Consider the following 57,671-nt stretch of genomic DNA (forward strand, 5'->3'; position numbering starts at 1 on the left):
ACAAGCTATCCGGCGGACAAAAACAGCGGGTGGCGATTGCAAGAGCAATAGTGAACGAGCCGAGCATGATATTGGCAGACGAGCCGACGGGAGCGCTTGACAGCAAGACATCAAAGGAAATTATGGAGCTGTTCAAGTCGCTGAACGAACAGGGCAGGACGGTCATTATCGTTACTCATGACCCGAAGATCGCAGAACAGTGTGATAGGATCATTGAGATTTTAGACGGGGAAATTATCAGCGGCAGCAGATCGTCAAAATTGTTCTAAAAAGAAAAAGGCTGCGCAGTTTACAGCTCACAGCCTTTAGGTATTTGCTCATACTTCTTTTTGACGGACGGTATTAGTGCGGTATCTTTGCTGTAATAATTATACTCCCTCGCTGTTTCTGAATTTATTGACCTCATACTCATTTGCAGCAGGTTCGGATTCACCGTTAGTAAAAAATTGTTCAAGCTTCTGAAGAGAAGAAGCCATTCTTACTTCACCCTCAAGTACAGATAATATTGCCTCTGAGCATTGAGAGCCGCAAAGCTCGTTATAAGCATTGCAATGCTCCAGCGATGCATTTTTAACAAGCTTTCTTGCGTCAGTAATTATCTTCATATTCTCATTCATCTGAAACCTCCAGTGTTTTTAATAGCTTTCTCTTATGATTTTTAGCGGATGCACAAAGCTTCTGAAAAGCTTCTCTCAGCTGAGGCTCCGTTACCTGCTTTGAATAAGTTTCAAAGCGGTAAATCAGATCGTTCTGCACAGACACCAGATTTTTAATACCGTTAAATTCCCTGACCGTGAGTTTTTTTGCCATAGACCGTTCATGCCCGCTCTGACTGCAAAGGCATGAAACCTCACCCTCTTTCCATTTGGATTTTAAAGGCAGGCTTAAATATAACCTTTACAGCTATTGTTTCTTTTTTATTGTAAATTATTCCTTGATGCCGGATAATTTTTTCTCAGTACAGCATATTGAAACGCAGTATACTTTAGCCGCTCCCATTTCTTTCAGAAGTTCTGCACATTTATTCATAGTTGCGCCGGTTGTAAAAACATCATCGCATAGTATAACCGTTTTATCTTTTACATCATTGGCTTTCGGATCAATGTAATAAATCCTATCGGCAAATTCACGGCGTTGTGCAGAATGAAGCGTATGCTGCTCAAGACTTGCCTTGGTTCTTTTTAAAAGAGAAAAATCCGCAGGAATATCCAGAGCTTTTTCCAGATATTCCGATATAACCTCCGCCTGATTATATCCTCTTGCCAGCCTTTTTCTGCGCGACATAGGTACAGCAGTTATTATATCCGCTTTGCACATTCCGTCGTTTTCAAGCTTATCGCACAAAATTTTGCAGGCATATTCGGCAAAATTCATTCCGTAACCGTTCTTAAGCGAATATATTCCCTCAATTGCAGGAGATTCATAAGCAAAAGCGGAAACGGCGTAGTCAAACATCATTACGGAACTTCCGGTTTTATCAGAATATCTCAGCTGCCACGGCGTATCGTCTAGATAAGGAAGATCGTCCATGCACGATCTGCATAAAAGCTTATCCCACTGAATCACCCTGCCGCAGCAGGGACAGCGGTTGGGAAAAAGCATATCAAGCCAAAATTTACAATTCAAGAATCTGCATTTCTTCGCTTTCATTGTCGTTCAGCTCCTTGAGCATATTTTTAAGGCAGGTATACCTGAGCATTCTGCGGTTATTGTCTATCATAAACTCCACGCGCTTCTTCGACCCTACTATTATCATTAGCTTTTTGGCTCTTGTAACTGCAGTATACAGCAGATTTCTGTAATAAAGCTTATCGAACCCGCCGAAGATCGTAAGGATAACTGCGTCAAATTCGCTTCCCTGACTTTTGTGTACTGTCACTGCATACGCAAGCTCCAGGTTGTCCAGCATATCGTCTGAATAAACTGCTACTCTGCCCTCAAAATCGATCGTAACTGTTCTCAGGATCTTATTTACGCCGATAATTATTCCTATATCTCCATTGAAAATTCCGGCTCCGCTTTCTGTTTTCTCATCATCTAAGGTTTTCTTCCACAGAATATCGTAATCATTCTTTGTCTGCATTACCTTATCGCCTTTTCGGTATATGTAAAGCGGAGTTTTGATTTCTGATTTTCCTGCGGCAGGAGGATTAAGCTCCTGCTGAAGCTTCCTATTCAGCTCAACGGTTCCGCTCGGGCCTTTTCTGGTAGGAGAAAGCACCTGTATATCCTCTGTCGGCGAGTATCCATAAGCATTAGGTAGTCTTGTTTTGCATAGATCCACCACCAGACTTTGAAGGTCAGGATAATTAAGCCGCTGGAAGAAAAAGAAATCCTTATCCTTTTGCGTCAGATCTATATGCTCACCCTTTACGATCTTATGAGCATTTGTAACAATAGCGCTTTGCTGAGCCTGACGGAAAATTTCCTTCAGAGTAACGACCGGCATTACTCCGCTCTCGATTATATCCTTGAGCACATTACCTGCACCCACTGACGGGAGCTGATCAGAATCTCCTACAAGCACAAGCTTACAGGTTATGCCTACCGCTCTAAGCAGCGCCTCAAACAGACAGGAATCTACCATTGACATTTCATCTATTATCATAACATCGCATTCAAGCAGATCGTTTTCGTCATGAACAAAGCTGAGGGTATCTCCGTCTGAATATTTAACTTCAAGAAGCCTATGTATAGTTTTTGCCTCAAATCCCGTCAGGTCGGAAATTCTTTTTGCCGCGCGCCCGGTAGGCGCTGCTATCATAACATTAAGGCCCTGCTGCTGATAAAGCGAAATGATAGCGTTGAGCGTTGTGGTCTTTCCTGTTCCCGGGCCTCCGGTAAGCACCAGGAAACCATGTGATAAAGCCAGATTTATAGCTTTTCTCTGAAGCGCTTCGTATCTGATACCGTTCTGCTCCTCTGCAATATCTATTACCTCGGAAAAATCTATTTTATTGTCATATGAGCATTCCCTCATTACTGAAAGCCTTCTGGCTATATAATCCTCCGCCTTATAAAAATCCCTGAGCATAACGAATGGACGGTTCTGCTTATAGTAATAAAAAAGGTTTTCCTCCTCTATCTGTGCGTCAAGAATATTCTGAAACTGCTCTTTGTTTATACCCAAAAACTCGCAGGATATTTTTTCAAATCTGTCAAGCGGCAGACAGGTGTGTCCCGAATTAGCGTTTTCTCTTAAAACACAACTGAGGCCGGCTTTTATCCTGTTGTCTGAATCTCTTGGTATGTCAAGCTTTCCCGCAATTTGATCAGCCTTAACAAAAGGTATATCTATTCCGTAAATACAAAGCACATATGGATTTGATCTTATCATCGCTTCAGCGGAATCTCCCCATCTTTTCCATGCCTTGATACCTGCCGACGCCGGAATATCGAAGGAATTAAGATATATCATAAGAGAACGCACCGCAAAGGTAGTCTTAAACTCCGCTGATATTTTCTGTGCCTTTTTCTTTGTTATTCCCTCTATTTCAGCGAGCCTCTCGGGTTCATTTTCAATAATACGAAGAGTATCCTCTCCGAACAGGTCTACGATCTTCTTTGCCAGAACTGCGCCTATTCCTCCGATAACTCCGCTTGAAAGGTATCTTCTTATAGCTGACGGCGAAGTCGGCAGAGAACGCTCGCATACCTCGCACTTAAACTGCTCACCGAACTTCTGGTGATTTACGAAATGTCCGGTGCATACAAGCTCTTCGCCCTCCTCGACATTTCCCAGCTCTCCGACGACAGTAATAAGCTCGCTTTCCCATTTCAGCATAAGTACGGCAAAGCCGTTATCGTCATTTCGGTATATTATACTGTCAACCTCGCCTTGTATTTTCTCTAAGTTATCCATTTTTATATTCCTTATTCAATGTACTTTTATTCAATAATTTCACCGCATCGGAACGTTCTCTTTTTTATATGATCCTCAAGATCCGATATATCTACAGCGCTTACAATTGTAAACTCCTGCGCCAATCGTCTGGCGGTGTATTCATTTTCGCTTTTCTCCATTATGACCAGTAAGATTTCACGCCCGAGGTTTTCATTTTCAAAAACCTCCTCCCAGTAATAAGAGCGTACGGTCTTTTCAAGATTTTTTGTCATTGCCGTACATGGTATAACGATATATCCAGGCTTGTCACACTGACTGCGTATAAACAGATACTTCTTCACCGCCATACAGACTATTATAACAACGCATACGGCGATAACTATAATTATTCCGATCACCGAAAACACCCCTCTTAATTTTTTATATTCTATGTTTTCAGAGCGGAAATTGTGAATGTACAATTATATTTTACTCTTTTTTACTCAAAATTGCAAGTACAAAGTTACAGTTCATGGATCAGGTTAAAAAACATTCTGTAAAGAGCAAAAAGCCTGCGGTCATATCTGAAACCGCAGGCATATAAACAAGCTGTTATACGTTTTATAACCACTTATAAAAAGTCACATACATAGTTCTGATAACAATTTTCATTTTTATCAGTAAACGAAGGATTGTCATAAAGGGTAAATAATACTCTTTCATTCTCCGGATCTATCGTTGCACCAACAAAAAACATTCGCTGACCGCAGACAAGCTGCTCCTTATATATGATATTTCCATAATCATTATCAAGTACCAAAATAATAAACTCCTTTGTTTTTTTATCATCATTATTTTTATAATATACTTCTACCGTGTATTTTCCGTCATTTGAGAAATTTATAGCTGATACGGAACATCCTTGGTTTTCAAGCCTTTCAAATTCTTGAGTATTATTGCCATACAGCTTAAGCTTATCAGAATAATCTGTATAAATTCCGCCTGGTAAATATCCGAAGTTTCCGGAATAACTGAACATCAAATTATTTTCGTTTAGAACGAGTTTATCAATAAACATATCAGACATATCGCAAGAAAAGCTAGTTGTAATTACCCCCTCCTCAGCATTAAGCATACTAATATAAACGCCGTCGCTGCAAACATAAATATCAGAGTTCCTGTCATAAAGAAACTGCTTGCTTTGCAGATAAATAACGCCTGATTCGGATACACGAATGTTCTGACCTATAAAAAGCTTATTGTTTTCGAGCAGCGTTCCTGAGTAAACCGTCTTTTTTTCTGCACTTCCCGCTTTCATTTGATAAATATTCGTTTTAGCCTTTTTTAATTCTGACGCTTCAATAATTATTTGTCCGCTATCATTTTCAGCTCCGATAAAAGTACTCTCAGCAATATACAAGGTCTTGCCGCCGTCGGGAGAATAAAAATCAGTAACAGTTCCATTAAAAAGGGATTCGCTTAGATCATACTCGGCATTTTTTATTCCGTCGGCGTTATAATACGTTATTATTTTTTTGTCCGCAGCTGAATAATATGCATAAAAACCCTTAGTTGAATTAAATACATACAGAGCTTCATCACTGCTGTTCTCAAAAGAGTTATGCTGAAATACTACCTTATTGGTTTTGCTGTTATATACTGCGATATCCTGATTGCCGAATGTGCTTGACAAAAGAGGATTTTCAGTTGAGTTGTCAATTCTGTAAAGACCGTTTCCATATGCGGATATTATGCAGTTTTTCTTTCTGAAGCCGCATTGCGAAAAAACTTTATCGGGAATAATACTGCACGGACTTATAGTATCGCCGCAGACAGGTTCTATACCGCTGTTGTCAGAATAGGAGTCTGAAGCCTCAGGCAGCTGAGCAGTTTCATCTCCTGAGTAAGGATCGTTCAGCAGACTGACCTGAGTTATAAAAACCGCAGCAACCGCAACGCAAAGGCAGATAACCGCCGCATTACGCAATCCTGAGCTTCTGAGGAAGGCTGTCTTTCCGGAAGAAACCGAATATTCTACTATGCCCCTTCCTGAGCCCTCTGTGCTGCTTTCAGTCCTGCCCTTTATTTTTGCCCTGACTCTTTCTTTTATGCTTGGAGTCAAGGTTATTCTGTCGAACGATTCATAAATTTTTTTATTCTTTTGTTCCATAAAAGCACCGCCTTTTCAGTATGCAGACCTTTCAAATTAAAGCCGGCATTATCCTTCTGCTTCAATAAGTTCTTTAAGCCTGTTCCTTCCCTTATTCAGATTAGCATAAACCGCATTTTCACGTATTCCGAGAATATCACCTATTTCTTTACAGGAATATCCCTCGTAATAAAAAAGATAAATGCACATTTTCTGCTTCTCAGGAAGAGCAAGAACAAGCTCCAGCAGCTCATCACTGTATATATCTTCATTGGAGCATTCTGACGTATGATCTTCAAGGCTTTCGTTTCTGCGCCACCAGTGTCTGCACATATTTTTGCATATATTGCGCGCCGCAACTATAAGCCACGCCTTTTCATGCTCAGGGCTTTCTATAACAGGCTTTTTTTCTAAATATTTAAGAAAAACCGCTGACATTGCGTCTTCGGCGTCGCAGGGACTGCCGGGAAAATATATATAGCAGATACGATATATCATTTTGCAGTACCTATCATATACACTGTCAAAATCGCCAGATATACTCTTATATTCCGTTTCAGTCATTGCTTCACCCCTCTTATCAAAGCACTACCCTGGTCACAAACTGATCTATGACGTCTTTTTCAGCTTTCATAATATAATACAATCGGCGGATATATATCCTTACTTTTAAAACAAAAAATAAAATAAAAATGAGGCTCGGCGTTAAAGCTGAACCTCAGATATTATAATTTACTCAAACCCACAGAATTATCTTGCGTCCTCAGCAAAACCGCTGTCAACAAGATCTACAAGACCTTCTACTGCATCCTGCTCGTCAGAACCGTCAGCAATGATCCTGATCGTTGTTCCGCCGATAATACCAAGAGAAAGGATACCGAGCAGGCTCTTTGCGTTAACTCTTCTTTCTTCCTTCTCTATCCAGATCGACGACTTATACTCGTTCGCCTTCTGAATAAAGAATGTCGCCGGACGCGCATGAAGACCTACCTTATTCTGCACTGTTACATCTTTAACGAACATAAATATCTCTCCATTCATAAAATTTCCACTTAACAAAATAAATGGATAAAAAATAGAATTTACCTGTTTAATATTTATATTATACAGGACAACCCTTGAACCGTCAACGCAAATTATTACCAAACCTCTGAAAAAAACAAAGATTTTGTTGTTTTGCTCATATAAAGATTTTTGAAACAACCAATCTTGTGCAATATGTTCAATAAGTTTTCAACACTTGTGACAACCTGTACAAAAACACTTAACAATTCACTGTTGAAAACGTTTTTTATGAAACTCAGCTGTCGTTTTCATCTGCCGATTTAGTGATAATAGCCAAATCTTTTTCACTTAGTGAATAATTTTTCAATAAGTCGGGACGCTTTTTCGCAGTTGCTTTAAGCGACTGCTCATGCCTCCATTTTTGTATATTGGCATGATGACCGGAAAGCAAAACGGATGGTACTTTCATTCCCTCCCAGACCTCAGGACGGGTATACTGCGGATATTCAAGCAGTCCGCTGAAATGACTTTCATCCTCGTAGCAGTCGGAGCTGGCAAGTACGCCGTCAAGCATACGCACAATACTGTCTATAAGCACCAGCGCCGGCAGTTCTCCTCCGGTAAGCACATAATCTCCTATCGAGATCTCCTCATCGACAATTTTTTCAATAACTCTTGTATCAACTCCCTCATAGTGCCCGCATAATATAAATATGCTGTCAAGCCGCGAAAGTTCAACACACCTTTTCTGGGTAAGGTTTTTTCCCTGCGGAGACATATATATTACATGCGGCTGAGAGCGGGTCATATTGCATACCGACTGCCAGCAGCGGTAAATAGGCTCGCACTGCATAAGCATACCCTGACGCTCGCTGTATGGCGTATCATCTACCCGCCTATGCTTATCAAGGGTATAATCCCTTATATTATGGCATTGTGCTGTAAATATATTTTTTGCCCTTGCTCTCCCGATTATACTTTCATTAAGATAATTTTCTACCATATCGGGAAACAGCGTGGCTATATCAATACGCATAAGTTCATATCCCTCTCATTTATTTTCTGTTCAGCAGTTCTGATATTATTATTAAGACGCTCCTGTACTTCAGATCCATCGCTCTTATAATGCTTTATACCCTTGACTACAGCAAATGAAAGAATAAAACACAGCAGTAACACTATAACGACAGCCATAAAATAAGACCTGTGTTTTTTAGGCTTGTTCCCCTCATTGCTGTAATATATTCTCAGACTTGTCAGCATATTATCAAGCTCGATAAAGGTTAGCTTTCCGGAGTCAAAGCTATTGGCAAGCACATTGTAGCCGCTTTGTTTTCTCAATTCCCGAACAAGCCATTTCTGCTCAGTTCTTTCGCTTCTCAGCTTGGGACTCTTATCAATATAACTTGTAAATACACCTTCTATGCATTTAAGCGTTTTATCTCTGCTTTGCAGCTTAGGATATATAAGGCAGAACATACTGCTGCTGTAAGTTTTCACCAAGCGCTCAACATCCTCATATCTGCAAAACATCATAATCTCCCCTTAACAAGAATCAATCAAAAAGCCCGTCAAGCGGAATGATCTTCATTATACCGTTTTCTATATCAATATCCTTAACTACGTCAGGAATAGCAGGAATATAATACATTTTGCCGCTGTCGGTTTTTATATGATAAACGTCGTTTGCTCCGGTTTCGGTAACGTTTGTTATTATACCGTATTCTTCGCCTGTCCGACTGTCAACTGCCTTTAAAGAGATAAGATCCTGTACAAAATAACAATCGCTGTCAAGCTCAGCGTCATTTCTGTCCATATACAAAATACGGTTTCTTAGCTTCTGAGCTTCTTCAACCGTATCAACGCCTTCAATTTTAATGATAGCAATATTTTTATGCGGTCTTGCTTTTTCAATTTTTATCGGTGTCAGGCTTTTATAATAAAGCGTATCGAATCCGCAGATAAATTCGGGAGAATCGCACCATGGGTCTACCTTTACCTCTCCCTTTAAACCGAATACCGATACAATTTTTCCAATTTCCAGATACCGCTTCATGTTAAATACCTCCAGCAGCTATTATATTATTTGATTATATCATAACCGCAGCGTTTTTTCAATAGAGTGCAGAAAAAATAAATTTGTAGTATATGACGAAAAGTTTTTAAATATCAAGTCTTATATATACATAAAATTCCTATAAAAAACCTGAAGCGTAAAAAAACGGACAGAAGAATACAGTTCACAGAAAATTTAATAATTACAAAAAAGTAACAGTGAGCTGCGGCTTTTAGGTTATTTTAAATAAAAATCACCCTTGTTTTGTGCGATTTAACAGAAAGTTCACACAAGCCAAAGAAAAATATGTTACAATTTGTAATATATTAAGGCGGCTTAACTACCCGATTTGACCGCCGAGAAGTTTTTTGAACATTTTTACTATAAACCACTTGCAAATCCGATCATTTTTTGTTATAATAGCAGTATGCAGACAATTTATTATGATTGATCTTAAAATTTGCAGGTAGAGGGGAAAAACTTATGTCCAACAGATTATTTCAAAGCGTGGTCCACCAGATGAGAGACACTATCGACTGCACTATCGGCGTTATTGACGATACTGCAACTATAATCGCCTGCTCGGAGCTGGCGCAGGTAGGAACTACAAACGAATTTGTGTCACTTGACCTGAGCGATTCACATGATATTTTCGTCCGCGACGGCTATACATACAAGCCTTTCGGAGCTCATATGAAGCCCGACTACGCAGTTTTTGTAGAAGGCACGGACGAAGTTGCAGCGAAATACGCCAGTATTCTCGCAATTACTCTATCGAGTATTAAACAGTATTATGATGAAAAATACGACAGAAACAATTTTATCAAAAACGTTGTTTTAGACAATGTTCTTCCCGGAGATGTTCATGTTAAAGCAAGAGAGCTTCATTTCAGCTCAGACACTTCAAGAGTAGTTCTTCTTATAAGGATTATCTCTTCAAACGACGTATCAGCATATGACGTAATTCAGAATTTATTCCCTGACAAGAATAAGGATTTTGTTTTCAATATTACAGAATCTGATATTGTTCTCGTCAAGGAGGTAACATCGGGAGTTGAGCCGAAAGACCTTGAAAAGCTTGCCCGCTCTATTTCAGATACTCTCAGCGGAGAATTCTATACCCGTGTAAACGTAGGTATTGGAACCGTTGTAGAGGGCGTACGCGATCTTGCAAGATCCTTTAAGGAAGCTCAGATCGCTCTTGAAGTAGGAAAGGTTTTTGATACGGATAAAATTATCGTATCTTATGATAATCTCGGTATTGCTAGGCTTATTTATCATCTTCCTACGACGCTGTGCGAAACTTTCCTGAAAGAGGTTTTCAAGAAAGGCTCGATAGATTCTCTCGATCATGAAACTTTATTTACGATACAGAAGTTTTTTGAGAACAATCTTAATGTCTCGGAAACTTCAAGAAAACTGTTTGTGCATAGGAATACTCTTGTGTACAGACTTGAAAAAATCAAAAAGCTGACAGGTCTTGACCTGAGAGAGTTCGACCATGCGATAATTTTTAAGATCGCACTTATGGTTAAAAAGTATTTATCCGCTAATCCGGTTAAATTCTAAGAGCTCACAGCTTAATGTACGGAGGAATTTATTTTCCTTCCAAACAATTAAGGCGGTGTATTTTCTTTGGTAGAATTTAAGGATGTGTCGGTTACCTATTCAAGCGGAGTCGACGCATTAAATAAAATCAATCTCAAGATCAACGACGGCGATTTCGCTTTTGTTGTAGGTCCTTCCGGCGCAGGCAAGTCAACTCTTATAAAGCTTGTGCTTAAAGAGATCAATGCTACATCGGGAGAGGTTATCGTTAACGGCTTTAATCTAAAAAAGCTCAGACGCCGCAAGATCCCTGCACTTCGCAGAACGATCGGCGTTGTTTTTCAGGATTTCAGGCTTATTCCTACTATGACGGTTTATGAAAATGTTGCTTTTGTACTGAGAGTTATCGACGCTCCGGCAAAATACATAAGAAGCCGCGTACCATACGTTATAAGTCTTGTTGGACTCTCTCATAAGGCAAAATCATATCCGACAGAACTTTCCGGCGGAGAACAGCAGAGAGTAGCTTTAGCGAGAGCGCTTGTCAACGACCCTCAGCTTATTATTGCGGACGAGCCTACAGGAAATATCGACCCTGCCCTATCTTATGAAATCGTAGAGCTGTTAAAAGGAATTAATGAATGCGGAACAACTATACTTATGGTTACTCACGAGCATGATCTTGTGCGCTATTTCGGCGGCCGTATCATTAATATCAATCACGGTAATATTGCTTTTGACGAGGTCATAGGAGGTTCAAATGAAAGTTAGCAGTTTCAGGTACCTTGTTAATCAGGGACTTAAAAGTATATGGACCAATCGTATGATGTCGTTCGCTTCATTCTGTATTATGCTGGTATCCCTGCTTATGGTGGGTATTTCCGTACTGGCGTCAATAAATCTGAACAGGATTATCGGCGGAATAGAAGATAAGAGCGAAGTTGTTGTTCAGATAAAGGATAATATAACGGACTCTGATATTCAGGAGCTTGAAAATAAGATAAAACAGATCCCGAACGTAAATACCCTTGAGTTTTATTCAAAGGAAAGCGCCTGGGAAAATATGATCAAGGATATGAGTGAAGAGGAACGTGAACTTTTTCAGTATGCCGACGATAATCCTCTTCCCGACACCTTCCGTCTTACTGTTGTCGATATTCAGAAGATGGCTGAAACAACTACTCAGATAGATACATTTGAAAATGTTGAATCAACAAAATCGCCTACCGCTTTTGCAGATGTGCTTATAAGCATACGAAGGATACTTACTATCGTATCCGCGGCAATCGTGCTTGCGCTGATCATAGTATGTCTTATTATTATATCAAACACAACCCGTGCAAGTGTTTTTGCAAGACGTAAAGAAATAAATATCATGAAATATGTAGGCGCAACAAACAGCTTTATCAGAATTCCTTTCTTTGTTGAAGGAATGATCGTAGGTATTCTGGCTGCTGCCGGAGCGCTGGTTCTGACAAAATTCGCTTATGAAGGCGTATATAATATTTTCAACGACGATTTTAAACTGTGGAATATTCTCGGAGTTAAAAACCTGTACTCATTCAAAGATATGTTCTGGCCTATCACTATAGCCTATGCGGCTGTCGGAGCTCTGATCGGAGCGGTCGGTACTTCAATAAGCGCAGGAAAACATCTTAAAGTATAATCGGGAATAAACGCAGATCAGCGGCAGAGCTTTGCCGCTTTTCAAGTAACTTTTAAGGCAGGCTGTATAACTTTTAGGGGTTTTATTAGTCTGCCTTATGTTTTAAATATTATGCTTAACAAGCATAAAAAGATGTGTAAAAATTGACAGGCGGTATATATACATAACATTCCGCCGAAATTACGGAGGATTTTAAAAGTGAACAAAACCAGTTTGATGAAACGGCTGCTAGCGTGTTCATTAGCGGTAATAACCGCTTTTACTGTTCTTGCAGGCGGAAAAAACGCAGTTATTTCAGAGAGAACAGTTCTTGCCTCAAGCAGCGAGGCAAAAAAGAACGCCGACAGTATCAAGTCTGCAAAAGAAAAAATATCTGGTCTTGAAGCGAAACAAAAAGAGCTTGACCAAAAGATTTCCGATACAAAGGATGATATTTCTTCGGAAGAGGAAAATCAGAAGGCGATCGAAGAACAGATAGAAACGGTACAGGAAACTATTCTTACCCTTGACGATTCCATAGGTGAGCTTGAAACACAAATAGGCAAGCTTACAGAAAGCATTGATCAGAAAGAGCTTCAGATCTCAAATAAGAAAACAGAAATAGAGGACGGGATCGATGAATTCAAGCAGCGTATAAGAATAATGTATGTTGCCGGAAGCGAATCATATACAGATATTCTCGTTGGAGCGACCGACTTTTATGATATGCTCATGAAGATCGAGCTTGTTAAAAGAGTTGCCGATCATGACAACGGTATGATAGACAACCTTGTTGATCTGAAAAAGCAGTACGAAGCTGACGAAAAAGCGCTTGAAGATGAAAAGGCGGAGCTTGAAACAAATAAAAACGAGCTTGAATCCCAGAAAACAAAACAGCAGGAGCAAAAGGATAAGCTTGACGTGCTTTACGCTGAAAGTCAGGCAATGATCGACCAGCTTGAGCAGGATAAGGAAACCTTCCTCGCAAATCAAAAGCAGGCGCAGAAAGAACAGGAAAATTTTGAAGCAGAGCTTCAGAAGCTTTATAAAGAGCAAAAAGCTATAAAGAAAAAGGAAGCTGAAGAAAAGAAACGAAAAGAGGAAGAAGAACGCAAAAAGCAGGAGGCTGCTCAGCAGAAGCCTTCTAATAACGGTTCTTCCTCGTCGGGAAACGCTAATTCCGGAAGCACAGAAAACAATAATAACAATTCCACAAATAACGATGATTACGGATATGAAGATAAGTCTATGTTTACATGGCCTGTTCCCGGTTTCTATCATATTTCCTACGGAGTAGGCTGGAGATGGGGCGCTTATCATGCCGGAATCGATATTTACTCCAGTAATATAAGAGGAGCAAAGATCTGTGCCGCCGCTGACGGTACGGTTATCAGGGTGGAAAACTACTGCCCTCACGACTATGGTAAAAACGGCAGCTGCGGCTGCGGAGGCGGATACGGCAGATATTGTATTATTGACCATGGAAACGGCTGGTGGACGCTTTACGGACACTCTGAGGGAATTACCGTCAGCGTAGGTCAGCAGGTAAAACAGGGCGATGTGCTTGGAACTGTAGGTTCAACGGGCTATTCTACAGGACCTCACCTTCACTTTGAAGTACGACACAACGGCGTTGCACTGAATCCGTCAGATTACGTTTAATACATAGATCCAAAAGCCCTGCATGAAAATGCAGGGTTTGTGATCATATGACAAAGGAGTCTTAATATTTATGCTGAGAACAAATTTGCTCAAACGCACTGCTGCGTTTGCTGCGGCGCTCGCACTTGGAGCTGGACTTTTTTCAGACAGTTTTACTCAGCCCGCAATAGTTACGACCGCCGAATCGGAATCCTTTGACATAACATCCTATGCAGAAAGATTAAAGGAGATTTCAGAAGAACAGGAACGGCTTGACAATGAAATTGAGGCCGCTCAGGACGATATAAAAAAAGAAACCGAAAAACAGGAAGCAATACTGAAAAAAATCAAGTCAGTAAATGAAAAAATAGAAGTGCTCAATTCCTATATGACCCAGCTAGAAATCGAAATAAGCACGAACAAACGGCTTATCGCTAATAAAAAGCAAGAGATCGAAAAAGGTGTTGACGATTTTAAAAAACGTCTGAGAGCAATGTATTTGGCAGGTGATGAATCTTATACAAGCGTTATTCTGAATTCCAATGACTTCTACGATATACTTATGAGAATGGAGCTTGTAAAAAGAGTAGCAAGTCATGATAACCAGATGATCGATGATCTTATTGCTAAGAAAGAAGAGTACGAAAAGGCTCAGAAGGAGCTTGAAGACAAACAGTCTGAATACGATTCTCAGTATGATGAGCTTAATAAGCAGAAAGCTGAGCTTGACGAGCTTTATGACTCAAGTAAGAAAGCAAAAAAGGAACTTCAGGATCAGAAGAAAAAACTTGAGGAGCAAAATCAGGATTACCTTGAGGAACGTCGGCAGTTTGAGGCCGATCTTTCTGGAATACTCAAATCAAGCTATGGTGATTCGTCCGATGATACTATGCGTGAAGCAGCAGAACTAGCAGCAAATTCCGCACTTGAATCGCTGCATGAATACTACGGTAAACTTGAAGAAGACGGACAGGAAATTTCTGAAGATGAATGTCAGTACAAGTTCGCATGGCCGGTTCCGGGACATTACTATGTATCCTCCGGAGTCGGAGAACGCTGGGGTACATATCACACCGGACTTGATATAACAGGTGCAAAAGGCACTGATATACATGCTTCTGAGAGCGGCACTGTAATCCGCACAAATACCTCCTGCGAGCATGACTACGGAAAGGAAGAATCCTGCGGCTGCGGAGGCGGCTACGGCAACTTTATCATTATTGATCACGGTAATGAATTTATAACCTTATACGGACATCTTACTGAAGTTGACGTTGAAGTCGGCGATGTTGTAAAAAAAGGAGATCTCATAGGTCATATGGGTTCGACAGGATTTTCCACAGGCGATCATCTACACTTTGAGATCCGCTATCAGGGTTATTATCTCAATCCTGCCGCTTATGTTTCAATAAACTGATATAAATAAACAAAACGCTGTAAAGATTTACGGCGTTTCGTTTTTTATTAAACCGTCGACTTAAACTTAACCGTTTGGCAAAACAGCAACAATATTACTGTTAAATGGATCACCATAGATCAATAACTTATCTATTGCATATACTGTACGATTGTGGTATAATAATTAACAAAGATTACAGGAGCAAAGCATATGACAGAAATAAGAACTGAAAGACTTATTCTCCGCAGCGTAACAGAAAATGACGCCGAGGATATTTATGAATATTCAAAGGATCCGGAAATCGGCCCTAAGGCTGGCTGGAAGCCTCACGAAAGTGTTGAGGAAACAAAAAAACTATTGCCTGATATTTTTTTGAAACAGCCCTCAGTCTTTGCGATCGTTATGCCTGAAAACGGCAAAGTCATTGGTACGATCGGACTTATCAATGATGAAAAACGCAGCTATGACAAGGTAAGAATGCTTGGGTATGCTCTGGGAAAAGAATATCACTGCAGAGGCTTTATGACCGAAGCGGCGAAGGCTGTTATTGAATACGGCTTTAAAACCATAGGACTGGAGCTGATTTCAGCCTACTGCTACCCTTTCAATAAAGCTTCGCAGAGAGTTATTGAAAAGTGCGGCTTTATGTATGAAGGAACTCTTAAAATGTCAGAACTGAGATATGACGGAACGATGCTGGACGAAATCTGCTATTCTATTTCAAAAGACGAGTATTTGGGCATTACAGCAGAATAAATTGCTGTATTTCAATATATGGAAAATCACTGCTTATAAACTAAACGCAAATCAAAATATTTATATACTGAAAAGGAGAGGTAAAATTGAACGAGGAAAGAATACCTAAAAGAAGCGAAGCAGATCCTAAATATACCTGGGCGCTTGAGGATATATACCCCAGCGACGAGGCTTGGAAAGCGGATTTTGAAAAATTTCAAAAGCTTCCCGAAAAAATCAAAGAGTTTAAAGGCAAGCTTGGCGAAAGCGGAACAATACTGCTTGATTTCATGAAGCTTTCAGATGAAATATCCGTTCTCTGCGACAGTCTTGCCAACTATGCTCAGAGGAGATCTGACGAGGATACTGCAAATTCTGTATATCAGGCTATGGTAGGACAGTTGATGAACGCATACGTTCAGATAAACTCTGCCGGAAGCTTTGAAACTCCCGAGCTTATCTCAATAGACGAAGAAAGGCTGAACAGCTTTTATCAAGCTGCTCCAGAACTTAAATTATACAAAAAAAATCTAGACAGAATACGAAGCAAAAAGGAACATATTCTATCAGACTCAGAGGAAAAGATACTTGCTCTTGCAGGCGAAATGTCGCAGTCACCGGAAAATATCTACTCTATGTTCTCTGATGCCGACCTTAAATTCCCTGACGCTGTCGATATGAACGGAAACACTCATCAGGTCACACACGGCAGCTATATACCGCTGGTTCAGTCCTCAGACCGGGTTCTGAGGAAATCTGCGTTTGAAGCGATGTATCACACCTATGACGGCTACAAAAACACCTGTGCCGCCACACTGGGAGCGCAGATAAAGGCAGTTCAGTTTTATGCAAAAGCCAGAAAATATACATCCTCACTTGCCGCTGCGCTTGACGGTACAGAAGTACCTGAGGAGGTTTACCATAACCTGATCTCAGCTGTTCATGAAAATATGGATTATATGTACGATTACGTTAAGCTGCGCCAAAAGCTGCTCGGCGTTGATGAACTGCATATGTACGACCTGTATACGCCTATAGTATCCGATGTTGATATGAAGATCACATTTAATGAAGCAAAGGAAACCGTTCTTAAAGCCTTGGAGCCAATGGGGAAGGAATACCTTGAAATCCTGAAAAAAGGCTTTAACGAACGCTGGATAGATGTCTATGAAAACGAGGGAAAAACCAGCGGCGCATATTCCGCCGGAGCAAGGGTTCATCCATATGTGCTTCTCAATTACAAGGATACGCTAAACTGTATGTTCACGCTTGCACATGAAATGGGCCACGCGATTCATTCCTATCTTTCAAACAAAAATCAGCCTGTTGCCTACAGCGATTATGTAATATTTGTTGCGGAGGTCGCTTCAACCTGCAACGAAGCGCTGCTTATGCAGTATCTGCTTAAAACCACATCCGACAAAAAGAAAAAGGCATATCTTATCAATTATTTTCTGGAGCAGTTCCGAACTACCCTGTACAGGCAGACTATGTTTGCGGAATTTGAGCTTAAAATCAACGAGCTTACTGCTCAGGGTGAAACTCTTACTGCCGAAAGACTCAATAAAATGTACAGGGCTTTAAATGAGCTATATTTCGGAAATGATATTATAATTGATCATGAAATAGACCTCGAATGGGCAAGGATCCCGCATTTCTACTATAACTACTACGTTTATCAGTACGCTACCGGTTATTCTGCGGCAATTGCCCTTTCACAGCGTATCCTGAATGAAGGTCAGAGTGCAGTTGACGATTATCTCGGATTTTTAAGCGGCGGCTGTTCAGAGGATCCTATTACTCTTCTCAAAGGCGCAGGAGTTGATATGACGACATCCAAACCTGTTTCCGACGCATTGAAGCTGTTCGGAGAATTGATTCAAGAAATGAACGATCTGATGAATTAGACTGCTTGATATAAAAAAATATCGGACTAAAAAATTACTACTATCCGCAGAATTACGTTTTCTGCGGATAGTTACTTTTTTATACAAAACTATGACAGCTTCTTACATATCTCCGCAAGCGACTCCCCTATCAGCTCGCCGCTGTACAGCGCCTGATCCAGCGAATTACCGTGACTTCCTACCTCAATAAGAAGAGAGCCTGTAGTCAGATCCTGATTGTAAAAACGATAATCAAACAATACGGGTCTTGTCAGTCCGCTATGCATGGATTCAATGGATGACTGAAGCAGCGAAGCAAACCTGAAATTCTGCATATAATCGGGCATATTCATCGTTCCGTCGTCACAGCCTGAAATAATCATTATCTGAGCTGCTTCCCTTCCGTCTATTTCGGTAACCGGAGCAAGGCGGGTCCCGTCCTCCCTTTCAATTCCGTCACGGTGAATATCCAAAGCAATTTTTATAGACGGATATTTTTTAAGTATTTCCTGTACTGCTGCGCGGCTTGATTCGTAAGAGCCGTTATAGCTTGGATAATCATGCACCAAAGTATCGTGAATATAAGCTATCCCTGCCTTATCCAGCTGTTCGCATATCTTATCTCCGACAGCTACAATGTTTTTTTCTGGATCTGTAGTTTTACAGGCAAAGGAGCTGTCATAGTAATCTCTTGAATACGGTTCAAAGCTTTCTGTTGCATGAGTATGATATATAAGTACCTGCGGCTCTTTACTGTCACTATCAATTACAAATTCAACGTCCTTAAGACTTTCCGAATATAGCTCGTCATTTGAAAGCTCAGTGCAGTTTCTCACCTGTCCTCCTCCGTCAAGATCAAAATACTGCTCTCCTGTATAAACTCCATAGGTATACTTTTCAATAACCCCGTCATGGTGTTCCATATTCTCCGGATACGGTATAGCGTTTAATACCTCCTTGCTTGGCTTCGGTACAGGGATCTCTCCGCTTTTGCTAGGAATTTCAAGCTCCTGCGGCGCCATATCTATGTCCCATGCGCTTTGACGGCTTACAGATACTGGCTCGAATGCGCTTTTTACAGCCTCTTCCGCTGATGAAAGCCCTCCTTTGTATTTAAAAGTATTGTAATCTCCCATTGTAATTCCCGCTGATCCGGACGCGATCTTTACTAGGTAAGGCGCCGCTTTTCCGTAGCCCCAGATACCAACCGGAATTAAAAACACAATTAAAATAACGCTTAACGCTCTTATACACACCTTTTTTAAATCCATATAACCTGTCCTTTCCTTTAAGCTTCATTAAATTATATGAAAATAGAACCGGCGCTATGTCATAATTATTTTTCAAAGCATATAATAAAGCAGCTTATCTGTATACTTAATTTTTTGAAAAGGAGGACAGCCCATGAACCGAGATCAACTTGCACATGGGCGATCATATGGATTACTTAATGCTGGTAGATAAATTTAATCCTATACCTGACGACTTTGAAAAAACAATTTCTCTTGAAGAGGTTCAGGGGAAGTTACTTGAAAGCCAGGCTTGCAGGCAATGCAAACTTCTGCTGAAAAACGCCGAGAATGACGGAATAAGCATCAAGGTGCTTTCAGCATATCGATCCTGCGATTATCAGCAGACGCTATGGGAAAAGAGCATATCTCAGAGAATAGGCTCTGGTATGAGTTATGAGGAAGCTGTTAACGATACAGCAAGAACTCTTGCAAGATCAGGGCACAGCGAACACAACTGCGGGCTCGCCGTTGACTTTGCAACTCCTCTTTCTGACGATACCGAAGACAACTTCTATACTACGCCTCAGGGACGCTGGCTCTGCTCAAACGCTCATAAGTACGGTTTTATTTTAAGATACCCAAGAATGAAAGAGCATTATACCGGAATAGACTATGAGCCATGGCATTACAGATATGTCGGTTCAGAAACCGCAGAGTTTATTCGTGAAAGCGGACTTTGTTTAGAGGAGTTTCTTCATTTTTATTCAGAAAAATTCATTTGACATAAAAGGCTGTATGTAGTATAATTATAGTAATAAATAATGTGTAAAAATGAAAGGATGTTTTCTTATGTCAAACTATTCACAGAAAAAGTCATTCTGGGCAGTAATGGGCACTCTTCTCCTGGTTATCGCTTCAACCGCTTTATTCGTATACAAATACCTTGACGATAAGGCGCATTATGAAAAGTGGAAGGATTACGATGAATGTGGAATTTGATCGGCTGATAATTGCAGACTGAACCTAAATACGGTATATTTTTAAACCTGAGCTTTAGTATATTCTAGGCCCAGGTTTTTATTTTAGCTGACCGATCTTAGTATAAAAAGAAAACGCATGAAATTAATCATGCGTCTGAAGTTCTATTTAATATTCACTCGGTTCTGTATCATCGGTATGAGCTTCCGACGTGAATTTTCCGCAGTAAGCTCCGGGCATATCGTCGCCTTCAAGGCTTTTAGGGAAAAATTCGCTTGTAGGGAACTTAATTTTCTCAAAAAGCTCGCAGGGACTGTCGGTATTGGTTGAACATTCCTTCTGCGGAACGCAGTAATCATATGCAGGAATAAGTATAGGAACCGCTCTTTGAAGCTGAACGATCGCAAACATTCCTATTGTTACAAGCACCAGTTTTCCATAGCCCTGCTGCTGTGAAGAACTATCAGCGTCATCTCCCTTAGGAGGACACGGACATGGACATGGAGGACACGGAGGACACTTGTTAAGCAGCTTTGTATCCAGACAAATTGGATCTACAACACTGACCGTGGCGCGGGGAAGATTGGTGTAACAGCAGCCTCTGATAACAGGTTTTGAAACCTCGTCTGAATTGAAATGCTTCGTGTTGCCGTCACTTCCGAAAAGAATAACCTTTTTGTTAAAAGTAGTTATACCGCTTACCAAACACGGATTCTTAGACGGATCGGTATATACCTCGAAATCAACCTTAAAGGTATAAGTTAGATCTACTGTAAAGAATCCCTTGTTAAATGGTACTGGGTCGATCTGAAATGTTGTGTTGATTACCTCAACACACTTACATTTGATAAACTTTGCACTGTTGATAAGCGCCTGATCCGCCGGGGAATTGAAGCATACCTCCAGATCCTCAAGACAGTCCTGAGAGGAGCAAGAATCAAACACTCTCATTGCCTCAATGCATACCGCTTCCTTAAAGCAGCCGTTCTGTTTAAATTCGCTCATAAAAAATCCTCCTGACTTAATAATGTAAAATGAAGCTTTTTACCTAAAGTAATATGTTTTTTACTTCCCTACATCTTATTCAGTTTTATTTCTTTGTGTGACGGATTTTTTATTAAAATAAAAGAATCAGCTCAAAACTCGGTGCAGGCTGACTTAAAACATGCTTCTAGCAGTTATGTATTCTTATCTACTTCATGGAATTTTTTTAAGTTTCCTATTTTTTCATTTCTCTCGTCAAGAACCTTTTCTACGTCAGACCAGTCCAGTCCCTGATTCGCCGCCAATACCATTACATGATAAAGCAGGTCGTTGATCTCATTCATAAGCTCGTCGTTATCACCGTTTTTAGCTGCAATAATTGTTTCAGCGGCTTCCTCTCCGACCTTTTTGCATATCTTATCAACGCCCTTGTCAAACAGGTAGCAGGTATAAGAATTTTCCTGAGCTTCACCCTTTTCATAAGCCTCCTTACGAGCCTTGATCACTTCAAAAATTTCCTCATATACTGTCATTTTTCTTTCTCCTCATTATAAATTTCATTAAAAAAGCAGCTGTACGAGCCTGTGTGGCAAGCCGAACCCGTCTGCTTAACATTTAAAAGCAGCGTATCGTCGTCGCAATCACTGTAAATTGAAATCACCTTCTGCAAATGACCGCTGGTAGCGCCCTTGTTCCAATACTCCTGCCTTGAACGGCTCCAGTACCAGGTATAACCCGTTTCAAGAGTTTTTTTCAGGCTTTCCTTATTCATATAAGCCAGCATAAGCACTGTTTTTGTGTCAACGTCAAAGGCTATTGCCGGTATTAATTCAGACTTGACAAAATATTTGTCAAGGTCATTAATGTCAATTTTAATCGGATTCATATTCTCTCCTTAATCTCGCTAGTCAAAATTAATACTTCTTTTATGTCCAATGCGTTGTTATAAACATTGGAGTTGAATCATCACTTCCCTGCTCGTCAATAACCGAAGCCTGATAATCGTCCTCGTAAATAATTTTCCCGACGTGATAAAAATTCCTACCATATTCCTATAATATGCTGCATTCCAAGACTTACAGCGGCTATAGCCACCCAACAGCAAAAGCCCATAAATATCGGCTTTCCGCCCGTTTTAACAAGCTTTACGATATTCGTATTCATTCCGATCGCAGACATAGCCATTACAATAAAGAACTTGCTCAGATCCTTCAAAAATCCGAATATGCTGTTTGCCGTATCAAGTACAGCAGAATTTCCTTCAAAGACAGACGTAACAACAGTTGTAATTACAGAAGCAAGCACAAAGTATACAATGAACATAGGGAAAATCTTTTTCAGGCTTACTTTGTTTCCGGAGCTGCCTGCAGCTGCATTTTTCTTCTCGCTTCTCATTCGTATAAACGCAAGAACAAGCGTAATTGGTATAATAGCAAGAGTTCTTGTAAGCTTTACTATCGTTGCGGTATCCAAAGTATTGCTGCCGTGAATTCCGTCCCACGCAGTTGCCGCCGCTGTTACTGAGGAAGTATCATTAACAGCTGTTCCCGCAAAAAGACCAAAGCCCTCGTTTGTAAGTCCCAGGGCTCCGCCCAGAGTAGGGAAAATCAGAGCTGCTATAACATTGAATAAAAATATAACAGAAATCGACTGGGCGATCTCCTCATCATCGGCGTCAATTACCGGAGCGGTCGCCGCAATAGCAGAGCCTCCGCAGATACTTGAACCTACCCCTATAAGCGTTGAGATCTTAGAGGGGATTTTCATAAGCTTATGTATAATAAACGCTACAATCAGAGAAGTCGCTATAGTCGATACTATAACCGGCAGAGATTGCTTTCCTGTTTTCAGGATAGTAGAAAGATTTAATCCGAAGCCAAGCAGTATTACTGCATACTGAAGTATCTTTTTAGAGGTAAATGTAATGCCGCTTTGGATATTGTTTTTGTCTTTGATGAAAAGTGTTAAGATCATTCCTGCAATAATTGCAAAAACAGGTCCTCCTACAACCGGAACAAGTTTTCCCAAAAACCACGCAGGAACAGAAATACATAAACAAAGCGTGATTCCTGACCAATTCTTCTTAATAAAATTCATTAGATCACTCCTACCTACCAATTCATTTCTAATATTACATATTTATCAGGTAAATACATAAGAATTTGCGTTTTATTTTTTATACTCTTGTACTTTTCAGTTTTGACCCTGATTTAAATTCGCTTATATTTTTTCAGCATTTTACCTCACCAAAATCTTCTTGCTCTTGCAATCGTCCTTGACCTTCTGCACCGTCAGCTCCTTGAAATGAAAAAGACTGGCCGCAAGCGCTGCCGAACAGTCGGTTTCGAGGAAAGCTTCGGCAAAATCAGATAGCTTTCCGGCGCCGCCGCTTGCAATAACCGGGATTTTTACAGCCGAACAAACCGCTTTGAGCATTGGCAGATCAAATCCGCCTCGTACACCGTCTGTATCTATTGAATTTAGACATATCTCTCCCGCTCCGAGCTGTTCGATTTGCTTGACCCAGTCGATAAGGTCTATACCCATATCTATTCTTCCGCCGTTGATAAATACCGTCCATTTATTATATGAGGTTTTTTTGGCATCAATTCCTACGCATATACACTGGCTTCCGAATACATCTGCGCCGTCCTTTATAAGCTGAGGATTCTGAACAGCCTGTGAGTTGACTGAAACCTTGTCCGCTCCCGCTCTTAAAGTATCGCGAATATCGTCAACAGTTTTTACTCCTCCGCCGACCGTAAGCGGTACAAATACCTTTTTCGCTGTTTCACGGACAACGTCAAGCATAACCCCCCTGCCTTCATGGGAAGCTGTTATGTCATAAAAAACGATCTCGTCTGCACCCTGCAAATTGTATTCATAAGCATATTCAACAGGATCTCCGACCTCTTTTATACCCTCAAAATTAACGCCTTTGACTACCTTTCCGTCACGCACGTCAAGACAGGGAATAATTCTTTTAGCAAGCATATTATTTTACCTCCCAGGACAGTCCTGCAAAGTTTTCAAGCAGCTTCAGTCCTGTTTTTCCGGACTTTTCAGGGTGAAACTGAGCGCCGTAAATATACCTTCCGTCAGATACCAAAGCAGGTACTATGTTACCGTATTCACAGTAAGCGTACAGATTCTTGTCATCGCAGAACGCTTTGTAAGAATGAACAAAATAAACATACTCATCATCAGTTAAACCGTCAAAAAGCGGACAATCATGATTATACACAAGCTTGTTCCACCCCATATGAGGTATCACAAGATCAGGCTCATCAATTCTGTCAACTTTCCCTTTGAGCAATCCAAGTCCGCTGCACTCTTCAAATTCATAGCTTTTTTCAAAAAGCAGCTGCATTCCAAGACATATACCTAAAAAAGGCTTTTTCTTTGACTGGTCTTTTATTGTATCAACAAGTCCGCTTTCCTTTAGTTTTTCCATTGCCCACGGAAACGCTCCGACACCGGGGAGAATTATAGCGTCGGCATTTTCAATATCTTCTTTTTTATCAGTAAGCCTGTTTTCGTATCCAATAAAGTCCAAAGCATTTTTTACAGAGAAAATATTGCCTGCACCATAATCGATAACTGCTATCATTTACAGCACTCCTTTAGTAGATAATACGCCTTTGCCGGTCTGAACCATCGCGTCTTTAAGCGCATGAGCTACAGCCTTGAACATTGCCTCTGCGATATGATGATCGTTTTTGCCGTATTCCTTTCTTATATGCAAAGTTATTCCCGAATTAAAAGCGAACGCTCTGAAAAATTCCTCCGTAAGACAGGTATCAAATCCGCCTATTCGCTGATCGTGAAACTCAGCATTAAATGCAAGAAACGGTCTGCCGCTAATATCAAGCGCACAGAACGCCAGAGCTTCATCCATAGGAATAAAAGCTGAGCCGTAGCGCATGATTCCTCCCCTGTCGCCAAGAGCCTTTGCAAACGCCGTTCCAATGCATATTCCAACGTCCTCAACGGTGTGATGACCGTCAACATTCAGATCTCCTGTGCAGCTGACCTGCAAATCTATTCCACTGTGTACGCCGAAAGCAGTAAGCATATGGGCAAAAAAGCCTATTCCCGTATCAACGCTTACTTTTCCCTCGCCGTCGAGGTTCACAAAAACCTCAATATCGGTTTCCTTTGTTTTTCTTTTAATTTCAGCAGTTCTCATTTTTATCACCTAAATATTTTTTCTTATAAATTTTAAAACTTCAAACGTATTTTAATGCGGATTTTTAAAATAAATATCCTTCAGACTATAACATATAGGCTGAAATTTTTTGTTTATTATCAGTTCACAATTTTTTTCTAAAGGTCGTTCGGATTCGCCATTTTTCATATGTTTTATCTGAACAGGCGGAACATAAATTTCCTTGTGTTCCCATATAATCCTTGCATATAAAACACCCTCATGATATAAATAACCCTGCCAGGGATTTATTTCAGCAGACTTATATGCATCCTGAAATCTATTTGCTCCATCATAATCCCTTAAAGCACCGCTTCCTATAAAATTTTCTGTAAAACAATCGCCGTTTTGATTTAACTCATTCTTATATTTCTCATAAAACACATCTTTTTCATTTTTATAAATATCAAAATCCTCTTTAGATATTTTATAATATCTTCTATACATGGCGATCCAACACACATCTATTACTAATAGGTAAGTTTCCAGCTCTCTGCAATAACCCAAACGACAAAAATGTTCTCTGTCAAGAAGTTCATCTGTCAAAGTGATATTATTTATATACTTATCATTCATCAAGATCCACCTTTGTCTCAGCAGAGATATCTACATAACATCACTGAAAGTTCAGCAGATTATTCATAATTTCTGCAAAAACAGTTCCGTCCTTTTTCCTAAAATAAAATCTGAAGCCGTCCATAGTTTCGGAAAGATTTTCGCCGAATGAAATAGTTTTGTTCAACATAATCACATGATAATGCTCCTTGAAAATCAGAACTCCCTTGTTGATTTCCTCATAGCTTACAATATCATCGGCAATATCTACAGTCCACACTCCAACGCCGTTGTTTGCGATAATTCTTTTATTTGTCATTGTAAGCTTTGAATTATCCCCTCCAAGAAATCTGCCGGGAGCAGTGCCGAAAAGCGCCAGATTTGCTGTAAAAACAACTCTCTCGTTCTCGTCAAGCTCTACATTAAATTTATTCTTCGCCTCGGGAAGATTATCTAAATATGCTGTATACATATAAACCTCCTAAAATCTCACCTTAACAGCGTTTGCATGAGCGGTCAGACCCTCTTTTTCTGCGATAAGCACAATATCGTCCTTAGCAGCGCCGAGAGCCTCTTCGGTATAGTAAATAAAGCTTGAACGCTTTTCAAAGCTGTTTACCGAAAGAGGTGAGAAAAATCTTGCTGTGCCGCTGGTCGGGAGAACGTGGTTAGGACCGGCATAATAATCTCCGAGCGGCTCGGGAGCGTACTGTCCTAAGAAAATTGAACCTGCATTGTCAAGTCTGCCGAGATACTCCATTGGGTTTTCAAACAAAACCTCAAGATGCTCAGGCGCAAGTCGGTTTGCAATATCGCAAGCCTGCTCCTTGGTATCGCAGATAATAATTGCGCCGTAATCTGAGAGCGAGGTTTCGATGATTTCCTTTCTCGAAAGGTCTTTCATCTGTCTTTCGATTTCCGTAATAGTAGAATCTGCAACCGATTCGCTGGTTGTTACCAGAATTGCGGAGGCAAGCTTATCATGCTCAGCCTGCGACATAAGATCGGCGGCTATATATTTAGGGTTTGCCTTGTTGTCAGCCATAACGAGAATTTCACTCGGACCTGCGATCATATCAATATCAACTACGCCGTAAAGCAGCTTCTTTGCGGTAGCTACAAAAATATTTCCCGGTCCTACGATCTTATCTACCTTAGGAATCTCCTCTGTACCGTAAGCAAGCGCTGCAATAGCCTGCGCTCCTCCCGACATAAATACTCTGTCAACTCCGCATACAGCCGCCGCTACAAGAATATCCTTATTGGGAGTTCCGTCCCTGAGCGGAGGAGTCACCATAATAATTTCCTTAACGCCTGCAATTTTTGCAGGAATCGCGTTCATCAGTACCGATGACGGATAAGCAGCCGTGCCGCCCGGAACATAAAGACCTACTCTTTCAAGACCTCTGACCCTCTGACCGAGAATTACGCCGTTTTCCTTTGGATTGATGAAGGACTGGGATCTCTGTCTGTTGTGAAAATCGGAAATGTTTTCAACTGCATTGAGCAGAGCGTCAACAAATTCAGGGTCTGCTTCAGTCATTGCGTCGTTGATAACATATCTCGGAACCTCATAATACTTCGGCAGCTTGCCGTCAAATTTTTCTGTATAAGCCTTAACAGCGCTATCGCCGTTACTGCGTACATTTTCAATTATCTCCGAAACAATCGCTGTTACCTTTTTATCAGTTTCTCCGCTGCGCTGTTCGATCTGTTTGAAAAACTCAGCCTCGTCAACGCCGTTAGCGAAAATTTTCTTTATAACTACCATTTTACTGACCTCCCGTTTTAATTAATAAATAAGCTTTGCAGGCTTACCCTGATTAAGCAAAAGCTTAATATAATCGCCCTCTTGAAGACCATGTGCGTCAAATTCCTCTACCTTAGCACTTACGTCAGCGTGCTTGATTTCATCTCTGAAATTCGGATAATACCTGTTATAAAACATTACAACCAGCGACACCTTCGATGAACCTTTTCTCTTGACCTCATAAATCAGCCCCTGCGTTACTATGGCATTTGACAGTCCCTCAGCCGGAATGTCAGGCGTTTCAATAAGCATCTGCTTCTGTTCTTCAGTCATAGAGGCTACTCTTTCTGAGTCTTTTTTTATGTCTTTTATTGCAAGATACAACACAATTCCTACAAAGGCACCGACAACGGCTGCCATAATTGCATACTGCATTACTCTTTCCCCCGTTATAAAGCTTTCTCAACAAGCTCGACAAAGTTCTCAATCTCTTTCTGCCTTAGCTTCATGCTTACCATATTTACAATAAGTCTTGCCGATACGGGAACGATATCCTCTATAACTTCAAGCCCGTTTTCCTTGAGAGTTGTGCCGGTTTCTACAATATCGACTATTCCGTCAGCAAGCTCAAGCAGCGGCGCAAGCTCAACCGAGCCTTCAATCTTTACTATCTCAACGTCCATACCCTTGCTTTCAAAATAATTTCTAGTAATATTAGGATACTTTGTAGCAACTGTCTTTACGCTATATCCGCCGTAGAATTTAGACCCCTTTTTTGCGGCAAGTGCAAATCTGCATCTGCCGAAGCCGAGATCGCAAAGCTCAAAAAACTTTCCCTGCATTTCCATGATCGTATCCTTGCCGACAACGCCTATGTCGCAAACACCGTGTTCTACATATGTAATAACATCATTTGCCTTGGCAAGAACAACTTCAAGATTTCCGTCTGGAACAGGTAAAATGAGCTTTCTTCCCTTGTCCCTTACCGCGGTACAGTCATAACCTATTTTTTCAAGAAGTCCTACCGTATCCTTTTCAAGTCTGCCCTTTGTAAGAGCTATTCTTAGTGGTTTATTCATTATATGTCTACCTCCGCCCTTACTTATTACAGTAAAATTTCCTTTATATCTTCGCCGATAACCGCTATCTTATGTATTCCCTTTGCGGCAGCATATTCCTTTGTTTCATCTATAGTATCGAATAGGCTGTTTTCTACTGTCATACCTATATCTACAAGCTTCTGAGCATAAGCTATAGCTTCTACTACATAACCCTTTTCTCCGAAAACAATACAGTCGGGCTTTTTCAATTCCGGTGCAAGATTATTTTTTCTCAGATAATTGGCAACCGCATCGCAGTTAACGCCAAAACCTACGGCAGGACAGGGATCTCCGAATTCCGCAAGCAGTCCGTCGTAGCGTCCTCCCTTGAGAACCGACTGACCTACACCTGAAATGTAGCCCTTAAATACGATTCCGGTATAATAATCCGCATGACTTACTATACCGAGATCGACGGATAGCTTACCGTCGTAGCCCAGACTGGATAATCTGTGATAAACCTCTTTAAGGTAGCCTAATATCTTATCTATTCTTTCGTCAGTAAACAGCTCAGCTGCTTTATCAAAAACCTCTACACCTCCGAAAAGCCTCGGCAGATGTTTGAGTGCATTAGTTATATGATTATCTCCTACTTCGTCCAGCAGATCATTAAGTGCAGGATAATTCTTAGCTGAAATAAGCAGACGTATCTCTTCTCTAACTCTTTCATCAACGTCAAGATGTGCGACAAGTTCCTTAAAATAGCCGATATGACCTATTTCAAGCCTGAATTTTTCTTTATCAAATTCAGCAAGCGACTCAGCAGCCATGCTAAGCGCCTCGTAATCAGCACGCTTTGTATTGACTCCGCCTATAAGCTCTATACCTGACTGAACGGTTTCATCTGAACGTCCTTTAAGCAATGAATTATTTTCATAAATACACTGATTATAAAAAAGCCTGAGCGGAAGCTGAGCATATTTAAGCCTTGTGGAAGCAAGCCTTGCTATAGGAATAGTAGAATCCGGACGCAAGACTATAAGTCTGCCCTTTGAATCAGTCAGCTTATACATATTTTCCTGCCGAAAGTTTCTTGAACTGCCGCTGAACAGATCGTAAAACTCTATCCCGGGTGTTACTACCTCGCTGTAGCCAAACCCTTTAAAAAGCTCCGACAGCTTATTTTCAACAGCTCGCCTTGCCAGGCAGCCGTTAAATAGCAGATCGCTTGTTCCTTCCGGTGTTATAAGGTCGTATCTTTTCATTATCTACATTCCTCTCATAATAAAAACAGCGTGCTTTAATACATTAAAGTGATATTATAGTATCATGACACCATAGTAATATAATATCACAGTTTTATCCCCTTGTCAATTATTACAGTATACAGAATAAAAATTCATCTATATTCTACAATGAAAACAGCGATATCTGGTTTGATTTAGGCAAATCACCGAAAGCTCCGCTTTTTTCAAGCGTTTCTACAACTGATTTTCCAATTCCGCTCTGCTGCTGAAATTCTTCTATTGAAATAAAGTCCTTATGCTGAGCCTTTTCATATAAGCTTATTGCCGCATTTGCGCCGACTCCCGACAGCGAACAAAACGGCAGTCTTAGCTTACCGTCCTCTATCCGATATATCGTAGCATGAGATTTAAAAATATCTACAGGTAAAAAATCATATCCCCTGCAAAGCATTTCATGTATAAGCATTAATGTATCCAAAACGCCGTCGTCTTTGGCTGTTCTGTCCTGCTTTGATTTATTTTTAAGCTCCTCTATCCTCATTTGAACATAATGTCTGCCCTTTATTGCAGTTTCCGCTTCAAAATCCTCTCCTCGTACTGTAAACAATGCGGCATAAAATTCAAGAGGCCTGTATATTTTAAACCAGCAAAGCTTTATAGCCGAGGTTACATACGCCGCAGCGTGAGCCTTAGGAAACATATATTTGATTTTAAGACAGCTTTCAATATACCATTCCGGAACATTATGATCTCTCATATCCTGTTTCATTTCCTCTGTAAGCAGCTTCGGAGCGTTTCCCTTACGGGTTATCTCCATAATTTTAAAGGAAAGCTTAGGTTCAAGTCCGTGATATATAAGATAAGTCATAATACTGTCACGAGTACCTATAACCTCGGAAATTGTACAGGTTCCGTTGTGTATAAGCTCCTGAGCGTTTCCGAGCCATACGTCAGTACCATGGGATAGTCCGGAGATCTGCAAAAGATCGCTGAAATTTTTAGGCTTAGCCTCAAGGAGCATCTGACATACGAATCCGGTACCCATTTCGGGTATCCCAAGAGTTCCGGTTTCCCACATAATATCTTCGCTTGATACGCCCAGCGCTTCTGGAGAAGTGAATAGCGAATAAACCTTTTCGTCAGACATAGGTATTTCAAGTATATCCAGTCCGGTCATATCCTCAAGATATTTATAAAGCGTCGGCACATCGTGTCCCAGCTCGTCAAGCTTCAGGATAGTGTCATGAAGAGAGTGAAAGTCAAAGTGTGTGGTTACAATATCAGAATCTGCCTTTTCAGCCGGATGCTGAACTGGCGTAAAATCGTAAACCTCATAATCGCTTGGTATAACCACCATTCCCCCCGGATGCTGACCGGTAGTTCTTTTAACGTCAAGACAGCCGTTAATAAGCCTCTGCTCCTCCGCAGGGTGAACGACCTTTCCGCGCTCCTCCAAATATTTTTTTACATAGCCGAAAGCGGTCTTTTCAGCTACTCCGCCTATAGTTCCTGCCTTGAATACATGATCCGCACCGAAAAGCTCTTCCGTATATTTATGTGCAAAGGACTGATAATCTCCTGAAAAGTTCAGGTCAATATCAGGAGCCTTATCTCCGTCAAAGCCAAGAAACGTTTCAAACGGAATATCATGTCCGTCACGGTGCATATTTTCTCCGCAGTTCGGACAGTTTTTCGGGGGAAGGTCGAAGCCTGAACCTACCGAACCGTCGGTAATAAATTCGCTGTGCTTGCATTTTCTGCAAACATAATGAGGCATAAGAGGATTAACCTCGGAAATTCCAGACATTGAAGCAACGAATGACGAACCTACCGATCCTCTTGAACCGACCTGATAGCCGTGCTCCACCGAATTCGCAACAAGCTTCTGCGAGATCATATACAGTACAGCGAACCCGTGCTTGATTATCGAAGATAGCTCTCTGTCGAGCCGCTTATAAACTATTTCGGGAATATGCTCCTTAAACGGCTCGTTTATCCCCTCATCGCCGTCGGGAATAGCTACCTCATCAGGATCGCAGTCACCGTAAATAGAGCAGGCTTTTTTCCAGCATATAACCTGAAGCTCCCTTACCGCTCCGTCGATAAAAGGCGTATATGTTCCGTAAGGAAAAGCCTTGAGATCCTTATCGACCATATCAGCAAAGTAATTTGTATTTGTTACGACGGTTTCAAATGCCTTGTCCTTTCCCAGATAAGAAAGCTCGTCCAGCATTTGCTGAGTTGTTTTCAGGTAAAGCGGAGGCTGTCTGTCTGCGTCCGTATAACCTTTTGACGCCTGCAGGATCGCTCTGAACTGATAGTCGCCCTTATTCATAAAATGAACATCGCCGGTAGCACAAACAGGAATACCCAGCTCATCTCCAAGCTTTACAACAAACCGATTTATATCTTTGACCTGTTCCTCGGTAGTTATATCAGTATAAGGCGGACGTTCAGACGTAAGCATAAACATATTATTGCCCTGCGGCTGAATTTCAAGGTAATCGTAAAAGGCTGCCGTCTGCTTTATCTGTTCTATCGGCTTTCCTTCAAGATACGCCTGGATAAGCTCACCAGCTTCGCAGGCGCTTCCGACAATAAGACCCTCACGATATTTGACCAATTCGGATTTTGGTATTCTGGGGCGTTTTTTATAATAGTCTAAATTAGACATAGAAATAAGCTTATAAAGATTTTTCAGACCGATATTATTACGGACAAGTATTATCTGGTGATATGTAGGTTTGTCCTTAATGTCATTAGTATCAGCCAAAAGACTGTTGAGCATATCTACTGTGATGAACATTCCCGGATACTGCTCTGTCAGCTGACTGCACAATCTTATAAATATCTCCGCAAGCACCTCTGCGTCATCGCAGCCGCGGTGGTGATTGAAGTCGCCGAGGCCGAAATGCTCGGCAACGTAATTAAGCTTATGCTTTTCAAGCTGCGGCAGCATTATCCTGCTCATCGGTACGGTATCTATTGAAGAAAACTCATACTTTATCCCTAATCTGCGGGTCGCTTCTCTTATAAAACCTGTGTCAAAATCAGCGTTATGTGCAACGAAAACAGGCTTTTCACCGCAGAATTTCAGAAAAGCTTCTATAGCAGTTTTTTCATCTGCCGCGTCCTTGAGCATATCGTCGGTAATATGAGTGAGATTGGAAATAAATTCAGTAAGCTCTCTTTCGGGATTTACAAGAATATCAAACCTGTCGGTTATCTCAAGGTTTTTAAGCTTTACTGCACCGATCTCAATGATCCTATCTCCGGACGCAGACGTTCCAGTAGTTTCCAGATCGAATACTATTATTTCATCAGTGAGCTTCCGCTTATCCCAGCCCTTATAAATATTAACGTCATTATTTACTTCATAGGCTTCTATTCCATAAATAGCTTTAAAGCTTCCGCCGTTCTTCCTTATCTTTGCAACTGCGTTCATAGCGTCAGGATAGCCCTGAACAACTCCGTGATCCGTAACGGCGATAGCCTGATGTCCCCATTCAAAGGCACGGTTTACCAGCCTATCGGCAGAGGTAAGCGCGTCCATGCTGGACATATTTGTATGACAGTGAAGCTCTACACGTTTTTCAGCTGCATTATCAGTTTCCTTTTCACGCTTTACAAGCATGATACTATCCGGAGTCAGATTGGTTTTATGATCGAAATCGTCTACCTCCACTTTTCCGGAGCAGATTATACAGACCCCCTTTTTCAGCTTTTCAAGCATTGCTTCAAGCTCGTCCCTGGAAAGCATTTTTGATGAGCGTCCCCTTCTGATCCCTCCAAGCATTTTTATAGAAAATGAAGATGTAAAATCAGTAAGATAAATAATTGCTATAAGCATTCCGTTTCGGGTCTCTCTTGTATCAACGTGAAAAACCTCGCCCCAAACCGTTACAGGCTCATCCATTCCCTCTAAGGGTATATTCTTCATATCCGTTACCTTAGAATCAGAGCTTATAGGCGAGCCTTTCAGTACGACTGCTCCGTCAGCTATTAGATTAAGCCTTGTAAAATCTACACTGCAAGTGCGGAAATCAGATTTCTTGTCAGCATTTCCTGAACGTACCGGATTCTGATCGGCAAATCCCTGAGATGACCCGTAAGTGGGAGCGCTTATGGGCATATTCTGAAGAAATTCTTCCTGTTCCCTGCGGAAAGCTTCCTCATCTGTTTCTGTAACTCCGGTAAATTTAATCCCGGCGTTTACGGAAAACATTTCATATACCAAAGAACCGAACTGAGATTCAATTCCGGCCTTTTTCAAAACCGACTCGCCGCCGTGCATAAGTCTTACAGTAAAAGTTCCGTCTGTATACTCAGCTTCTGCTCCGTCAAAAAAGCCGTTTACGACCGGGAATCTGTTTTTCATGAATTTGACAAGCTCGCCGAAGTAATCGGCAGTCAGCATATCAGGGGTATATTTGCATAATATCTCTATTTTCTCTATTCCGACTGCCTCGGCAAGCTTTACTTCACATTCGGACAGCAAATCAAAGGCCTGAAGCGAATCAAACTTAACCGCAGCAGATATTTTATTCTGCTGTTCGTAAAAAGTAAGCTTCAGAACCCTTCCGTCTTCCATTGACGCCGGAATTATTCCGCTGTATTTTTCAAACAAACCTTTCAATGTATAACTATTCATTTCAACTTCCTTACAGCTTTTCAATCTCCGAAAGAAGCGCCGCCAACGCTTCACTTTCCTCTACCTTATACAGCTTTTCCCCGTTTCTGAATAAAACTGCGCAGCCATCGCCGCCGGCAATACCTATATCCGCTTCTCCGGCTTCTCCGATTCCGTTTACTGCACAGCCCATTACGGCAACAGTTATGTTTTTATCCAGATCTCTTGTAGCGTCCTCAACCTTTTTTGCAAGAGATATCAGATCTATTTTTGTTCTTCCGCATGTCGGACATGAAACTATTTTAACGCCGCCGCCTTTTCCTAACGCTTTGAGAATATCCTTTGCCGCATAGATCTCCTTTACCGGATCGTCAGTGAGAGAGACCCGTATAGTCTCCCCTATCCCGTCAGCAAGCAGAGAGCCTATTCCTACAGCTGATTTTATAATGCCCATTCTTTCAGTACCGGCTTCAGTTACTCCGAGATGAAGCGGATAGTCGCATTCCTGAGCGAGCATACGGTATGCGCTTATCATATTCAGCACGTTAGACGATTTTATTGAAATAACAATATCCTCAAAATCACAGTCCTCAAGAATTTTTACATGACGCATAGCGCTTCTGACAAGTGCCTCAGGTACGGGAGAACCGTATTCTGCAAGCAGATCCTTTTCAAGCGAGCCTGCGTTTACTCCTATCCTTATAGGGATATTTCTGCTGCGGCAAGCCTTTACTACCTCTTTGACCTTATCCATAGAGCCTATATTTCCGGGGTTTATCCGTATTTTATCAGCTCCGGCCTCTGCCGCCGCGACTGCAAGTCTGTAATCAAAATGAATATCAGCGACCAGAGGGATATTCACTTTATTTTTTATTGCAGAAATAAGCCTGACAGCGTCCTTATCCGGAACCGCCGCCCTGATTATCTCACAGCCGGCCTTTTCCAGCAATACTGCCTGTTCAACGGAACGCTCAATATCGCAAGCCGGAACATTCAGCATAGACTGAATATAAATTTTTTTGCCGTCAAGCGTCAGATCTCCGACCTTAACCGATTTTACCTGTCTGTTCATTAATACAACCTCACTGTCAGAAAATCTTTACAATATCGCTGACTGTAACTATTACCATAAGCAGCATAAGCGCCGCCAGCCCGATAAAATGCACCATTCCTTCCCTTTCGGCAGAAACAGGCTTCTTTCTTATAGCCTCTATTATAAGGAAAATAAGCCGTCCGCCGTCCAGTGCAGGCAAAGGAAGCAGATTAAACAATCCGATATTTATTGTAATAAAAGCGCCCAGAGAAAGCATTTGCTCCGAAAGCGCACGCCAGTCGATTCCTGTTTCTTTATCTGTTTCGCTGTCTATAACATCTCCTATTACGTTGACTATACCGACAGGACCTGACAGATCCCTGATGGAATATTTTCCGGTAACAAGGTCAGCAAGTGAAATATATATCAGCCTCGAATACGTTACTCCCTGCTTGAACGACTGAGAAATTACAGTCAGCGGAGTCGCTTCAATAGGCTCAACTAAAAAGTCAATGTGAAGCAGATTATTTTCTGTATCTAGAGTAACTCCCTTTAATTCGGTTTTTTCCCCGTTTCTTAATACAGTCATATCAAATACGCCGTCTTTATCGTTCTGAAACTGATAGCTTATATCCATATCGGTGAAAATTCTTATTCCGTTGATCTTTATTATTTTATCTCCCTCTTCAAGACCGGTTACATGAGATCTGGCATTCTCGCTTTCAAATTTAGATACTGTAGTCGAAGTAATGGGCGCTGACAACGATGTATAAATTATCAGCAGTACAAATCCGAGAATAAGATTCATAACGATCCCTGCGATAACTATAGCCATTCTCTTAGGAACAGATTTTCTGCAGAAAGCACGGCTGTCGCTGCTTTCCTCGTCTTCACCCTCCATAGAACAGTATCCGCCTATCGGAAAAAGCCTTAATGCATAAAGAGTTTCGCCCTTTTGCTTTTTAAGAAGCGCAGGACCCATTCCTATTGCAAACTCATTTACCTTTACCCCGCATTTTTTAGCAACGATAAAATGTCCGAACTCATGGATCAGAATAATTACCTCAAAAATTATCAATGCAAAAAGAATTTTCATCAAATGTCGCCTTTCATTATAGATTTTATTTCTTCATTTCTCTTATTTTTTCATACACATAGCTTCTCGCTGTTCTGTCTGCCGACAATATACTGTTCAGATCCTTTATTTCTTCACGCTTAACATTTTCAAGTGCGCCGAGTACCAGTCTTCCTATATCGAGAAAACCGATCTTTCCTTCGAGGAAGCTCTCAACAGCCGCCTCGTTTGCACCGTTAACTACTGCAGGCATGGTACCTCCGACAGTGATTGCTTTTATACAGGCTCTCAGGCAATCAAAGGTATCGTAATCCGGTTTTGAAAAGGTAAGCGTTCCGTAATCGGTAAGAGAAAGAGATCTTACCGGACATTCCGTACGTTCAGGATAAAGCAGAGCATACTGGATCGGAATTTTCATATCGGGAACGCCTAGCTGTGCAATAACCGAGCAGTCGTTATACTCCACCGCAGAATGAACTACGCTTTCACGGTGAACTACTATTTCTATCTGCTCAGGCTTTAAATGAAACAGGTGCATAGCCTCGATAAATTCAAGACCCTTATTCATCAGGGTAGCCGAATCTATCGTAATTTTACTGCCCATAGACCAGTTAGGGTGCTTAAGCGCGTCAGCCGCCGTCACATTTTCAAGCTCCTCTTTTTTACGCCCGAAAAACGGGCCGCCTGAAGCGGTAAGTATGATTTTTCTGACCTGCTCCTTCTTATTGCCCTGCATACACTGAAATATAGCCGAATGCTCACTGTCAACAGGATATATTTTCACTCCGTTTTTCTCGGCGGAACTGATGACAAGCTCCCCCCCTGCGACAAGCGTTTCCTTGTTCGCAAGAGCTATATCGGTCTTATGCTCAATTGCGGTAAGAGTAGGCTCAAGTCCTACCATTCCCACTACAGAATTAAGCATTATATCGACCCCGTCAAGAGCCGCGATATACTTTAATCCGTCCATTCCGCTCAGTACCTTAATATTCGTTCCGCCAAGCTTTTGCTTTAAAGTATTGACCTTATCCTGACGGTAAATACATACATACTCCGCTCCGAAGCTTACAGCCTGCCTAGCCAGCAGCTCTGAATTTGAACAGGCAGCCAGAGCTTTTACTTTAATATTATGCTTGCCTGCGACCTCTAATGCCTGTGTTCCGATAGATCCGGTCGAACCTAATACAGTAATTGTTTTCATAAATCCTGCCGTCCCTGCGGACTGCTCTCCTCTCAATATTACCTATTCCGAAACAGATGAATGAAGCTTTTTAAACGCTCAATAGGGGTAGTCCGATAAAACGTTACGTTTTGATCTGCCCGCCCCTATTATTATATCCGAGTTTTATATTATTAAATTATAAGTCCCTGTGTAAACATATAATACATAAAAGGCGCCGCAAGCAAAACGCTGTCAAAGCGATCCAGAACTCCTCCGTGTCCAGGCATTATATTTCCGAAATCCTTAATTCCGCACTGACGCTTGATAAGCGACGCTGTAAGATCGCCCACAAGCCCGAAAAGCGCACAGCCTATTCCAGCAAGGAATACCATTATGTAATTGACCGATTCGCCCTTAAGCACAAAATCGTAAAACAGGCTTATGATAATAAGTAGGATACCGCTGCTCAGAACACCGCCAATAACTCCCTCTACAGTCTTTTTAGGACTTATATTGGGGCAAAGCGGAGTTTTTCCGAAATATGTTCCCGCAAAATACGCACCTGAATCCGCAAGCCATGCTCCGGCAAGAGTAAGCACCAGCATAAATACGCCCGTCTTTCCGAATGAAGACATATATAGAAGCGTATTCATGGAATAAGTTATAAGCATAGTTACTCCGGTCATAAAAAACAGCTCGGTAAACTTTAATTTATTATATGACCTCAGATACAGCAGCAGCATTACAAGAATAAACAGTCCGAAATAAAATCTGTTATTGATAAATGTCAGCCAGCCGTGCCTGTGAAAGACCCGCATAAAAGCGTCCAGAAAAGCATATCCGTAGCACAGATATGACTGGATCTTATATTGCTCAAACTTAGAAGCCTTAAATATTTCATATATAATAGCTACTGAAATAAAAGCAATCGCAATATTAAAAACAAAAGTATTATGAAGTATGAGCAGTATTACCGCTGCCGCGACTGCAATAGCAGCCGAAATGATTCTTGTATACATTAATCAACCCCAACCTTTCTGCAATAAAAAAGCATTACACCCGTTAAATCAAATTCCGCCGAATCTTCGGCTTCTCTCGCTGTAGGCTATTACAGCGTTTTCAAAATCCTTCTTTGAAAAATCAGGCCACAATATATTGGTAAAATAATATTCAGCATAAGCCGACTGCCAAATCAGAAAGTTTGAAAGCCTCTGCTCTCCGCTCGGTCTGATTATAAGATCCACATCGGGAATCTCCTTGGTATACAGGCGGCTACGAATAAGCTGCTGATCTATATCTCCGAGATCCAGTTCTCCTCTTTTTACATCTTCCGCAATTTCCCTTACCGCATTGGTTATTTCATCTCTTCCGCCGTAATTGATTGCCAGAATAAGCGTCATGGAATCAAAATGCTTTGAATCCTCCTCAACGTTCAGCATTTTCTGCTGAAGCCTGGGATTCAGCATTGATCTGTCACCGATAAAACGTACCCTTATATTCTCTTCAATAAAATCTCTTACCTCGTCCAGATATTTTTCAAACAGCTCCATTATGGAGTTTACCTCGTCCGCAGGGCGCTTCCAGTTTTCAGTTGAAAAAGCATAAAAGGTAATGTATTTTATTCCGATAGCTTTAGCGTGTCTGGTGATCGTCCTGAAATTCTTCGCTCCCTCACGGTGTCCGTACTTTCTGGGCATTCCCCGTTTTTTAGCCCATCTTCCGTTGCCGTCCATAATTACGCCGACATGAACAGGAACCTTTACTCCGCTTCCCAATATACCTGTTATATTTTCAGACATCTTAGTTTACCGTACTAAATCGACAACACTTCGGCTTCCTTTTCGGAAACGTGAGCATCAACCTTTTTAACATATTTATCGGTGAGATTCTGTATCTGCTCTTCGCAGTCTTTAAGATCATCTTCGGTTATCTCGTTATTTTTCTTCATAGCCTTGTATTTTTCCATAGCGTCGCGTCTGATCGAACGAATAGCTACTTTTGTTTCCTCTCCGGCTTTCTTTACATCCTTAACTATCTTCTTTCTGTCCTCCTCCGTAAGCTGAGGGAAAGTCATACGCAATACAGATCCGTCGTTCTGAGGATTTATACCTATATCGGACGCCTGAATAGCCTTTTCTATCTGATTGATAGTAGATTTATCCCATGGCTGAATAACAAGTACCCGAGCTTCGGAAACAGAGATCGCCGCCATCTGATTTACAGGCGTAGGCGCTCCGTAATAATCAACTCTTATCTTATCAAGTACCGCAGGATTTGCACGTCCGGCTCTTACAGCCGCAAAATCCGCAAGCATTACATTTACTGATTTCTCCATTTTTTCCTTTGCCTTTTCTCTTATTTCTTTCATAATATTCATTCCTTTCAGGTATTTATGCAAATGCATTTCAGATGAAGAGGTATTTGATTTTCAGATAATATTATCTAACGACCGTTCCTATATTTTCTCCCATACAAGCGTCATATATATTGTCCGGCCTTGCCAGATCGAAAACAAGGATCGGTATATTGTTATCCTTGCACATAGCTGCAGCGGTAGAATCCATTACCGCAAGATCTTTTGATAAAATATCGTTAAAGCTGAGCGTATTGTATTTTACAGCGTCGGAATACTTGTGAGGATCCTTATCGTATACTCCGTCCACCATAGTTGCTTTAAAGAATATATCAGCTTCGATCTCGGCGGCTCTCAGAGCGGCGGCGGTATCTGTGGAGAAAAACGGGTTTCCTGTTCCGCAGCCGAAAATAACTACCCTGCCCTTTTCAAAGTGTCTCATTGCTTTGTTTCTTATATAAGGCTCGGCTACCTGAGGCATAGAAATTGCAGTCTGAACTCTTATTTCAAGTCCGCAGTTCTCCAATGCGTCTGCAACCGCCAGTGCGTTCATTGCAGTGGCAAGCATACCGATATGATCGGCTCTTGTTCTGTCCATAGCGCCGCTGGAGCGTCCTCTCCAGAAATTGCCGCCTCCAACAACAATGCCTACCTCAACGCCTGCGTCAACACACTTTTTTATGCTCTCTCCGAAAGAAGTCATAACCTTGTAATCAAGACCGGTTTTCTTATCTCCGGCGAGGGCTTCACCGCTTAATTTAAGAAGAATACGCTTGTACTTAGGTTCCATAAAAAGCACTCCTTATTATAAAATGATTATAAACTTTACATAATTACTCATATTAAAAGTATACAATATTTAATGGCAAATGTAAAGTAGTTTTAAAAATAATTTTAAGAATAACAGCAGCCGTCAGCAAAAAAGCCTTTGTGAAATAAACCATTGCCCAGCTTATTTCCCAAAGACTTTTCAAGTCTATCCTTTAATTATCTTTACAAAAAATCTGCGTGTCCTCGGACCGTCAAATTCCGCAAAATAAATTCCCTGCCATGTACCGAGCATAAGTCTGTTATCCTCTATGATTACAGTTTCCGAAGCACCGATACAGCCGGATTTCAGATGTGCCGCCGAATTACCCTCTGCATGACGGAACTGAGGTCTGTCCGGAAATGTTTTGTCAAGCGCATACAGAAGATCAGTTACTACGTCGGGATCGGCATTTTCGTTTATTGTTATACCCGCCGTGGTATGAGGACAATAAACTACGGCGATTCCGTCAGAAACTCCCGACTCAATTACAGCCTGCCTTACATAGCTCGTTATATTATAGAAATTCTCCCGATCGGTATGAAGCGTAAAATTATAAACCATAATAAAATCTCCGTAAGATCACTTTTTCCCGAGAAACTCAGATTCAGTTTCGTTTTTCGATGGTCTGTCCATAAGTGCGGATATTGCTTCTATAGCCTTTCCGTTCTCGAAAAGCACCTTATAAAGCTGTTCGGTAATAGGCATTTCTATACCGATTTTTTTTGCCAGCTCATATGCGTTTCTTGTACAGGTATAACCCTCTACTGTTCCTACGCGCTCTACTGCCTCTTCAGGAGATATTCCCTGACCGATAAGTATACCTGCACGCCTATTTCTGCTGTGCATAGAACAGCAGGTAACGATAAGATCGCCTATTCCGCTCAATCCGCCGAAGGTCTCTGGCTTAGCCCCCATTGCCGAGCCAAGAACCGAAATTTCTCTGATCCCTCTTGTCATAAGCGCCGCTTTGGTATTGTCGCCCATTCCAAGTCCGTCGCATACTCCTGCGGCAAGAGCGATAATATTTTTTAGAGAACCGCCCAGCTCACAGCCGAGAACATCGTCGTTTACATAGATCCTGAACGTACGGTTAGAAAGCGCATTCTGAACATAATATGAAACCTCACGGTCCGGAGAGGCTACTACTATCGTAGTAGGGATCCCCCTGGCTATCTCCTCAGCATGAGAAGGACCAGTAAGTATCGCATATCTGTTATGCGGAAAAGCTTCCTCCATTACCTGACTCATAGTTTTAAGAGTACCCGCCTCCAGTCCTTTAGCAGTATTTACGATAATTGAAGACTCATCTGCATATTCAGCCGCGCTCTCGCATACGCTGCGGCAGAAAGCGGTAGGTATTCCCATAATGATCATATCCTTGCCCCTTACGCAAGAAATATCTGTCGTAAGCGCAACAGCTTCCGGAATCTTTACTCCCGGCAGCTTTACCTTTAACTCTCCGGTTCTTTTTATAGTGTCGATCTCGTCCTGAAACTTAGACCATAAAGTAACAGTATGCCCTGCGCTGCTGCACATAACTGCCAGTGAAATTCCGAATCCTCCCGAACCAAGTATAGCTATATCCGCCATAAGTCAAACCCCCGTTTTATTTACTTTGAACCGCCGTTCTTATTCTGCGTCTTATCGTTTTTTGCGCTTTTGAAACTGAATTTATTTTCAGTTCCTTCTCTCAGCCTTTTAATATTAGGCTTATGCATATATGTAATAAGGAAAGCTATCGCCAGCCCCATCAGCATATTCTGCCAAGCTCCGTCTATATGCCTTAACGACTGAGTAAGGATAGTAAAAAGCGGATAAGAAAAAGCGGCAATAATAGACCCTACCGAAACATATTTTGTAATAATTACAACTACAGCAAAAGTAGATACTGCAAAAAGACAGGTCAGAGGGTCAATCGCTATAAGAGTAGTTGCGGCAACAAGCACTCCTTTTCCTCCGTGAAAACCGTAGAATACCGGAAAAATATGTCCCAGCATAACTGCAATTCCGGCTACATAGCCGATAAACCTATCGTTATTGAAAAAGGTCACGTCAAAAGCATATGTTACAATGATCCTGCATACCAGAACAGCACATACGCCTTTCGCTAAATCAAATAAAAGCGTAGCCGCCGCCGGACCCTTTCCGAATACTCTGAGAACATTTGTAAGACCGGCGTTATTTGAACCGTAATCTCTTATATCAGCTTTCTTCCATATTTTACATACCGTTATTGCAGAATTTACGCTGCCTAGCAAATAAGAAAACACGAGCGTAAAAGCAATACTCAGAAAATAATCCATAGGTATCCCCCTTATTTTACATCATTTCTGTCGCGCTCCCGTACCTTGATAACAATAGGAGTGCCGTCAAGGGCAAAGGTTTCCCTTATTTGATTTTCAATATATCTCTGATAGGAAAAATGAAACAGATCAGCTCTGTTGACAAACGCCACAAATGTAGGAGGCTTTGTAGAAGCCTGAGTCATATAATATATTTTCAGTCGTCTGCCCTTATCGGACGGCGGCTGAACTCTTGAGGTAGCATATGACAGCACATCATTGAGTCTTCCTGTAGGGATCCTTACTGCGTTCTGCTGAGCGACATACTTTATCATTTCAAAAAGCTTATTCATACGGAGTCCCGTTTTAGCTGAAATAAATACAAAGGGAACATAGCTCATAAAGCTAAAATCATCTGTTAGCTTTTTTCTAAACTCGTCCATCGTATTGGTTTCCTTTTCAACTGCGTCCCACTTATTAACGGCAACAACACAGCCCTTGCCTTTTTCATGCGCATAGCCGGCTACCTTTGAATCCTGCTCAGTAAAACCGACTGTAGCGTCGATTACTATTACCGCAACGTCAGCTCTGTCAACAGCCATGTAAGACCTTAAAACACTGTATTTTTCAATACTGTCCAGCACCTTTGACCTTCGCCTTATACCTGCAGTATCTATAAATACAAATTTTCCTTCTTCATTTTCAATATAGGTATCCGTTGCATCACGGGTAGTTCCTGCAATATCGGAAACAATTACTCTTTCCTCGCCGCATATCTTATTGATAATAGAGGACTTTCCGACATTAGGCTTTCCGATAACGGCAACCCTTATCGTATCCTCGCCGTAATCCTCTTCATTTTCCTGCGGAAGATATTTAAGGACCTCGTCAAGCAGATCTCCTGTACCGTGACCGTGAACGGACGAAACTGCAACAGGCTCTCCCAGTCCCAGATTGTAAAATTCATAGAACTCAACCGGCGGTTCGCCTACGCTGTCGCATTTATTGACGCACAAAACTATCGGCTTTCCGGACTTCTGAAGCATTGCCGCTACATCAAGATCGTTTGCCGTAACTCCGCTTCTCATATCGGCAACAAGTATTATTACGTCCGCCTTTGTTATGGCAAGCTCAGCCTGCCGCCTCATCTGCGAAAGAATAATATCGTCGGAATCAGGTTCTATTCCGCCTGTATCTACCAGCATGAATTCATGGCCAAGCCACTCACATTTTGAATATATCCTGTCGCGGGTAACACCCGGAGTATCCTCTACAATTGAAAGCTTCTGCCCGATAAGCTTATTGAAAAGCGTGGACTTTCCAACGTTTGGACGTCCTACAATTGCAACTACCGGCAATGACATTCTATCATCTCCTAACTTATATAAAAAGACCCGAAGTCTTGTATGCTCTGTTCAGTACGATATACCGAGAATTTTATCCAGATATTCATAGCCGTCGTTTGCACAGGCAGCAACCCTTATCCCCAGTTTATTCTCTACATCGTCAACAGTCAGATCGTCAAGAAAAACCGGCTCGTCAGATTTCAGCATGACCTTCGGAATAATAAGCTCATCTCCCAGATCTGTCCCGCTTAGCTGAGCTATCAGATCGCCTGCCGTAACAAGTCCCGCAACGGTAATAGTTTCCCCGAAAAAGTAATTAATAATCCCTTTGACCTGTATTTCAAGCTGCGGAAATCTGCTCATTATCATTTCAGCCAGTTTTCTGTGAAAGCCTTCCGCCGCCTTTCCGGTAGCTAAAGTAACCTTTCTGGACGGAATATCCTCGCTGCATTCCTCCAGGGCCTGAAAAAGCTCGTCATGCAAAGAACGCAGAAGTCCCACGCCGTTTTCATACTGAGGATAATCCTCGTAAAATCCGGCAGGAGGCAGAGATCTATCCGCCAAAAGATAAAATTCGTCCGCAGGAAAAACCATTCTCGTTCCGTATTTTTCAAGACATTTCTCCTGTCTGCTGACGATAATATCAATTACATTACCGGCGCCCTCTTTGTCAAAGCAGCTCAGCGGATAAAGTCCGCTGCGGAACTTTGTAATCCCTACGGGAACAACGGCTACCGACTGGATATTGGGCATAAGATCAGTCAGATCGTCAAGCGTCCGCTCAAGCTCAGCTCCGTCGTTTATACCCGGACAGCAGACTATCTGACAGTTCATCATCAGACCGCTGTCCGCCATCATTTTCAGATATTTCAGCTTTTCTCCTGCAAAACGATTATTCATCATTCTGCATCTAAGCTCAGGATTGGTGGTATGAACAGAAACATTGATATTAAGGCGCATATCTATTATTCTCTGTATATCCTTATCATTGAGATTAGTCAGAGTAACGTAATTTCCCTGAAGAAAAGAAAGCCGTGCGTCGTCGTCCTTGAAATAAAGCGTTTCCCTCATGCCAGGCGGCATCTGATCTATAAAGCAGAAAATGCATTTGTTACAGCACGAGCGCTTATCGTCCATAAGAAATGAAGCGAACTCCATGCCGAGGTCGTCGTATTCAGACTTTACAACTACCTTTTTGATCTTCTCATTGCCTTTTTCAAGCAGAAGCTCCGTTCTTTCCTCCGCCGAGTAAAACATATAGTCCAGGACATCGTTTATTTCATGTCCGTTTATACTTATAAGCCTTTCTCCTTTTCTGATTCCGGAGCGGAACGCCGGACTATGCTTTACAACGCCTGTGATTTCAACCGACATAGAATTTCTGCCTTTCTTTAACTTCATATACGCAAAAAGCAGAGAAGGACGCGAATCCTCCTCTGCCCTCAAAGCTCCGCTATAAAAATAGCAGAGGTAAAGCCGCTATTAAACAGCCGATAACCGAAGAAGAATTAAGCCTCCTTCTTGATTACCTCCACACCCTTATAGTATCCGCAATTCTTGCAAACCTTATGCGGTGCGGTAAGCTCTCCGCAGTTAGAGCATCTGCTGAGCGCAGGCGCATTCAATTTCCATACAGCCGAACGTCTTTTATCACGTCTTGCTTTGGAAACCTTTCTCTTTGGTACTGCCATTTTGGCACCTCCTCTTATGGAAAATAGATAATGCTGCTATATCAAGAGCAGTTACATTCGCCCTCGTTTAAATCATGTCCGCAAACGTAACACAAACCCCTGCAGTCTTCCCTGCAAAGAATCTTTGTAGGCAGCTGTAACAGCAAATCTGAAATAGCTAATTCATTTACATCGAGAGTATTGTTTTCACAGACGATATATTCATCGTTCTGCGTATTTGCGCTTTGCACAAGGATATGTGAAAATTCAAACGAATACCCGCGATCAAACTCCTTAAGACATCTGTCGCACACATGGCTAAGTGTAAAAGTACACTTAAACCTTACGGTTACTACTCCCGCACGGTTCTGAGCCTGTCCGCATACAGACAGCGGTGTTACAAATTCAGCGCTGAACTGTGCTTCATTGATCTCGTCAGGAGATATTTCAAAGGAAAAATCCCTGATCTCTCCGTCAATATCAAAAAGCTGCTTCAACTGTAAAATCATAATAACACCTCAAATATCACAAACTCCATTATAACTCCTGCCGTGGAATTTGTCAATACTTTTTTTTCGTTTATAAGAAAATTATTTGATAAATGCCTTTACCTTTGAAGGAAGCTCTTCAACATCGGCAGATACCGTAAATACTATTTTTACGTCCTTTGCAAGCATTGCTACCTTTTCGATCATTGCACCGAAAGCGTCGTAATCCTTTCCGCCGATCTTAAGGATACCGTCAACAAAGACCTCCTGAATATCATAGTTTCCTGCAAGCATTCCCGCAACAAAGCCATAAAAAGCGTCAAAGCTGTTGATACCGTATTCCTCGGCGTCAACAAGTCTTACCTTATGAGGAATATCATAGGTAAGCTTCATTCCTCTCTCTATGCAAACAACGTCGCCGGTAGCCTTTTCGGCAGATTCTTTGATAGCGTCTACCAATATCTTAGTTTTGCCTGTTCCTTTTTTTCCAGGTATCAGATTAATCATAATAAATCTCCATTCTGTCCTGTCGGACTTTTATTTTAGAACGCCGGAGCGCTCATAATCCCTTAGTAAAGCTTTGCTTCAAGCTCCGCCTTCTGCGACTCATATCCCGGCTTACCCAGCAACGCGAACATATTCTTCTTATAGCTTTCAACTCCGGGCTGATTAAAAGGATTTACTCCGAGCATATAGCCTGAGATCGCACACGCCTTTTCAAAAAAGTATACTATTTCTCCGAAGTTTTCCTCGTCAAGAGCGTCGACTTCAAGAACGATATTCGGAACTCCTCCCTCAGTATGAGCAAGAATAGTACCCTGAAACGCCTTCCTGTTTACAACTGACATATTCTGATCTGTAAGGAAGTTAAGACCGTCAAGATTATCCTTATCGTCCTCAAGGAACAGATCGTTCTTGGGCGACTTTACATCTACAACAGTTTCAAACATAACCCTCGAGCCGTCCTGAATAAACTGGCCAAGCGAATGAAGATCGGTAGAGAAGGTCGCTGACGACGGGAAAATTCCCTTATTGTCCTTGCCCTCGCTCTCGCCGTAAAGCTGCTTCCACCATTCGTTCATCATAGTAAAGCTCGGATCGTATGTAATAAGCATTTCAACGCTCTTACCCTTATTGTAAAGAATATTTCTAAGCGCCGCATAGGTATAGCAGTCGTTTCCGTCGTCCTCTGAATACTTATCCATTGCCGAGCGGGCTCCCGCCATGATTTTATCAATATCACAGCCGGCAACTGCTATAGGCAGAAGTCCTACCGCTGTAAGCACTGAAAAGCGTCCGCCTACATCGTCGGGGATAACAAAAGTTTCATAGCCCTCAGCGTCGGAAAGCTCTTTCAGCGTACCCTTAGACTTATCGGTAGTAGCAAATATCCTTGTCTTTGCCTCTTCCTTGCCGTATTTATCCTCTACCAGCTTTTTAAAGATCCTGAAAGCCAGCGCAGGCTCGGTAGTCGTTCCGGATTTTGAAATAACGTTAACGCATATATCCCTGCCCTCGCAAATCGAAAGCACCTCGTTAAGATAATCCGGACTGATATTATTTCCTACGAAATATATATCAGGAGTGTCCTTTTTCAGATTGTTGTAAAAAGGCGATCTGAGAAGCTCGATCGCTGCTCTTGCACCCAGGTAGGAACCGCCGATACCGATAACGATAAGAATGTCAGCTTTTCCCTTAATGCGCTGAGCGGCAGCTTTTATACGCTCAAACTCTTCCCTGTCATAATCCTCAGGGAGCCTTACCCATCCGAGAAAATCGTTTCCCAAACCGGATCTGTCAGCAAGAGTTCTGTGCGCCGCGCTTACAACGGGAGCTATAGCCTCCAGCTCATGTTCGCCGATAAACGGAGCGAGATACTTTGAGTTCAGTTTTATACCCACTATCAGTCAAATCCTTTCCATACTTAGCTATGATAAATTATACAATATTTTTGTGAATTTTTCAAGGGGTTTAGTGAGCAAGCTTCTTTTTTGTGCAATTACTACAACAAACTGCATTAAATATTCAGCAAATTCAACAAAACTTTTTTAAGAGCAAACACAAATCCTATTTTTTCAACAGCTGTTTCAGATACAATACTGCCTTCAATAATTTTTTCACCGTCAAGAGTAAAATTTATTTTTCCCAGCGCCTGACCCTTACTGACAGGAGCGTCAATATTCTCTGCTTTTGTAAATTCACATTCTACTGACGGATAAGAGCCTTTAGGTATTATAACCGGATCGGCGTTTTCCGTAGCTACTGCTGTTTCCATCTCTTCGCCTCCGTTGACCCTTATCTTTTCATAAACCTCATCGGGGATCTCAGGAGTATAGATTTCAAATGAACCAAAAGCTCCGTCCAGAGCCTTTTTTCCATCTGAAAACTTTGCGTCGTCTGAAGAACATCCAAGAAGCACTGCGCAGACCGACATATCGCTTCTTGATGACGATACTGCAAGACATTCACCGCTTTCTGAAGAAGCACAGGATTTCAGTCCGGTAACGCCCTTATAAGTTCTTATCATTCGGTTTGTGCTGACAAGCTCTGTTTCCTGACTGCGCACTTTATCTATCCAAGTTGTCAAATAAGGCGTAAGAAAATCATATTTCAATATCTCACACGACAAAACGGCTGTATCCCCGGCAGTCGATACAGTATTTTCACTTATTCCTGTACAATCGGCATATACGGTATTGCTCATTCCAAGCTGCAGCGCCTTTTCGTTCATAAGCGAAACAAAAGACTCCTCGCTTCCTGCAATTTTTTCAGCAAGCGCAACACAGGCGTCGTTTGCATTTCCTATAGTTATTGACTTCAACAGCTCTTCTACGGTTATTTTTTCTCCGACGTTGAGCCATATCTGAGTTCCGCTCATAGAATTTGCATGAGCGGAAACCGTTACCGTGTCGTTCTCAGACAGCTCCCCGCAGCTGATCTTTTCCGCAGCTATCAGTATCGTCATTAGCTTAGCCAGATGAGATACGCTTCTCTTCTCGTCCGAATTTATCTGTGCAAGCACCGTTCTTGTTTTTGTTTCGATAACAACAGCAGACTCCGCTGATATTCCGTCGAGAATACCGCTTTCCGCCGGAGAATACGCCTGATACGCTTCATTGCTGCGTCGGTCTCCGTCGGCAAATGCAGAAAGCGAGAAAGCCGTCAGAAAAACGGCGGATATTACAGTAAGAACAGCCTTTTTATAAATATTCATAGAACCCCTGCCTCCAATGTTTTTACTAATTATTATTCAGCAAGTCCAGAAAATATTATAAACGCTGTGAAAATATAAAAATATCAGCAGACTGCCGCAATAGCACTCTGCTGATTATCCGCTCTGACGGGTCAATTCTAAATAATATAATTACTCAACGATAAACTCTTTGATCTCTCCGAAGAATTTATCAGCGTTGTCCGTATGCGCAACCAACTGAATAGGATTTGAAAGATCAAGGCTGAAAATACCCATAATTGACTTGGCGTCAACTGCATATCTTCCCGAAGCAAGATCCACATCAAAATCATACATGGAAACAACGCTTACAAACTTTTTCACCGCAGCAATAGAATCGAGCATGATCTTAGTCTTTTTCATAAAAACTCCTCCTTAAAAGGCCGGTTAAAACCCTGCCTGTTTTTTGTCAGCTAACGTTGCAGAAATTACCTTTCTACATTATTTATTATAAGCATTTTTCCCGAAAAGTCAATAATTATTTGCAAAAAAAATTCAAATATAGTATAATAGTCAATAACGGCATTACCTCAAAATGCTTTTTGTGCATTATTAACAATATGTACTATTTAATTTTGTGCATAAGTAATATTAAAGTAAACCAAGGAAAAGAATTAATATGAAGATCTTTTATTATACCTTCGGCTGTAAAGTCAATCAGTACGAAACCGAAAATATCAGAGAGCAGTTTGAAAAGCTGGGACACTGCACCTCGGAAAACATTGCTCAGGCAGATGTATGCGTGATAAATACCTGTACCGTTACCGCCCAGTCGGATTCCAAGTGCCTGCAGCTTATACGGAGGATACGCAAGGAAAACCCTCTTTGCGTTCTGGCTGTATCAGGCTGCATGACGCAGGCTTATCCGCAGCTGTCGGAAAAGCTGAGCGAATGTGATATTATTGTCGGCTCGGGTAACAAGACCCGAATACCTGAAATGGTTTTTCAGTTTATTTCAGACGGCACAAGGATAGTCGAAATACCTGAGCATAAGCTTCATGAAAAAATCGAAGCAATGTCCAATTGCTCCGTTGAATCAAAAACCAGAGCCTATATCAAAATTCAAGATGGCTGCGATATGGGCTGTACCTACTGTATTATACCTAAGGCAAGAGGACACATACGCTCAAAGCCGATCGCAGAGCTTATTTCAGAGGTCACGGCGCTTGTAACTTTCGGTCATAAGGAAATTATACTTACCGGAATAAATCTCTGCTGCTACGGACGTGACTTTTCAGACGGAACGCGGCTTATTGACGCTATTGAAGCCGCCTGCTCGGTTTCGGGGGATTTCAGAGTAAGACTCGGTTCGATGGAGCCTGAGATGATCTCTGACGGGGATATTGTGCGCATGAGCAGACTTGAAAAGCTTTGTCCTCAGTTTCATTTATCGCTGCAAAGCGGCTGCGACAAGACGCTGAAGGCAATGAACCGCCGCTACAGCAGCGAGGAATACGCTGTACTTTGTCAAAAACTCCGAAAGCATTTTCCGGGCTGCGCTATAACTACCGATATTATGGTAGGATTTCCGCAGGAAACAGATCAAGATTTTGCCGAGTCACTTGCATTTGCAAAAAAAATATCTTTTGCCGACGCACATATTTTTCCGTATTCCAGACGTTTCGGAACAGCCGCAGACAAGCTGAGCGATCAGATCGGCAATAATATTAAAAAGCTGCGCGCGGCTCAGATGACAGAGGTATGCGCCGAATCCAGGCGATCGTATCTCTCCGATCAGACAGGTACGATCCAGCGCGTTCTTTTTGAAAAAGAGACCTCAGCCGATTATCATCAGGGGCATACCGCAGGCTATGTTATTGTCAGAGTCCCACGGAAATCCTCAGATATAAGCCTGAAGCGGCAGTTTTTCGACGTTGAGATAATCTCCTCGGAAGATAATTGCTGTACGGGACGTATAATTTCACCTGACGACTAAATTTTAGTCGGCTGTATACAGTTTTCTTTCTATTATATTCCTTGTAATTAAACAAATTCTGAACTTTTAATAAGCTTTATGATATAATTCCTAATCAGTTGACAAAATGAGAAATAATGTAGTATAATTAAAATATCTGATGTAAGGAGATGTATTTATGTCCGTTTATAGAATTTATGTTGAAAAGAAGCCTGAATTTGCTGTTGAGGCTAAATCGATCATAGCAGACATCAAATCTGCACTGGGCCTTGAAAATTTAAAAGACCTGCGTGTTATCAACCGCTATGACGCTGAGGGTATGTCTGCGGAGGATTTCAGGCTTGCTGTTCCGGTAGTTTTTTCAGAACCTGCGGTCGATGTAACATACGACTGTCTTCCGGAGCTTTCCGATAACGAATATATTTTTGCGGTAGAATATCTGCCTGGTCAGTTTGACCAGAGAGCAGATTCCTGCGCTCAGTGTATTTCCCTGCTTACCGGCGGAAAGCGTCCGGCGGTAAAATCAGCCACGATCTACATTGCCGTGGGCAATCTCGCTCCCGATGAGCTAGACAAAATAAAAGGCTACATGATAAACCCTGTTGAATCCCGCGAAGCTAAGCTGGATACCTTTGATACCCTTGACGTGAAATACGATATCCCGACCAAGGTAGATACCGTCGAGGGCTTCATTTATTCAACTGAAGACGACCTTAAAGCAATGCTCGGTGAACTGGGTCTTGCAATGGATCTTGACGACATAAAATTCTGTCAGGCATATTTCCGCGATACCGAAAAGCGCAATCCTACGATCACCGAGATCAGAATGATAGATACCTACTGGTCAGATCACTGCCGCCATACTACGTTTTCCACTATTGTTGACGAGGTTGACATCGACGACAACGCACAGTATATTTCCGATACGTTTACAGACTATCTCAATGCAAGAAAAGACCTGTATGCAGGCAGAACGGACAAGCCTATAACTCTGATGGATCTTGCAGTTATCGGCGCTAAAAAGCTTAAAAAAGAAGGACTCCTCGACGATCTGGACGAAAGCGAAGAGATAAACGCCTGTTCCGTCAAGATCAAAGTTGATGTTGACGGCATTGATGAAGACTGGCTGCTGATGTTCAAAAATGAAACTCACAATCACCCTACCGAAATCGAGCCTTTCGGAGGCGCCGCTACCTGCCTTGGAGGCGCTATCAGAGATCCGCTTTCCGGACGCTCCTACGTTTATCAGGCAATGAGAGTTACAGGAGCGGGAAATCCCCTTGTTCCCGTTGAAGACACGATCACGGGAAAGCTTCCGCAGAGAAAAATTGTCGTAGGCGCTGCAAACGGATATTCCTCTTACGGAAATCAGATTGGACTTGCAACAGGTCACGTTACTGAAATCTATCACCCGGGCTATGTTGCAAAGAGAATGGAGATAGGCGCAGTTATAGGCGCTGCTCCCGCTTCAAATGTACGCCGTGAAAGGCCTGTAGCAGGAGATGTAGTTATACTTCTCGGAGGAAAAACAGGACGTGACGGCTGCGGCGGAGCAACAGGCTCTTCAAAATCACACACGCTCCATTCGCTCGAATCCTGCGGAGCTGAGGTACAGAAGGGTAATGCACCCGAGGAAAGAAAGCTTCAGAGACTGTTCAGGAATCCTGAGGTTACTGCTATGATAAAGCGCTGCAACGACTTCGGTGCAGGCGGAGTTTCAGTTGCTATCGGAGAGCTTACAGACGGTCTTGTGATCGAGCTTGACGCTGTTCCTAAAAAATACGACGGTCTTGACGGAACTGAGCTTGCTATTTCCGAATCGCAGGAAAGAATGGCGGTAGTTATAGCAAAGGAAGATATTGAAAAATTCATGAACGAGGCTTCAAAGGAAAACCTTGAAGCTACACTGGTCGCAAGAGTTACGGAAGAACCGAGACTTAGAATGAACTGGAACGGTAACCGAATAGTAGATCTTTCGCGTGAATTCCTTAATTCAAACGGCGCGGAAAAGCATACGACAATTAAAATCGACGCCCCTGTTTTCGCACCTGACAGCAGCTCGGAGGATACTGCCGACAGATGGGAAGCTATGATCTCAAATCTCAATATATGTTCACAGAAAGGACTTGTTGAGCGCTTCGACTCGACTATAGGCGCAGGAACTGTGCTTATGCCTTACGGCGGAAAGTATCAGAATACTCCAACGCAGGCAATGGCGGCTAAAATCCCGGTACTCAGCGGCGAGACTACAACAGCTTCTCTTATGGCTTGGGGGTTCAATCCGTTTCTTTCATCTATCAGTCCGTATCACGGAGCAATTTCAGCAGTAGTTGAATCTATTTCAAAGATAGTTGCTTCGGGAGGAACCTATGAAAAATGCTGGCTGACTTTCCAGGAATACTTTGAAAGAACACAGAATAACCCTAAGCGCTGGGGCAAGCCTTTCGCTGCCCTTCTGGGAGCATATAAGGCTCAGCTTGAAATGGGCTGCGGCTCTATCGGAGGAAAAGATTCAATGTCCGGAACATTCGAGGAAATAGATGTTCCTCCTACGCTCGTTTCTTTCGCTGTTTCGACCGCTAAGACCGAAAATATAATCTCACAGGAATTCAAGAATACAAATTCAACCGTAATATATATAAAGCCTGAATACGATGAAAACAATATAGTTGACTTCGATTCGCTGAAAAAGGTTTTCAAAACCGTCGAAAAGTTAATTTCAGAGGGCAAAGCGGCTGCCTGCTGGTCGGTTTCCTACGGAGGAATTTCAGAAGCCGTTGCTAAAATGGCAATGGGAAACAAGATAGGCTTCAGATTTGCCGAAGACTGCAGCGCCGAGGAGCTGTTCAGAGCCTGCTACGGTTCATTTGTGATCGAGCTTTCAGAGGGTATAAATACCGAGAACGCAGAACTTTCAGACAATTCTTATAAACTTCTTGGATTTACGACGGAAGAATACTCTGTAAAAACAAGCAGGTATACAGTAGATATGAACAGGCTTGAAAAGCTCTGGTCCGAAAAGCTTGAGCCGGTATTTCCCGCTAAAATAAAAGAGCCTGATTATACACCTAAAACCTACACCTATAACGCTGAAAACCGTCCTGCTCCTGCAATAAAGGTTGCAAAGCCTAAGGTGCTTATACCTGTATTCCCGGGAACGAACTGCGAATACGACAGCGCACGGGCTTTTGAAAAGGCAGGAGCGGAGGCTGATATATTTGTTGTAAGAAATCTCAGCGCTGAAGCTATTTCAGAATCAGTCGCAGCTATGGAAGAAAAGATAAAAGAATCTCAGATATTAATGCTGCCGGGCGGATTCTCAGGCGGCGACGAGCCTGACGGTTCAGGAAAGTTTATTGTTTCATTCCTGAGAAATCCACGTCTTACCGACGCAATTCACGACCTGCTGAAAAACCGCGACGGACTTATGCTTGGTATCTGCAACGGCTTCCAGGCACTTGTTAAGCTTGGTCTTGTGCCTTACGGCGAGATCGTAGATATGAGAAGCGATTCTCCTACGCTTACGTTCAATACAATTCACCGTCATCAGTCAAAAATGGTCAATACCAGAATAGCTTCAAACAAATCACCGTGGCTTGCCTCATGCAATGCGGGAGATATTCACAGCATTGCTATTTCACACGGCGAAGGTCGCTTTGTTGCTACAGAACAGGAAATTGCAAGAATGGCTGAAAACGGGCAGATCGCAACACAGTATGTCGATTTTGACGGCAATCCTACCCTTGATATTCACTGTAATCCTAATACTTCAATTGACGCGATTGAAGGAATCACCTCTCCTGACGGAAGAGTTCTCGGAAAAATGGGCCACTCAGAACGTAAAGGCAGCGGCGTTTGCATTAATGTTCCAGGGGAAAAGGATCAGCAGATATTTGAAAACGGCGTTAGATACTTTAAATAAAAATAAATTTAACTATCTATTTAAATTAAAGGGGCGGAATTTTCTCCGCCCTTATTATTTTAATATAAGGAGTTTATCCATATGAAAGAAATCCTCGGCGGATATGTTCTCCCGATATTTTTCGGAATCATGGGACTTATAACATTTGTTCTGTACGGAACAGATAAACGCAGGGCAATAAAGCATGAATGGCGTATTCCTGAAAAGGTTTTGCTTGGTCTTGCAATAGGCGGAGGCTTTATCGGCAGCTGGATAGGTATGTATGTCTTCAGGCATAAAACCAGACATATTAAATTCTATATAGTTTCCACTATAAGTTCACTGCTTTGGCTAATGCTGTGGGGCTGGCTTCAGACAGAGATAAAATAAAACGGACCGACCGTATTTTCTGCTTTACTGCATTTCATTACGGTCAGGTCCGTTTTTTATTTCACGTTTTTGATTATCACAGTATTTTCCGCTGAATATTTCTTCTTTGACTCGCAAAAGCCTGACTGTGCAAATATTTCAAGCTAATTTAAAACCGTGCAGGGAATATCGTAATGAAAATACTTTCCCTCCGGCTTTCCGGCATACAGCCTTTTATATTCGGCTGAAAAATATTCTTCGATCTGCTGCGCGTTTTCAGTTTCATCAGGTATCATATAGCCGCATTCAATATAAACTCCGCATTTTTTCAGACAATAACATTCCCGACAGCCGCCGACCTCTTCAAGCATATGACAGTCGTATGTATCCGCTCTCTCGGCAAAAAAATCTGACATTTCCTCAAGCATAACATCGCCCTCTTTAGTATTATTTTCTGATATGCGAAAGCCTTGCAAGAAATTTGTCCGCTTGTTTTCTTGAATTGAAAATTATAACTTTAATGCCGTGATAATGCTTTAACAGCTCTTCTGTAGGCTTGACCTGAGTCTTATTGAAATTCCATATGTATTTCATAAATTCAAAATCAAGCTTTTCATTACAGCCCTCCGTAATATCGGGCCGACCGCCTTTTTTTATCATGCCTTTTAACATACGCCGAATATAACCGGATATGCACTTATAACGGCTGAGTCTGTACCAAAAAACAAGATCTGCGCGTTCTAGGCGGATATCCATTGTGCTTTTATAATGCCCGTCTATTATCCAGCGGTCTGTATCAATGACCTCCTGCTGCTTTCGGCGAAAAACCTCCCTGTCCTCCTCGATCCAACCCGATTTCCAGAAAAGGTTATCGAGATGGGTAACAGGCAGACCGATGATTTTTCCGAGCCGTCTTGCAAATGTAGATTTCCCCGAAGCCGAACAGCCGATTACCATTATGCGTTTGCATTTAAACATTGTATTCTTCTTTCAAAATTGCATACATCATTCTGTCTGCCTTTTTTCCGAAAATGTATACCGCCTTTCGCTGAACTCCTTCAAGCATGAAACCTAGTTTTTCCAAAGACTTCTGAGCCGCAATATTCAGACTGAGCGTATTCGCTTCAACACGTTCCATACCGAGCTGATCAAATGCATAATCGAGCATTAGCTTCACCGCTTCTTTTCCATATCCTTTGCAGCGGTGTTCAAGCTTGTTGATACCCATTCCGATATCGCATTTTCGGTTAGTACGGTCGATATTCTGTAAAGCCACATCTCCGATAACCTCTCCGCTGTTGAGAAATATTCCAAGCCTGACGTTTACTCCGCCCTGCAGGCTTTGAATTTCATCAAACCAGCTGTCAGCCTTTTCAGCCGAGTGACCTATGTTTAACTCCTCCGCAGGATTTTCAAAATCGTATTCAAATTCAGCCCAGAGCTTTCGGCAATGTTCACGCTCAAGAGTTGAAAGATAGATATTTTCTGACTGCAATTTCATTGTATATACCTCCTAAACAGTGA

The 57,671-nt window shown here is 41.8% G+C and carries 59 protein-coding genes and 2 pseudogenes; 14 read left to right on the forward strand and 47 right to left on the reverse strand.

All coding sequences use genetic code 11. The annotated features are described in order from the left end of the window. Positions 1-269, forward strand: a 269-nt coding sequence (locus tag ACYQ0H_RS08580; protein WP_459812437.1) for an ATP-binding cassette domain-containing protein, incomplete at its 5' end; no start/stop codon positions are given. Between the two features lie 99 nt (positions 270-368). Here ACYQ0H_RS08580 and ACYQ0H_RS08585 read toward each other — a convergent pair. From ACYQ0H_RS08585 to rimM, 11 genes are all read right to left on the reverse strand, one after another. Next, on the reverse strand, positions 369-617 hold the full coding sequence (locus tag ACYQ0H_RS08585) for a hypothetical protein (protein WP_459812438.1): 249 nt from the start codon (positions 615-617) through the stop codon (positions 369-371). Next, positions 610-810 carry a hypothetical protein gene (locus ACYQ0H_RS08590; protein ID WP_459812439.1) on the reverse strand — a complete coding sequence of 67 codons (201 nt, stop codon included), beginning with the start codon at positions 808-810 and terminating at the stop codon, positions 610-612. The genes ACYQ0H_RS08585 and ACYQ0H_RS08590 overlap by 8 nt, the downstream gene beginning before the upstream one ends. 117 nt (positions 811-927) lie before the next feature. Further along, positions 928-1,650, reverse strand: a complete 723-nt coding sequence (locus ACYQ0H_RS08595) for a ComF family protein (RefSeq protein ID WP_459812440.1) — start codon at positions 1,648-1,650, stop codon at positions 928-930. Then, entirely contained in the window at positions 1,616-3,862 is a 2,247-nt protein-coding gene (recD2, locus tag ACYQ0H_RS08600; RefSeq protein WP_459812441.1) for an SF1B family DNA helicase RecD2, read from the reverse strand. The genes ACYQ0H_RS08595 and recD2 overlap by 35 nt, the downstream gene beginning before the upstream one ends. Positions 3,863-3,888: 26 nt before the next feature. After that, positions 3,889-4,242, reverse strand: a complete 354-nt coding sequence (locus ACYQ0H_RS08605) for a hypothetical protein (protein WP_459812442.1) — start codon at positions 4,240-4,242, stop codon at positions 3,889-3,891. A 212-nt stretch (positions 4,243-4,454) separates the two neighbouring features. Beyond that, positions 4,455-5,993, reverse strand: a complete 1,539-nt coding sequence (locus ACYQ0H_RS08610; protein ID WP_459812443.1) for a hypothetical protein — start codon at positions 5,991-5,993, stop codon at positions 4,455-4,457. 48 nt (positions 5,994-6,041) lie between these two features. Then, positions 6,042-6,536, reverse strand: a complete 495-nt coding sequence (locus ACYQ0H_RS08615; RefSeq protein ID WP_459812444.1) for an RNA polymerase sigma factor — start codon at positions 6,534-6,536, stop codon at positions 6,042-6,044. A gap of 186 nt (positions 6,537-6,722) precedes the next feature. Continuing rightward, on the reverse strand, positions 6,723-6,995 hold the full coding sequence (locus ACYQ0H_RS08620) for an HPr family phosphocarrier protein (protein WP_459812551.1): 273 nt from the start codon (positions 6,993-6,995) through the stop codon (positions 6,723-6,725). Between the two features lie 277 nt (positions 6,996-7,272). Continuing rightward, positions 7,273-8,013, reverse strand: a complete 741-nt coding sequence (trmD, locus tag ACYQ0H_RS08625) for a tRNA (guanosine(37)-N1)-methyltransferase TrmD (protein ID WP_459812445.1) — start codon at positions 8,011-8,013, stop codon at positions 7,273-7,275. Beyond that, complete coding sequence (locus ACYQ0H_RS08630) at positions 7,998-8,513, reverse strand: hypothetical protein (protein WP_459812446.1); 516 nt, start codon at positions 8,511-8,513, stop codon at positions 7,998-8,000. The genes trmD and ACYQ0H_RS08630 overlap by 16 nt, the downstream gene beginning before the upstream one ends. Before the next feature lie 19 nt (positions 8,514-8,532). Next, positions 8,533-9,033: a ribosome maturation factor RimM gene (rimM, locus tag ACYQ0H_RS08635; protein ID WP_459812447.1), complete on the reverse strand. Its 501-nt coding sequence runs from the start codon at positions 9,031-9,033 to the stop codon at positions 8,533-8,535. Between the two features lie 483 nt (positions 9,034-9,516). Between rimM and ACYQ0H_RS08640 the strand changes: the two genes are divergently transcribed. The 7 genes from ACYQ0H_RS08640 to pepF all read left to right on the forward strand — a co-directional run bounded on the left by ACYQ0H_RS08640 (position 9,517) and on the right by pepF (position 17,908). Beyond that, positions 9,517-10,602, forward strand: coding sequence for a PucR family transcriptional regulator (locus ACYQ0H_RS08640; RefSeq protein ID WP_459812448.1), 1,086 nt, complete (start codon positions 9,517-9,519; stop codon positions 10,600-10,602). Positions 10,603-10,668: 66 nt separating this feature from the next. Further along, positions 10,669-11,352, forward strand: coding sequence for a cell division ATP-binding protein FtsE (gene ftsE / locus ACYQ0H_RS08645; RefSeq protein ID WP_459812449.1), 684 nt, complete (start codon positions 10,669-10,671; stop codon positions 11,350-11,352). Then, positions 11,342-12,247: a permease-like cell division protein FtsX gene (gene ftsX / locus ACYQ0H_RS08650; RefSeq protein ID WP_459812450.1), complete on the forward strand. Its 906-nt coding sequence runs from the start codon at positions 11,342-11,344 to the stop codon at positions 12,245-12,247. The genes ftsE and ftsX overlap by 11 nt, the downstream gene beginning before the upstream one ends. A gap of 198 nt (positions 12,248-12,445) precedes the next feature. Beyond that, the gene (locus tag ACYQ0H_RS08655; RefSeq protein ID WP_459812451.1) at positions 12,446-13,888 is read left to right on the forward strand and encodes a murein hydrolase activator EnvC family protein; all 1,443 of its coding nucleotides are present in this window, start codon (positions 12,446-12,448) and stop codon (positions 13,886-13,888) included. A gap of 70 nt (positions 13,889-13,958) precedes the next feature. Beyond that, entirely contained in the window at positions 13,959-15,284 is a 1,326-nt protein-coding gene (locus tag ACYQ0H_RS08660) for a murein hydrolase activator EnvC family protein (RefSeq protein ID WP_459812452.1), read from the forward strand. Between the two features lie 192 nt (positions 15,285-15,476). After that, positions 15,477-16,022 (forward strand): GNAT family N-acetyltransferase, encoded by a 546-nt coding sequence (locus ACYQ0H_RS08665; RefSeq protein ID WP_459812453.1) that lies wholly within the window; start codon positions 15,477-15,479, stop codon positions 16,020-16,022. A gap of 86 nt (positions 16,023-16,108) precedes the next feature. Further along, the gene (pepF, locus tag ACYQ0H_RS08670; RefSeq protein WP_459812454.1) at positions 16,109-17,908 is read left to right on the forward strand and encodes an oligoendopeptidase F; all 1,800 of its coding nucleotides are present in this window, start codon (positions 16,109-16,111) and stop codon (positions 17,906-17,908) included. 89 nt (positions 17,909-17,997) lie between these two features. Here pepF and spoIIP read toward each other — a convergent pair whose 3' ends face one another. Then, positions 17,998-19,158 (reverse strand): stage II sporulation protein P, encoded by a 1,161-nt coding sequence (gene spoIIP / locus ACYQ0H_RS08675; protein WP_459812455.1) that lies wholly within the window; start codon positions 19,156-19,158, stop codon positions 17,998-18,000. Between the two features lie 179 nt (positions 19,159-19,337). Between spoIIP and ACYQ0H_RS08680 the strand changes: the two are divergent. From ACYQ0H_RS08680 to ACYQ0H_RS08690, 3 genes and pseudogenes are all read left to right on the forward strand, one after another. Continuing rightward, positions 19,338-19,760 (forward strand): annotated as a pseudogene (locus ACYQ0H_RS08680) (M15 family metallopeptidase); the annotation flags it as partial. Further along, positions 19,734-19,824, forward strand: a pseudogene (locus ACYQ0H_RS08685) (D-alanyl-D-alanine carboxypeptidase family protein); the annotation flags it as partial. The pseudogenes ACYQ0H_RS08680 and ACYQ0H_RS08685, both read left to right, overlap by 27 nt. A 144-nt stretch (positions 19,825-19,968) precedes the next feature. Beyond that, a complete protein-coding gene (locus tag ACYQ0H_RS08690; RefSeq protein WP_177453079.1) occupies positions 19,969-20,118 on the forward strand; it encodes a hypothetical protein in 150 nt (49 codons plus the stop codon). Positions 20,119-20,265: 147 nt separating this feature from the next. Here ACYQ0H_RS08690 and ACYQ0H_RS08695 read toward each other — a convergent pair whose 3' ends face one another. From ACYQ0H_RS08695 to ACYQ0H_RS08850, 32 genes are all read right to left on the reverse strand, one after another. Beyond that, entirely contained in the window at positions 20,266-21,102 is an 837-nt protein-coding gene (locus ACYQ0H_RS08695; protein ID WP_459812456.1) for a hypothetical protein, read from the reverse strand. 173 nt (positions 21,103-21,275) lie between these two features. Next, entirely contained in the window at positions 21,276-21,614 is a 339-nt protein-coding gene (gene hisE / locus ACYQ0H_RS08700) for a phosphoribosyl-ATP diphosphatase (protein ID WP_459812457.1), read from the reverse strand. After that, the gene (gene hisI / locus ACYQ0H_RS08705; RefSeq protein WP_459812458.1) at positions 21,611-21,967 is read right to left on the reverse strand and encodes a phosphoribosyl-AMP cyclohydrolase; all 357 of its coding nucleotides are present in this window, start codon (positions 21,965-21,967) and stop codon (positions 21,611-21,613) included. Before hisI ends, hisE begins: the two co-directional genes overlap by 4 nt. 155 nt (positions 21,968-22,122) lie before the next feature. Further along, entirely contained in the window at positions 22,123-23,178 is a 1,056-nt protein-coding gene (locus tag ACYQ0H_RS08710) for a YeiH family protein (RefSeq protein ID WP_459812459.1), read from the reverse strand. Positions 23,179-23,319: 141 nt separating this feature from the next. After that, positions 23,320-24,075, reverse strand: a complete 756-nt coding sequence (gene hisF / locus ACYQ0H_RS08715; RefSeq protein WP_459812460.1) for an imidazole glycerol phosphate synthase subunit HisF — start codon at positions 24,073-24,075, stop codon at positions 23,320-23,322. Position 24,076: 1 nt separating this feature from the next. Further along, positions 24,077-24,691 carry an imidazole glycerol phosphate synthase subunit HisH gene (gene hisH, locus ACYQ0H_RS08720; protein WP_459812461.1) on the reverse strand — a complete coding sequence of 205 codons (615 nt, stop codon included), beginning with the start codon at positions 24,689-24,691 and terminating at the stop codon, positions 24,077-24,079. Beyond that, on the reverse strand, positions 24,692-25,270 hold the full coding sequence (hisB, locus tag ACYQ0H_RS08725; RefSeq protein WP_459812462.1) for an imidazoleglycerol-phosphate dehydratase HisB: 579 nt from the start codon (positions 25,268-25,270) through the stop codon (positions 24,692-24,694). It abuts the gene before it with no gap. A 51-nt stretch (positions 25,271-25,321) separates the two neighbouring features. After that, positions 25,322-25,864, reverse strand: a complete 543-nt coding sequence (locus ACYQ0H_RS08730; protein WP_459812463.1) for a hypothetical protein — start codon at positions 25,862-25,864, stop codon at positions 25,322-25,324. Positions 25,865-25,904: 40 nt separating this feature from the next. After that, on the reverse strand, positions 25,905-26,315 hold the full coding sequence (locus ACYQ0H_RS08735; protein ID WP_459812464.1) for a hypothetical protein: 411 nt from the start codon (positions 26,313-26,315) through the stop codon (positions 25,905-25,907). 9 nt (positions 26,316-26,324) lie between these two features. Next, entirely contained in the window at positions 26,325-27,614 is a 1,290-nt protein-coding gene (hisD, locus tag ACYQ0H_RS08740; protein ID WP_459812465.1) for a histidinol dehydrogenase, read from the reverse strand. A 21-nt stretch (positions 27,615-27,635) separates the two neighbouring features. Next, a complete protein-coding gene (locus ACYQ0H_RS08745; protein WP_459812466.1) occupies positions 27,636-28,028 on the reverse strand; it encodes a hypothetical protein in 393 nt (130 codons plus the stop codon). Between the two features lie 14 nt (positions 28,029-28,042). Continuing rightward, complete coding sequence (hisG, locus tag ACYQ0H_RS08750) at positions 28,043-28,672, reverse strand: ATP phosphoribosyltransferase (RefSeq protein WP_459812467.1); 630 nt, start codon at positions 28,670-28,672, stop codon at positions 28,043-28,045. Positions 28,673-28,698: 26 nt separating this feature from the next. Then, positions 28,699-29,898: an ATP phosphoribosyltransferase regulatory subunit gene (hisZ, locus tag ACYQ0H_RS08755; protein WP_459812468.1), complete on the reverse strand. Its 1,200-nt coding sequence runs from the start codon at positions 29,896-29,898 to the stop codon at positions 28,699-28,701. 145 nt (positions 29,899-30,043) lie between these two features. After that, a complete protein-coding gene (locus ACYQ0H_RS08760) occupies positions 30,044-34,531 on the reverse strand; it encodes a PolC-type DNA polymerase III (RefSeq protein ID WP_459812469.1) in 4,488 nt (1,495 codons plus the stop codon). Between the two features lie 10 nt (positions 34,532-34,541). After that, on the reverse strand, positions 34,542-35,582 hold the full coding sequence (gene ispG / locus ACYQ0H_RS08765) for a flavodoxin-dependent (E)-4-hydroxy-3-methylbut-2-enyl-diphosphate synthase (protein ID WP_459812470.1): 1,041 nt from the start codon (positions 35,580-35,582) through the stop codon (positions 34,542-34,544). Between the two features lie 16 nt (positions 35,583-35,598). Beyond that, positions 35,599-36,639, reverse strand: a complete 1,041-nt coding sequence (locus ACYQ0H_RS08770) for a M50 family metallopeptidase (protein WP_459812471.1) — start codon at positions 36,637-36,639, stop codon at positions 35,599-35,601. A 25-nt stretch (positions 36,640-36,664) separates the two neighbouring features. Continuing rightward, complete coding sequence (locus ACYQ0H_RS08775; RefSeq protein ID WP_459812472.1) at positions 36,665-37,819, reverse strand: 1-deoxy-D-xylulose-5-phosphate reductoisomerase; 1,155 nt, start codon at positions 37,817-37,819, stop codon at positions 36,665-36,667. Positions 37,820-37,971: 152 nt separating this feature from the next. Then, positions 37,972-38,799 carry a phosphatidate cytidylyltransferase gene (locus tag ACYQ0H_RS08780; protein ID WP_459812473.1) on the reverse strand — a complete coding sequence of 276 codons (828 nt, stop codon included), beginning with the start codon at positions 38,797-38,799 and terminating at the stop codon, positions 37,972-37,974. A gap of 48 nt (positions 38,800-38,847) precedes the next feature. Further along, a complete protein-coding gene (locus ACYQ0H_RS08785) occupies positions 38,848-39,579 on the reverse strand; it encodes an isoprenyl transferase (RefSeq protein WP_459812474.1) in 732 nt (243 codons plus the stop codon). Positions 39,580-39,593: 14 nt separating this feature from the next. Then, positions 39,594-40,148: a ribosome recycling factor gene (gene frr / locus ACYQ0H_RS08790; protein WP_459812475.1), complete on the reverse strand. Its 555-nt coding sequence runs from the start codon at positions 40,146-40,148 to the stop codon at positions 39,594-39,596. A 70-nt stretch (positions 40,149-40,218) separates the two neighbouring features. After that, positions 40,219-40,923 carry a UMP kinase gene (pyrH, locus tag ACYQ0H_RS08795; protein WP_459812476.1) on the reverse strand — a complete coding sequence of 235 codons (705 nt, stop codon included), beginning with the start codon at positions 40,921-40,923 and terminating at the stop codon, positions 40,219-40,221. A gap of 186 nt (positions 40,924-41,109) precedes the next feature. Then, positions 41,110-41,505 (reverse strand): secondary thiamine-phosphate synthase enzyme YjbQ, encoded by a 396-nt coding sequence (locus ACYQ0H_RS08800; protein ID WP_459812477.1) that lies wholly within the window; start codon positions 41,503-41,505, stop codon positions 41,110-41,112. 18 nt (positions 41,506-41,523) lie between these two features. Next, positions 41,524-42,534 (reverse strand): NAD(P)H-dependent glycerol-3-phosphate dehydrogenase, encoded by a 1,011-nt coding sequence (locus ACYQ0H_RS08805; RefSeq protein WP_459812478.1) that lies wholly within the window; start codon positions 42,532-42,534, stop codon positions 41,524-41,526. 20 nt (positions 42,535-42,554) lie between these two features. Further along, positions 42,555-43,247 (reverse strand): glycerol-3-phosphate 1-O-acyltransferase PlsY, encoded by a 693-nt coding sequence (plsY, locus tag ACYQ0H_RS08810; protein WP_459812479.1) that lies wholly within the window; start codon positions 43,245-43,247, stop codon positions 42,555-42,557. A gap of 11 nt (positions 43,248-43,258) precedes the next feature. After that, a complete protein-coding gene (der, locus tag ACYQ0H_RS08815) occupies positions 43,259-44,590 on the reverse strand; it encodes a ribosome biogenesis GTPase Der (RefSeq protein WP_459812480.1) in 1,332 nt (443 codons plus the stop codon). A 51-nt stretch (positions 44,591-44,641) separates the two neighbouring features. Beyond that, the gene (locus ACYQ0H_RS08820; protein ID WP_459812481.1) at positions 44,642-45,946 is read right to left on the reverse strand and encodes a DUF512 domain-containing protein; all 1,305 of its coding nucleotides are present in this window, start codon (positions 45,944-45,946) and stop codon (positions 44,642-44,644) included. 134 nt (positions 45,947-46,080) lie between these two features. Beyond that, positions 46,081-46,263 (reverse strand): 50S ribosomal protein L32, encoded by a 183-nt coding sequence (rpmF, locus tag ACYQ0H_RS08825; protein ID WP_124098734.1) that lies wholly within the window; start codon positions 46,261-46,263, stop codon positions 46,081-46,083. A 41-nt stretch (positions 46,264-46,304) separates the two neighbouring features. Then, positions 46,305-46,751, reverse strand: coding sequence for a YceD family protein (locus ACYQ0H_RS08830; RefSeq protein WP_459812482.1), 447 nt, complete (start codon positions 46,749-46,751; stop codon positions 46,305-46,307). Between the two features lie 81 nt (positions 46,752-46,832). Further along, positions 46,833-47,237, reverse strand: a complete 405-nt coding sequence (locus ACYQ0H_RS08835; protein ID WP_459812483.1) for a hypothetical protein — start codon at positions 47,235-47,237, stop codon at positions 46,833-46,835. A 62-nt stretch (positions 47,238-47,299) separates the two neighbouring features. Beyond that, the gene (locus ACYQ0H_RS08840) at positions 47,300-48,631 is read right to left on the reverse strand and encodes a glucose-6-phosphate isomerase (protein ID WP_459812484.1); all 1,332 of its coding nucleotides are present in this window, start codon (positions 48,629-48,631) and stop codon (positions 47,300-47,302) included. 116 nt (positions 48,632-48,747) lie between these two features. Beyond that, on the reverse strand, positions 48,748-49,944 hold the full coding sequence (locus ACYQ0H_RS08845; RefSeq protein ID WP_459812485.1) for a D-alanyl-D-alanine carboxypeptidase family protein: 1,197 nt from the start codon (positions 49,942-49,944) through the stop codon (positions 48,748-48,750). A 150-nt stretch (positions 49,945-50,094) separates the two neighbouring features. Next, entirely contained in the window at positions 50,095-50,325 is a 231-nt protein-coding gene (locus ACYQ0H_RS08850; protein ID WP_459812486.1) for an HPr family phosphocarrier protein, read from the reverse strand. A gap of 256 nt (positions 50,326-50,581) precedes the next feature. On the opposite strand from ACYQ0H_RS08850, the gene mtaB reads away from it, so the two are divergent. The 3 genes from mtaB (at position 50,582) to ACYQ0H_RS08865 (ending at position 56,168) form a co-directional block, all read left to right on the forward strand. Then, entirely contained in the window at positions 50,582-51,898 is a 1,317-nt protein-coding gene (mtaB, locus tag ACYQ0H_RS08855) for a tRNA (N(6)-L-threonylcarbamoyladenosine(37)-C(2))-methylthiotransferase MtaB (RefSeq protein WP_459812487.1), read from the forward strand. A 157-nt stretch (positions 51,899-52,055) separates the two neighbouring features. Continuing rightward, on the forward strand, positions 52,056-55,799 hold the full coding sequence (locus tag ACYQ0H_RS08860) for a phosphoribosylformylglycinamidine synthase (protein ID WP_459812488.1): 3,744 nt from the start codon (positions 52,056-52,058) through the stop codon (positions 55,797-55,799). Between the two features lie 81 nt (positions 55,800-55,880). Beyond that, positions 55,881-56,168, forward strand: coding sequence for a DUF1294 domain-containing protein (locus ACYQ0H_RS08865; protein WP_459812489.1), 288 nt, complete (start codon positions 55,881-55,883; stop codon positions 56,166-56,168). A gap of 143 nt (positions 56,169-56,311) precedes the next feature. On the opposite strand, the gene ACYQ0H_RS08870 is transcribed toward ACYQ0H_RS08865, so the two are convergent. Genes ACYQ0H_RS08870 through ACYQ0H_RS08880 form a run of 3 tightly spaced genes read right to left on the reverse strand, consistent with a single transcriptional unit; the run spans position 56,312 to position 57,648 of the window. Further along, positions 56,312-56,575, reverse strand: a complete 264-nt coding sequence (locus ACYQ0H_RS08870; protein ID WP_459812490.1) for a hypothetical protein — start codon at positions 56,573-56,575, stop codon at positions 56,312-56,314. 19 nt (positions 56,576-56,594) lie between these two features. Next, on the reverse strand, positions 56,595-57,125 hold the full coding sequence (locus ACYQ0H_RS08875; RefSeq protein WP_459812491.1) for a P-loop NTPase family protein: 531 nt from the start codon (positions 57,123-57,125) through the stop codon (positions 56,595-56,597). Then, positions 57,118-57,648 carry a GNAT family N-acetyltransferase gene (locus tag ACYQ0H_RS08880; RefSeq protein ID WP_459812493.1) on the reverse strand — a complete coding sequence of 177 codons (531 nt, stop codon included), beginning with the start codon at positions 57,646-57,648 and terminating at the stop codon, positions 57,118-57,120. The genes ACYQ0H_RS08875 and ACYQ0H_RS08880 overlap by 8 nt, the downstream gene beginning before the upstream one ends. Positions 57,649-57,671 lie beyond the last annotated feature (23 nt).

Source organism: Hominimerdicola intestinalis (genome assembly GCF_054655215.1).

Bases quoted from the DNA above. Each gene is read 5' to 3' on its own strand.
- ACYQ0H_RS08585 (WP_459812438.1), bottom strand. From the start codon at position 617: ATGAATGAGAATATGAAGATAATTACTGACGCAAGAAAGCTTGTTAAA.
- ACYQ0H_RS08590 (WP_459812439.1), bottom strand. From the start codon at position 810: ATGGCAAAAAAACTCACGGTCAGGGAATTTAACGGTATTAAAAATCTG.
- ACYQ0H_RS08595 (WP_459812440.1), bottom strand. From the start codon at position 1,650: ATGAAAGCGAAGAAATGCAGATTCTTGAATTGTAAATTTTGGCTTGAT.
- recD2 (WP_459812441.1), bottom strand. From the start codon at position 3,862: ATGGATAACTTAGAGAAAATACAAGGCGAGGTTGACAGTATAATATAC.
- ACYQ0H_RS08610 (WP_459812443.1), bottom strand. From the start codon at position 5,993: ATGGAACAAAAGAATAAAAAAATTTATGAATCGTTCGACAGAATAACC.
- ACYQ0H_RS08615 (WP_459812444.1), bottom strand. From the start codon at position 6,536: ATGACTGAAACGGAATATAAGAGTATATCTGGCGATTTTGACAGTGTA.
- ACYQ0H_RS08620 (WP_459812551.1), bottom strand. From the start codon at position 6,995: ATGTTCGTTAAAGATGTAACAGTGCAGAATAAGGTAGGTCTTCATGCG.
- trmD (WP_459812445.1), bottom strand. From the start codon at position 8,013: ATGCGTATTGATATAGCCACGCTGTTTCCCGATATGGTAGAAAATTAT.
- ACYQ0H_RS08630 (WP_459812446.1), bottom strand. From the start codon at position 8,513: ATGATGTTTTGCAGATATGAGGATGTTGAGCGCTTGGTGAAAACTTAC.
- rimM (WP_459812447.1), bottom strand. From the start codon at position 9,033: ATGAAGCGGTATCTGGAAATTGGAAAAATTGTATCGGTATTCGGTTTA.
- ACYQ0H_RS08640 (WP_459812448.1), top strand. From the start codon at position 9,517: ATGTCCAACAGATTATTTCAAAGCGTGGTCCACCAGATGAGAGACACT.
- ftsX (WP_459812450.1), top strand. From the start codon at position 11,342: ATGAAAGTTAGCAGTTTCAGGTACCTTGTTAATCAGGGACTTAAAAGT.
- ACYQ0H_RS08660 (WP_459812452.1), top strand. From the start codon at position 13,959: ATGCTGAGAACAAATTTGCTCAAACGCACTGCTGCGTTTGCTGCGGCG.
- ACYQ0H_RS08665 (WP_459812453.1), top strand. From the start codon at position 15,477: ATGACAGAAATAAGAACTGAAAGACTTATTCTCCGCAGCGTAACAGAA.
- spoIIP (WP_459812455.1), bottom strand. From the start codon at position 19,158: ATGGATTTAAAAAAGGTGTGTATAAGAGCGTTAAGCGTTATTTTAATT.
- ACYQ0H_RS08690 (WP_177453079.1), top strand. From the start codon at position 19,969: ATGTCAAACTATTCACAGAAAAAGTCATTCTGGGCAGTAATGGGCACT.
- ACYQ0H_RS08695 (WP_459812456.1), bottom strand. From the start codon at position 21,102: ATGAGCGAATTTAAACAGAACGGCTGCTTTAAGGAAGCGGTATGCATT.
- hisE (WP_459812457.1), bottom strand. From the start codon at position 21,614: ATGACAGTATATGAGGAAATTTTTGAAGTGATCAAGGCTCGTAAGGAG.
- hisI (WP_459812458.1), bottom strand. From the start codon at position 21,967: ATGAATCCGATTAAAATTGACATTAATGACCTTGACAAATATTTTGTC.
- ACYQ0H_RS08710 (WP_459812459.1), bottom strand. From the start codon at position 23,178: ATGAATTTTATTAAGAAGAATTGGTCAGGAATCACGCTTTGTTTATGT.
- hisF (WP_459812460.1), bottom strand. From the start codon at position 24,075: ATGCTTGCTAAAAGAATTATTCCCTGTCTTGACGTGCGTGACGGAAAG.
- hisH (WP_459812461.1), bottom strand. From the start codon at position 24,691: ATGATAGCAGTTATCGATTATGGTGCAGGCAATATTTTCTCTGTAAAA.
- hisB (WP_459812462.1), bottom strand. From the start codon at position 25,270: ATGAGAACTGCTGAAATTAAAAGAAAAACAAAGGAAACCGATATTGAG.
- ACYQ0H_RS08730 (WP_459812463.1), bottom strand. From the start codon at position 25,864: ATGAATGATAAGTATATAAATAATATCACTTTGACAGATGAACTTCTT.
- ACYQ0H_RS08735 (WP_459812464.1), bottom strand. From the start codon at position 26,315: ATGTATACAGCATATTTAGATAATCTTCCCGAGGCGAAGAATAAATTT.
- hisD (WP_459812465.1), bottom strand. From the start codon at position 27,614: ATGGTAGTTATAAAGAAAATTTTCGCTAACGGCGTTGACGAGGCTGAG.
- ACYQ0H_RS08745 (WP_459812466.1), bottom strand. From the start codon at position 28,028: ATGCAGTATGCAATTATGGCAGCCGTTGTCGGTGCCTTTGTAGGAATT.
- hisG (WP_459812467.1), bottom strand. From the start codon at position 28,672: ATGAATAAACCACTAAGAATAGCTCTTACAAAGGGCAGACTTGAAAAG.
- hisZ (WP_459812468.1), bottom strand. From the start codon at position 29,898: ATGAAAAGATACGACCTTATAACACCGGAAGGAACAAGCGATCTGCTA.
- ACYQ0H_RS08760 (WP_459812469.1), bottom strand. From the start codon at position 34,531: ATGAATAGTTATACATTGAAAGGTTTGTTTGAAAAATACAGCGGAATA.
- ispG (WP_459812470.1), bottom strand. From the start codon at position 35,582: ATGAACAGACAGGTAAAATCGGTTAAGGTCGGAGATCTGACGCTTGAC.
- ACYQ0H_RS08770 (WP_459812471.1), bottom strand. From the start codon at position 36,639: ATGAAAATTCTTTTTGCATTGATAATTTTTGAGGTAATTATTCTGATC.
- ACYQ0H_RS08775 (WP_459812472.1), bottom strand. From the start codon at position 37,819: ATGAAAACAATTACTGTATTAGGTTCGACCGGATCTATCGGAACACAG.
- ACYQ0H_RS08780 (WP_459812473.1), bottom strand. From the start codon at position 38,799: ATGTATACAAGAATCATTTCGGCTGCTATTGCAGTCGCGGCAGCGGTA.
- ACYQ0H_RS08785 (WP_459812474.1), bottom strand. From the start codon at position 39,579: ATGTCTGAAAATATAACAGGTATATTGGGAAGCGGAGTAAAGGTTCCT.
- frr (WP_459812475.1), bottom strand. From the start codon at position 40,148: ATGAAAGAAATAAGAGAAAAGGCAAAGGAAAAAATGGAGAAATCAGTA.
- pyrH (WP_459812476.1), bottom strand. From the start codon at position 40,923: ATGGAACCTAAGTACAAGCGTATTCTTCTTAAATTAAGCGGTGAAGCC.
- ACYQ0H_RS08800 (WP_459812477.1), bottom strand. From the start codon at position 41,505: ATGGTTTATAATTTTACGCTTCATACCGATCGGGAGAATTTCTATAAT.
- ACYQ0H_RS08805 (WP_459812478.1), bottom strand. From the start codon at position 42,534: ATGGCGGATATAGCTATACTTGGTTCGGGAGGATTCGGAATTTCACTG.
- plsY (WP_459812479.1), bottom strand. From the start codon at position 43,247: ATGGATTATTTTCTGAGTATTGCTTTTACGCTCGTGTTTTCTTATTTG.
- der (WP_459812480.1), bottom strand. From the start codon at position 44,590: ATGTCATTGCCGGTAGTTGCAATTGTAGGACGTCCAAACGTTGGAAAG.
- ACYQ0H_RS08820 (WP_459812481.1), bottom strand. From the start codon at position 45,946: ATGTCGGTTGAAATCACAGGCGTTGTAAAGCATAGTCCGGCGTTCCGC.
- rpmF (WP_124098734.1), bottom strand. From the start codon at position 46,263: ATGGCAGTACCAAAGAGAAAGGTTTCCAAAGCAAGACGTGATAAAAGA.
- ACYQ0H_RS08830 (WP_459812482.1), bottom strand. From the start codon at position 46,751: ATGATTTTACAGTTGAAGCAGCTTTTTGATATTGACGGAGAGATCAGG.
- ACYQ0H_RS08835 (WP_459812483.1), bottom strand. From the start codon at position 47,237: ATGATTAATCTGATACCTGGAAAAAAAGGAACAGGCAAAACTAAGATA.
- ACYQ0H_RS08845 (WP_459812485.1), bottom strand. From the start codon at position 49,944: ATGAATATTTATAAAAAGGCTGTTCTTACTGTAATATCCGCCGTTTTT.
- ACYQ0H_RS08850 (WP_459812486.1), bottom strand. From the start codon at position 50,325: ATGAAAAAGACTAAGATCATGCTCGATTCTATTGCTGCGGTGAAAAAG.
- mtaB (WP_459812487.1), top strand. From the start codon at position 50,582: ATGAAGATCTTTTATTATACCTTCGGCTGTAAAGTCAATCAGTACGAA.
- ACYQ0H_RS08860 (WP_459812488.1), top strand. From the start codon at position 52,056: ATGTCCGTTTATAGAATTTATGTTGAAAAGAAGCCTGAATTTGCTGTT.
- ACYQ0H_RS08865 (WP_459812489.1), top strand. From the start codon at position 55,881: ATGAAAGAAATCCTCGGCGGATATGTTCTCCCGATATTTTTCGGAATC.
- ACYQ0H_RS08870 (WP_459812490.1), bottom strand. From the start codon at position 56,575: ATGCTTGAGGAAATGTCAGATTTTTTTGCCGAGAGAGCGGATACATAC.
- ACYQ0H_RS08875 (WP_459812491.1), bottom strand. From the start codon at position 57,125: ATGTTTAAATGCAAACGCATAATGGTAATCGGCTGTTCGGCTTCGGGG.
- ACYQ0H_RS08880 (WP_459812493.1), bottom strand. From the start codon at position 57,648: ATGAAATTGCAGTCAGAAAATATCTATCTTTCAACTCTTGAGCGTGAA.